The following is a 52115-nucleotide window of genomic DNA, read 5'->3' as shown; positions in this document are numbered from 1 at the left end:
ATTGACCAAAATACCAAGGATAATGTTGAAATTGCTAATCAATCATCTATAATCTCTGATAATGTTAGTAAAATTTCTAATGATATATTAAGTGATGTAAAAAGCAAGAAGTATTAAAAATTGAAGGCTAAATTTTGAATAATTTTTCAAAATTTGCCTTAAAAATTTATCATAATGATTTATAATTACAAAAATTCAAAGGAGGATTAAATGCAAACAGCCTTATTAATCAATGGTTCTAAAAAATTTTGTAATGATTCTACAAGACTTAATCACACTTTACAAGAAATAGCAAAAGAAGAACTTTTAAAAAGGGGTTATGGAGTGCTTGAAACCTTTATAGAAAGGGGTTATAATATAGATGAAGAGATACAAAAAATTTCTAAGTCTTCGCTTATAATTTATCAAATGCCTGCTTGGTGGATGGGTGAGCCGTGGATAGTTAAAAAATACATAGATAAAGTTTTTTCACTTGGCGGAGCTGGGGTTTTATATAAAAATGATGGAAGAAGCAATACAAATCCTAATAAAAACTACGGCAAAGGTGGGCTTGCAAATGATAAAAAAGTAATGCTTAGTGTAACTTGGAATGCCCCATACTCAGCCTTTGTAGAAGAAAATGATTTTTTTGAAGCAAAGGGCGTAGATATGGTTTATTTTCATTTAAGAAAATTGCATGAGTTTTGTGGGATGACTTTTTTACCTATTTTTATGTGTAATGATGTAGTTAAAAATCCACAAATTCGCACCTTTATGTCTAATTATAAAGCACATTTGGCTAAAGTTTTAGACTAGGTTTTTTTGTGGATAGTATTAGTTTTTACGCTTTTATACTTGGGATAATCGAAGGATTAACTGAATTTTTGCCCGTTTCTTCAACCGGGCATATGATTTTAAGTGCTCAAATTTTAGGCATTGAAAGAAATGATTTTTGGAAGTACTTTTTAATTATTATCCAACTTGGTTCAATACTTGCAGTAATAGTTGTCTTTTGGCAAAAACTTATACAAGGCTTTTTGCTATGGTTTAAACTAGGACTTGGTTTTTTTGCAACTGGCTGTATAGGCTTTTTTGTATCAGATTATTTAAACAATCTTTTTAATGGCTATATAGTAGCCATTATGTTAATACTTGGAGGCCTTATTTTTATAATAATAGAATATTTGCATAAAAATAAAAGCTATCAAGTAAATTCACTAGATGAAATAAGCTATAAACAAGCCTTACTTATAGGCATTATACAATCCCTTGCCATGATTCCTGGTACTTCAAGAAGTGGGGCAAGTATCATAGGAGGGCTTTTACTTGGACTTAATAGAAAGGTAGCGGCTGAATTTTCTTTTTTATTAGCCATTCCAACTATGATAGTTGCCACTGCTTATAGCATTTATCAAGAACCCTCCATGCTCTCAAACAATAACGCTTTTTTACCACTTTTAATAGGCTTTGTGGTATCTTTTTTTGTGGCTATTTTTGTGATTAAATTCTTTTTAAAATTCATAAGTAAATTTGATTTTATCCCCTTTGGTGTTTATAGGATTATACTTGGAGGAGTGTTTTTAGTTTTATATTCTAAAGGCGTTTTAAATGCATGGAGTGAATTTTAATTTTAAAAAAAATCAATTTAAAAAACAATTAAGCCTTTTAAAGTTAAAATTAAGCTTTGAAAAATTCAATAAATATAATAAATATTAAGGTTAAATATGGAAAAAGAAATAATTGGCTATGAAAATGAAGGCAAAATTTTAGACACTCAAAGTGCAGATAATACTACTTTTAAGCCTATATATTTTGATAATTCTCAAAAAAGTTTAGAACTTTTAAGGCATTCTTGTGCTCATTTAATGGCACAGGCTATTAAAAGTTTATATCCCGAGGCTAAATTTTTTGTAGGTCCTGTTATAGAAGATGGCTTTTATTATGATTTTAGAGTAAATGAAAGTTTAAATGATGAGGACTTAATAAAGATTGAAAAAAAGATGAAAGAATTTGCTGAAAAAAAGCAAGATATACAAAAATACGAACTTTCAAAAGAAGACGCAATAGCTAAATTTAAGGATGATGATTTAAAACAAGAAGTAATGCTTCGTATACCTGATGGCATGGTTAGCATTTATAAGCAAGGTGAATTTGAAGATTTATGCCGTGGTCCTCACTTGCCAAATACTAAATTTTTACGATTTTTTAAACTAACTCGAATTGCAGGGGCTTATTTGGGTGGTGATGAAAAAAGAGAAATGCTTACTCGTATCTATGGTACGGCCTTTACTGATAAAGAAAGTTTAAAAGAATACTTACACATTATAGAAGAGGCTAAAAAAAGAGACCATAGAAAATTAGGTAATGAGTTAAAATTATTTAGCTTTGATGATGATATAGGTGGGGGATTACCTATATGGCTAAGTAGGGGTGCTAGACTTAGAAGCAAACTTGAACAAATGCTTTATAAAATTCATAGATTAAGAGATTATGAGCCTGTTCGTGGACCTGAGCTTTTAAAGGCTAAGGCTTGGCAGATTAGTGGGCATTATGAAAACTATAAGGAAAATATGTACTTTACTCAAATTGATGAGCAAGAATATGGCATAAAGCCTATGAATTGTGTAGGGCACATTAAAATTTATCAAAATGAATTAAGAAGTTATAGGGATTTGCCTTTAAAATTCTTTGAATATGGCGTAGTGCATCGCCATGAAAAAAGTGGAGTTTTACATGGCTTATTTAGAGTTAGGGAATTTACCCAAGATGATGCACATATTTTTTGTATGCCAAGTCAGATAAAATCGCAAGTTTTAGAGATTATAGAATTTGTAGATAAATTAATGGAACTTTTTGACTTTAATTATGAACTAGAAATTTCAACAAAGCCTCAAAAGTCAATAGGGGCTGATGAAATTTGGGAAGAAGCTACTAAGGCCTTAAAAGATGCTCTTAATGAACAAGGCTTAAAATATGGTATAGATGAAGGTGGTGGGGCTTTTTATGGTCCAAAGATTGATATAAAAATTACCGATGCACTTAAAAGAAAATGGCAGTGTGGGACCATTCAAGTAGATTTTAACCTACCTCAAAGATTTAATTTGGAATATACAGATTCAAATAATGAAAAAAAACAGCCCGTAATGCTTCACCGTGCAATCTTAGGAAGTTTTGAAAGATTTATAGGAATTTTAACAGAACATTGTGGAGGGGAATTTCCATTTTTCATAGCCCCTGTTGGCGTTGGTATAGTTATAGTTAATGACAAACATTTAGAATATGCAAAAAGTATAAAAAGAATGCTTTTAGAACTTAATGTAGATAGTGAAATTTATGATAAAAACGAAACTTTAGCTAAAAAAATTCGTAGTGCAGAAAAACAAAAATTGCCAATGATTTTAGTAATAGGAGATGAGGAGTTAACAAATAAAAGTGTCGCCCTACGCGATAGAAGGGCTAAAATTCAAAGGAATTTAACTTTGGATAAATTTATTGATTTTATTAAGGAGAAAATTAGTGAGGTACATTTTTGAGTAAAGAAAAAGAAGCATTGCTCAATGAAGAAATTAGAGCAGATGAAATTCGTTGCATAGGTGATGATGGCAAGGTTTATGGCATTATCAGTAGCGACGAGGGTTTAAAGATTGCTAATAGCTTAGGACTTGATTTGGTAATGATAGCACCTGATGCCAAGCCCCCAGTTTGCAAAATAATGGACTTTGGAAAATTTCGTTATCAACAAGAAAAAAAGCAAAAAGAAGCCAAGAAAAAACAAAAGGTTATCGATATTAAAGAGATAAAACTCTCTATTAAAATTGCTCAAAATGACATTAATTATAAAGTAAAACACGCTTTAGAATTTTTAGAACAAGGAAAACATGTACGTTTTCGTGTCTTTTTAAAAGGACGCGAGGTTACAACGCCAGAAGCTGGTATTTCTTTACTTCAAAAAATTTGGCAAATGATAGAAAATAAAGCAAATTGCGACAAAGAACCAAGCTGTGAAGGACGTTATGTTAACATGCTTGTAACGCCTAAAAAATAATTGCTTATCTTAGATAGGCAATTATTTTAATTTTTAATTTTGTAAAAAAAAATATGCAAAAAATTATTAAGATTGGCATCGCTTTAATTGCTGTGTTTTTGAGTGGTTGTTTAAGTACTACTACTTCAAGTAACCCACCGACAGAATATCAATGCAAAGACCTATTGAGATTAATTAATGGAAAAAATGGTGACGAAGCAATAAAATTAGTAAGCGATAAAGACTTACTAGAACAAATATCTTATTGTAAAGAAAATTACGAATCAAAAAAATAAATAATTAATTTGTAAAAACAAGGACTGCTTGGCTTTTTTTATTGTTCTCTTATAATATAAACTATAAAATTTCAATCAATAGCTATCCCATTTTGATAATAAATTTTTTTAATAAATTTACCATCTTCATTATAAAAATTAATCCAGCCATGCTTTGTGCCATATTTATAGCTACCACTTTGGCTTAATTGTCCATTTTTATGATATTCTTTAAATACCCCTTTTACGCCATTATTATTTTGAATTTCATATTGCAAGGTGCCATCTTCATAAAAACCCTTGCTAAGCCCATCTACCTTTCCATTTTTATAATATTCTTCACTTTTTAAGGAATTATTCTCATAAAAACTTTTATATTCTAGCTTTTGACCATGTTCATCAAATAATTCTTGTGCATAAAATTTACCATTTTGATCATAAAATTTTTTAATATCTACAACCTTATCATCTTTCATTAAGGCCTGAGTCTTTAACTCGCCATTTTCATGATAAGTTTTACAAAGTCCATTTAATTTATCATTCTTATAAATCAAACTTGATAAAAGCGTGGCTTGTTTGCTGTAATTATTTTCAGCTCCTTCTTTTTGACCCTTATTGTTATATTTTGTAACAAAACGCAAAACCCCATTTTCATAAAATTCCTTATAAAAACCTATAAAATAATCATCTTTCATAGTATATTCTTTATAAAGTTGAGTATTTGCAAAATACTCATAAAATACCCCATTTTGCTTATCATTTTTATAAGTTTTTACAAATTTTGGCGTATTAATAGCATAAAATTCCCTAAATACCCCATCCTTTTGACCTACCTTATTATAATATTCTTCTTTCTTAATAGAACCATCTTCAAAATACACTATATCCTTGCCAGTGATATTATTATCATAAATTAATTGCAAGGTATGCTTAGTACCTGTTTCAAAATAACTTATCCACTCATCTATCTTTATATCATATTTAAATTTACCACTAAGGCTTGTTTTACCATTATCATAATACGCCTTATAAGTACCATTTTTCTTACCATTTTTAAAATCTATTTCTTCTTTTAATTTTGAGTTACTAAAATACTCCTTATAAGTTCCATCTTTTAAATCATCTTTCAAGCTATATTTTTTATAAATTTTACCATCTTCAAAGTATTCTATAAAGGTCCCATTTGCCTTATTATTTTTATAATTTCCTTTTAATTTTAAAGCCCCACTTTCATAAAATTCCTTATATTCCCCAAGCCAAACGCCATTTTTAAATATCTTTTCACTTCGAACATTACCATTTGCATAAAATTCTTTTTGAACCCCATTTAAGCTAGATGCATTTTCTTGTTGATATTTTATTTCTTTTAAACCAGAATTGCTTGCACAAGCTACTAAAATAAGGCTAACAAAGCCACTTAAAATTATTTTTTTCATTTATTCTTCCTTGTTTTCTTTTGGTAATCCCTACTTTCTGGGTTATACACATCAATGCCCGTTTTCATAATCTTGTCATAAACGCCAATTTTATATTTTAGCATTTCCTTTGCTTTTTCTAATTTAAGTACTTCTTTATTTATATTTTCAAGTTGATTTTCAAGCATTTTTTTTCTATCAGGTGCACTATCAATACCCTTTGTCGATAAGTAAATATAAGTCTTAATATCCTTTAAACTCATATTTATAGAACGCAAACAAGATATCCACCTAACCCATTCCACATCTGTTATACTAAAATATTTTACTAAATTTTTGTCTTTTTGCACAAAGGGTAACAATCCTTTTTTAGCCCAAAAACGAATAGTATGAGATGAAACGCCAGTAAGTTTTTGAACCTCTATAACAGTATAAGCCATAATATTCCTTTATAAAGTTAATGCTTCTTGCATAGCTTGTTTTATAAGTGTTTCTTTATCTTTTATATCAAAAAATAATTCAAAGGCAAAAACCCCTTGCCACAAAAGCATATCAGCCCCATCCTTAAAAATTAACTTATGTTTTTTACAAGCATTTAAAAAAGGAGTTTGTTTTCCATAAACTATATCACAGCCAAATTTGGCATTTGATAAAAGCTTATTTAATAAATTTTCATCGCAAGGCAAATTATCATTATTTAAACCGGCCGGGGTTGTATTAATAACTATGTCAAATTCAAAATCTTGCAAATTTTCATATAAAGAAGTTTTATAGTCCTTAAAGTCCTTAAAACGAGAACTTGAACGATTTGCAATTGTGCATTTTATGTTTTTTGAATTCAAGGCAAATGCTATAGCCTTTGCACTGCCACCTGCTCCTAAAATAAGGGCTTTTTTGATATCTTTATAATCTTTAATAGATTGTAAAAAGCCAGGTGCATCGGTATTATAAGCATAAATTTTATTATCTTTTAAAATGAGAGTATTTGCACTGCCTATTTTAACTACATTTTCATCCTTAATATCTGCTATATTTAAGGCTTCTTCTTTAAAGGGAATTGTTATATTTGCCCCATTTAATCTAAGTTTTAAAAATTTTTCTTTAAGTAAAGATTTATCATTTAATAAATAACGCGTGTAAATAGCATCAAACCCTAAGAATTTAATGGCATTATTGTGAATTCTTGGGCTTTTAGAGTGGTTTATAGGATTACCTATAACGGCTAAAACTTTCATTTTAAGGTTTTAAGGTAAATACAAAGGCGTCTTTTTCCACATCTTTTCTAATTTTAGTAAGTGCAGCATTTACCTCATCTTTACTAAAAGGTCCTATTAAAACCTTAGTAATGTCCTTATTATTAACCTTTGTTTTATAAAGCTTGTATTCATAGCCTTTTTGTTTTAATGCTGTTAAATCCTTTGACCTTTTATCAACATTTTCTACAGAAAATACTTGTACATAAGTACCAACAGGTAAACCACTTTGCTTATGTAAAACAGGTTCTATCTTTTGGGCTGGCATCTCTTTGAAAAGTTCTTTAGAATCAGCTTGTTTTTGCGTAGTAGCAGGTTTTGTTTGCTTTTCATTTTTAGCTACATTTATAGTATTACTTTGCGTAGGCTTTTGAATTTCTTGCTTTGGTGCAGGTGGTTCTGAATTTATTTCTTCACTAGGTGGTGGAGCTGGAATTTCACTAGTAACAAGGGTAGCATTTTGTTCATTATTTTCTTCTTTTGCAAGACTTTGTTTTAATAACTCAAATTGATTTTGTTCTTCTGTTAATTCGGTTAATGGAATGTCCTTAAAGCCATTTTTATCATCTAAGCCACTAATTGGCTCACTTGGGACAATCTCTTTTTCTTGATTGCCATTAAACAATTTATACACTAAAAGTATTACTAAAAATAGTATAACTAAGGCAATAACACGCAAAAGGATTTTTTTGATTTTTTCACTTTTATTGCTTTTTTCTAAGATAATATCATCAAATTCTGTCTTATTTTCATTTTCCATTTTTACTCCTTTTACATATGTCTTGCCCACGAACTACCACGTTCTTTTTGGAACACTTCGTAAGGAACAATTAAAATATTAAAATCTCTTGGCATATCCATAGTTGGAAAAACACGCCACTCAACAGGCATTTTACTTGCAAACATCATAGAAAGCTTTGAGGCCAGTGAATAACCTTCTGTTAATGCTGTATGACCCTTATGTATATACAAATGCAAATGGCCAGGTGTTTTTGTTTTATAAGCTGTGAAATTCATAAAACCCTCTTCTCTTAAAATAAGCTGGGCCCTATGCCAAAATCTATCAGTGTTAAAGCCATTGTAATCAAACACTATATTTTCGACCTTATTATTGCGAGTGATTAAATCATGTGCTACAATGATTTTCTTTGATGCATGTTCTCTTAAAACATTAGCACTTAAAAGGGCGTTCACTCTTTCAAATCTGTCGAAAAAATAACGACCTCTGTATTCACATTTACTTATAATTCTGTCTTTTTTAATGTAATAATGGTCGCTTATCATTTTTATAAGCGACATGTCCATTGTTGAAATCAAAACATAGCCTTTGAATAAATAATAAAATCTTTTGCAAGAATTTTGAGCTTTTCTCTAATACTTGTTTGTAAATCTTTATTGTTGATATCATCTAAAATATCGGCAATGTAATTTGCCACAACTTCAATTTCTTTTTCCTTGAACCCTCTTGCTGTAAGGGCTGGAGTACCTATTCTAACACCACTTGTTACAAAAGGACTTCTTTTTTCACCAGGGACCGTGTTTTTATTAACCGTAATTCCAGCATCACCAAGTGCTAAATCTGCATCCTTGCCACTAAATTCTTTATCTAAGAAAGAAACTAAAACAAGGTGATTATCAGTGCCATCACTTACTAATTTATAATTTCTTTGCATTAAAACCTTAGCAAGAGTTTTTGCATTTTTTACAACTTGACTTGCATAAATTTTCCACTCCGGGCTAAGATTAAATTTAAATCCAACTGCCTTAGCCGCGATAACATTCATTAAAGGACCACCTTGAATGCCTGGAAAAATTGCTGAATTTATCTTTTTAGCAAGTTCTTCATCATTACACATTATAATGCCACCTCTTGGACCCCTTAATGTCTTATGAGTAGTAGAACTTACAACATGGGCGTGCGGAAAAGGACTTGGGTGTTCATCTGCTACAACAAGTCCTGCTATGTGTGCAACATCTGCAAATAAATAAGCCCCGACCTCATCGGCAATTTCTCTAAATTTAGCAAAATCAATCACCCTTGCATAAGCACTCGCCCCACAAACTATAAGCTTTGGTTTAACCACTTTAGCAATTTCTAAAACCTTATCATAATTAATTCTACCATCAAGTTCAACCCCGTAAAAAAAACTTTCATACATTTTACCCGAACTACTAACCTTAGCCCCGTGTGTTAAGTGACCTCCATGGCTTAAATCCATACCAAGAATTTTATCGCCTCTACTTAATAAAGCAGCATAAACACCTTGATTTGCTTGAGAGCCTGAATTTGGTTGAACATTTGCAAATTCGCAATTAAAAAGCTTTTTACAACGATTAATCGCAATTTGTTCAATCTCATCTACAAATTCACAGCCACCATAATACCTTTTATACGGATAGCCCTCTGCATATTTATTTGTTAAAACACTACCCATAACCTCCATAACTTCCGGTAGGGTAAAGTTTTCACTTGCTATCATTTCTAAACCCTCGCATTGTCTAGCGAGTTCTTTATTTGTCAAATCAAAAATATCTTTGTCAAATTGTTCTAAGCTCATATTTATCCTTCTTTTAATTCTGATTTTAATGGACGCATAGCTGGGAATAAAATCACGTCACGAATGGATTTTTTACCAGTTAATAGCATGACAAGCCTATCTATGCCTATGCCCTCACCTCCTGTTGGTGGCATACCAAAGGCAAGTGCACTTACAAAGTCCTCGTCCATTTCGCAAGCTTCTTCATCACCTGCATTTTTAGCCTTAATTTGCTTTAAAAATCTCTCATATTGGTCTTTTGGGTCATTTAACTCATTAAAACCATTTGCAAGTTCCTTACCTGCGATAAAAAGCTCAAAACGTTCAGCTATATTTTCATCACTATCACTTCTTCTTGACAAAGGACTTATAGATATAGGAAAATCTGTGATAAAGGTTGGATTTATCAGCTTATTTTCTACAAAATTATCAAAAAGTTCAGCTTGCAAATGCCCTAAATCTAATCTCTCATTAACATCAATATTATGAGTTTTTAAAAATTCTATTATAGCATTTTTATTCCCAAAAATATCTTCATTTATCAAACCATATTCTTTAAGTGCTTCTTTATAAGTTAGCCTTTTAAAAGGAAGTGTAAAATCGATTTTCATTTCATCATATTCTATAACTTGTCCTAAATTTAATTCTTTCAAAAGAAAAATTAAAAGCTCTTCGGTTAAATTCATTAAATCCTTATAATTATGATAAGACCAATAAAACTCAATGCTTGTAAATTCCGGATTATGTGTTAAATCCATGCCCTCGTTTCTAAAACAACGATTTATTTCAAAAATAGCCTCAAAGCCACCAACTATAAGTCTTTTTAAATAAAGTTCAGGTGCAATTCTTAAAAATCTCTCAACGCCCAAAGCATTGTGAAAGGTTACGAAAGGTTTTGCATTTGCCCCTCCTGCGATAGGATGCATCATTGGCGTTTCTACTTCTAAAAAGTTTTTTTCTTCAAAAAAATGTCTTATTAAGCTAAGTATCTTTGAACGCGTTATAAAATCCTTTCTTACTTGCTTATTCATAATCATATCTAAATAACGTTTTCTATATCTAAGTTCTATATCAGTTAAGCCGTGAAATTTTTCAGGCAATGGCGAAATAGCCTTTGCGGCAAGTTTTAAGTCATTAAGATGAATGCTAAATTCCCCTGTATTAGTTACAAAGGGATAACCACGAACAATTATAATATCGCCTACTTCTAAGTTTTTTTTGAAAAGATTATATTTTTCTTCGCCTAAGCTGTCTTTATTAAAATAAATTTGAATATTATCCTTTTCATCTTCTATATTTGCAAAGGTAGATTTTCCCGCCACTCTTAGTAATTTAAGCCTACCAGCAAGTAAAATATTTATACTTTCATCTCTTTTATTTTCACTATTTAGAATATAAGAAAATTTTTCTTTGAATTCTACAATCGACATATCCTTTTGCAAAAAATGTGGATAAGGATTTATCCCTGCATTTTTTAAGGTATCGGCCTTAGCGATTCTTTGTTGTTCTAAAACATTATCAAACATTTAAATTTTTACCTTAACTTTTTGAGTACAACCACTGCAAGTTCCATAAAGTTGCATTAAATGCCCGGTAAGCTTAAAGTTATGTTCTTTTGCTACTAAGGATTGCTGTCTTTCTATGACGGAATTTTCAAATTCTATAATCTTGCCACAATTTTTGCATATCATATGGTCATGATGAGGCTTATTAGCAAGTTCGTATTTTTTACCCGATGAACCAAAGGATATAGAAGTTACCATTTCTGCTTCTTCAAGCAAATTTAAGGTTCTATAAACGGTTGCTATGCCTATATTTAAATCAGGCACACTTTGCTTAATCTCCATATATAAGCTTTCAGGGGTATAATGCATATCGTTATGGTACAGAGTTTGAAGTAAAATTTCTCTTTGCTTTGTATATTTAAGTCCACCCTGTCTTAGAATTTTCTTAAATCTTTCAAGCAAGGCATCATATTCCATATTTTCAATTATCATTTTGCACTCCTTGTATTAAATCATCCTTGAGTTCTTGCACATTGTCTTTTAATTCTTGAGTACCTTCTTGTATATTTTGTCCTAATTCTTGTATATTTGAGTTAATATCTTGCTTTAATTCTTGTAAAGGATTTTGTGCTAATGGTTGATTCATAATGTACGCACCAGTATTTTTAAGTACCGATAAAGTGTAACTATCTTTTGCAAAGCTATCAAGTTTATCTTTTAAAGGTCCTATTTTTTCTATACAAAAAACCAATATAGCAAAAATTAAAAAAACCTTGGCACTACCGAAAATAAAACCACCTATTCTATCTAAAAAGCTAAGTCCACTAAATTTTACAAGTCTTGCTATGAAAGAACCTAAAATTAAGCATATAATCCAAAAAATAATTAATATAGATAAGAAACCAGCAAAGGACGCAAGGTCTTTATTGTCTATATTATAAAGATTTTCTTGGATAAATTTTGCAGCCTCATCAGAATAAACAGCAGCGATAAAAACACCACCTATAATGCCTATAAGACCGAAAATTTCTTTAACAAGTCCATTAACTCCACCCTTTAATCCCAAAAGAAAGGTAAAACCTAAAATAAGTACATCAAACCAGTAAAAATTCATAAACTTTTCTTCCTAAAAAATAATTTTACAATTTTACAATATAACTCTTAAATATTAAGTTAATCACTCTATAATTTTAGGCACTGAGAAAAAATGTCCATCATGCCTTGGAGCGTTCTTTAAAACCATATCCACAACCTCACTACTCTTTGGTTCATCCTTTCTAAAAGGCGTTCCACCACCAATTGTACTTACCACAACTTCTTTTTGACTTAAATCTAATTCGTTAAGTTTTTCTACAAAAGTTACAATCTCGCTAAGTTGTGCGATAACCTCACTTCTTTTTTCATTAGAAATTTTTAAAGTGCTTAATTTTTCAAGTTTTGTAAGTAGTTTTTCATCAATTTGCATTATCCAAACCTTGTCAAAAAAATTTTAAAAATTATAACATAAAAAGCTTTATTTAGAATATTTTATTTTTATTATGTTACAATTGCACTTTTTAAATTTACAAAAAAGGATAAATTTTGGCATTTAAAGAAAATTTAGAGGCTGTCAAAAGTGGTTTAAACACAGAAGAACAATTCATAGAAAAATTTATTAAGGGCGAAAGATTTATTAAAAAATATAAATTTTACATACTTGCTATTTTAATTATTTTGGTACTTTATTTTATTACTACCCTTATAATCCAAAAGGTACAAGAAAGCAATATTCAAACAAGTAATGAATTATACGCTAGTTTAATGCAAAATTCAAATGATAGTACGACAATTAAATTATTAAAAGATAAAAATATAAATTTATATGCTATTTTTCTTGCCCAAAATTTAGATTCAAACCTAGAAGAGTTAAAAACCCTTACAAAAAATGAAAAATTAAATCCCTTGTTAAAAAATATTTTAGTCTTAAATTTTAATGAAAATTCCATTTTTTTAAAAGATTTTAGCACTATTTTACAAGCCTTTAAGCTTTTAGAAGAAAATAAAATCAAAGAGGCAAATATTTTATTAAATAAAATTAAGCCAAATTCAAGCTTAGAACAACTTTCTCAAAATTTAAAACACTATCAAGGCATTTAAATGAGAATTTTTTTATGCCTTATATGTTTAATATTTAGTGCTTGTACCACACAAAGACAATATTTTAACCCTGAAAAAATAGAAGCTAAATTAAGCTATGATGAAAAATTAAGTTCTACTATAACAGATTGGAATAATTTTAGTGCCAAACTTAAAAATAACTCAGTAATAGCTAAAAACTACGCAGATAGCTTAAATTTCAAGCTTAAAAAGGGATACAATCTTTTAGCTTATGAAGATGGCGAATTTATAGTAGCTAACAATGATGGGATATTAAAAATTTATGATAGTATAGGCGAGGAATTATATACTGAAAATTTCGAGGCTAGTGTTGTAAGCGTTAGTACTAGTGGAGATGATATAGCCTTGGTTTTAGCAAATAATTCTATAGTTTTAGCAAATAGAAGTTTAGGTGTTAAATTTTCTTATGCCCTAACTGCGACCTCTGGGCAAGATAGTCGTATCGCTGCACCTATTTTTTTAGATGAAAACATTATATATCCTAGTTTAGATGGAAAATTAATCATCATATCTAGACAAGATTATGCGATAATAAAAAATATAGTAGTTTCAGCAGATTATTTTTTTAATAATGTGATTTTTTTAGACATAATACAAGATAAAATCATAGCTACAACGGCTAAAAAAATAATTGCTATAACAAATTACGAACAAATTCTTTATCAAGATGCAGATATTAAAACCCTAGCTATAGGTGAGAATGAAATTTTTATATTTTGCAAGGATGGAAACATTATAAAAACAGATTTTAATCTTAAAAAAATGGCTGAAAAAAAATTTGATTTTGCCATTTTTACAAAGGCTAATATTTATAATGATGCACTTTATATGGTGGAAAAAACGGGTTATTTGATTAAAAGTGATTTAAATTTAAATGATTTTCAAGTTTTTAAACTAGAAGGAATTGAAGAAGAAATGTCCTTTATGGATGGGGATAAGCTTTATTATTCTAATAAGATTTTAAATTTATTATGAACACTTTAAATAAAGGAATAAACATGCTAAATTTTACAAATATGAATTATATTGATTTAAAAGCATTTACTAAGAAAAAAACTATATTTTGTGCCTTAAATTCAAACGCCTTTTGTATGTCTTATGAGGGCAAAAATAGATTTTTACAAAAAGACGGCCTAGCCTTACTTAGCTTGCAAGAAGAACTTTATAAAACTTTCAATTTAAAACAAAAACTAAGATATTTTTTTATTAAAAACGCACTTTGTTCTAAGGCTAAAACTATTTTAGAAGAAAAAGGATTTATATGCTCTTATGTGATATAGGAAATTCCAGTGCTAGTTTTTTAGAAAAAACAAAATATTTTAGTATGAGTATTGATAAATTTTTAGATTTTAAAAGCGATAGAAAAATATATTTTATCAATGTAAATGAGAGTATAAAAGAACATTTAAAAACACAAAAAAATTTTGTAGATTTAGAACCTTATTTTAATTTTGATACCATTTATCAAGGGCTTGGAGTTGATAGAATCGCTGCTTGTTATACCATAAGTGATGGAGTGGTTGTTGATGCAGGAAGTGCTATAACGGTTGATATAATGGCAAATTCTATGCACCTTGGTGGTTTTATATTGCCTGGCATTGCAAATTATAGAAAAATTTATGCGTCCATTTCATCTCGTTTAAAATGTGAATTTAACACTCAAATTAGCCTTGATGCCTTTGCTCAAAAAACAAGCGATGCGTTAAGTTATGCCGTTTTTAAGGGAATTTATTTGTTAATAAAAGACGCTACACAAAATAAAAAACTTTATTTTACAGGAGGAGATGGTAAATTTTTAGCAAATTATTTTGATAATGCCATTTTTGATAGATTGCTTATTTTTAGGGGTATGCAAAAGCTTTTAAAAGAAAATCCAAATTTATAATAAAAAACTTAAGAAAATGCAATATTTTAAAAAAAGGTTACAATTTTATAACAAAATATTTAATTTTTGTTTATAGGCTAAAATGGACTAAAATTGATATTTAATTCATATGAATGCTTAAATATGTTACCAAAATACTCATTTAAGGTAGCTTATTTAAGCTTTTATTTTTTTATAAAAGAAATTGCATTAAACTTTCCTATGAAAGAATTTAAAAAGGAATAATAGATGAGTCAAAATGAATTTGATGTACTTATTATTGGGGCTGGAATCTCTGGTGCAGCTTTGTTTTACGAACTTGCAAGATATACAGATATTAAAAATATCGCTTTGATAGAAAAATATAACGCACCTGCTACATTAAATAGCAAGGGAACTAGTAATTCTCAAACTATACACTGTGGGGATATTGAAACAAATTATACCTTTGAAAAGGCAAAAAAGGTTAAAAGAACTGCTGATATGATTATTAAATATGGAAAACTACAAAACGCAGAAAATAAATTTATGTTTTCTCATCAAAAAATGGCACTTGCCGTTGGAGATAGCGAATGTGAATATATGAAAACTAGATACGAAGAATTTAAAGAACTTTATCCATATATTAAATTTTTTGACAAAACAAAGATAAAAGAAATAGAACCACGCGTTGCACTAGATGAAAATTTTAGTAATGATAGACCTGAAAATATCGCTGGAATGGGTATTGAAGCTGGTGAGGTGTTTACCACGGTTGATTATGGAAAAATGAGTGAAAGTTTGGTTGAACAAGGACAAAAACAAGGCAAAAACACACTTGTAGCCTTTAATCAAGAAGTAAATTTTATAGAAAAAAAGGATGGTGGCTTTTATATTCGCACTACTGATTATAAAGAATATCACGCAAAAGCCCTTGTAGTAAATGCTGGAGCTCATTCTTTATTTTTAGCTCATAAATTAGGTGTAGGACTTGATAAATGTTGTTGGCCTGTTGCTGGTAGCTTTTACTTAACAAAACAAAAGCTATTAAATGGTAAGGTTTATATGGTTCAAAATCCTAAATTGCCATTTGCTGCCTTGCATGGAGACCCTGATTTACTGGCTGATATGAATACTCGTTTTGGACCAACAGCCCTTGTTTTACCAAAGCTTGAAAGATACCATGGTTTAAAATCTATGCCTGAATTTTTCTCTACTTTAAAAATTGATAGATTATTTATGAAAATTGCCTTTGATATTATGAAAGATTCAATGGTTCGTAACTATTTGCTTTATAATTATCTTTATGAAATTCCAATTTTCAATAGATATTTATTTGTAAAAAATGCTAAAAAAATTGTTCCTAGCTTAAAGCCTAGCGATATTTATTATGCTGATGGTTTTGGAGGGGTAAGACCTCAAGTAATTGATAGGACCAAGGGTGAAATTATGCTTGGAGAAGCTAGTATTACCGATGTTGAAGGGGTAATTTTTAATATGACTCCAAGTCCTGGTGCTACAAGTTGTTTAGGTAATGCTGAACGCGATTGTAAGATTGTTTGTAAGTATTTAGGACAAAAATTTGATGAAGATAAATTTACTAGTGAGTTACTATAAAATAATTTAATGCAAAAAAAGACAAAAATAGTAGCCACAATTGGACCTACAAGCGAAAACAAAGAGATTTTGCGTCAAATGATTCTTAATGGCGTAAATGTTTTTCGCTTAAATTTTTCTCATGGAAGTCATGAATATCATAAAACTAATCTTGAAAAAATTAGAGAAATTTCAAAAGAATTAAATATTAGGGTTGGAATTTTACAAGATATAAGTGGTCCAAAGATACGAACAGGCGAACTTCAAGCACCATTTGAGTTAAAAAAAGATGATAGACTTGACTTTTATAAGGATAAAACACTAGGCGTTAAAATTGCTAATAATCACTACAAGCTTAGTATAAATCATAGTGAAGTTTTAGCTAGGTTAAAGGTTAATGAGCATATTTATCTTTATGATGGTTCAATTAGTGCTAGAGTTAGTAAAATTCATAATGATTTTATAGAAACTATCATAGAAAATGATGGTTTTTTAAATTCAAATAAGGGTATAAATTTTCCAAATACTAAAATAAATATCGATGTTATAACAAAAAAAGATAAGGCTGATTTGCTTTGGGGCATTGAAAATGAGATTGATTTTTTAGCTATTTCTTTTGTACAAAACGCACATGATATTACAGAAGTAAGGGAAATTTTAACACAAAATAAGGCTAAGATTGCTATTTTTGCAAAGATAGAAAAATTTGACGCCGTTGAAAATATAGATGAGATTATCGCAATAAGCGATGGCATAATGGTAGCTAGGGGAGATTTGGGTATAGAAGTACCTTACTACAAAGTGCCTAACATTCAAAAAGAAATTATTCAAAAGGCAAATATCGCCTCAAAACCTGTAATAACAGCTACTCAAATGCTTTTTTCTCTTGCAAAAACTAAGAATGCTACTAGGGCTGAAATTTCAGATGTGGCAAATGCTGTTTTAGATGGAAGCGATGCTGTAATGTTAAGCGAGGAAAGTGCAATTGGAATTGACCCTGCAAATGCTGTAAATGTAATGACTAGAACCATTATAGAAACAGAAAAAAATTATCCTTATAATAAATTTAATCTTTTTGATTATCTTGATGAGACTGATAAAATTATGGCTAGTGCCACTCATATCGGCGTTGATTTGGGTGTTAATGCCATTTTTGCCCTAACAAGTAGTGGTAAATCGGCTATTAAAATAGCAAGATATCGCCCAAATATAGATATAATAGCCATTGCACATAGTGAAAAAACACTAAATTTTTTAAGCATAGTTTGGGGCGTTAATCCTGCTATTTTAGTAAATCCAAGTGATGAGCTTGTCCTTTTGCTTAAAGATTCTGTTAAAACAAGCGTTAAGTTAAATTATATGAATAAAAACGAAAGCTATATTTTAACTGCTGGTTTTCCTACAGGCGTTGAAGGTTCTAGTAATCTTATTCGCATACTTAAAAAAGAACAAATTGAATATTATTTAAAATAACATAAAAATTAAACTTTATTTATTAAAATAAATTTTTATTCCTTGTATGACCAAGTGCTAAACTTTCTTTGTGCTTCTTTTATGCTTTATGTAATCATACAAAACATGAAAGATTTTTATTTCACACAATGCTATAAAAATATACTATAAAGAAAAATATCTTATAAAGTTGACATAATGTATTTTCTAAATATTAATTGTCCTTATTTATTTCTTTGCAAATTTTTATCTAAATTTATTTTAAAGATAAATTCTTTATCCTGTAATTTTGCTATATAGTTTTGTTTGCTTTCTTGTACATATATAAATATAGGGGAATTTTTTATTATTGTGTTGTTGCTTTGTTTTGTTATCTCATTTAAATTTATATTCTTAATTCTTATCTCAAAATTCCCTTTATTACTATATGTGTCTACTTCTTCTGGTAAGCTTATTTCTATTCCTAAGGTACAAAAAAAATTTATTTGCTTTTAGTTTTGTTTATAGGGTGTAGGGCATTTTAAGCTCCTTTAAATAAGATTATAAATTTTATATTATTATAACCTTTTTAACCCTATTTTGATACAATCAAATATTTATCAAGGAAATTGCAATGAAAATTTATATAAGTGGTATTCATACAGATGCAGGCAAAACTCATTTAAGTGCGTTAATGTGTGCGAATTTAAATTTTGATTATTTTAAACTTATACAAGCTGGTGTTCCAACAGATAGTGAGCTTATAGCTAAATTTAGCCAAAAAACAAAGATTTTTGAAACTGGTTTTTTTTTAAAAACTCCTACTTCTCCACATCGTGCTAAAATTCTTGAAAATGCTAAATTTAATGCCTTTGATATAAAAATTCCAAAAAGCGATAAACTAGTTATAGAACTAGCTGGTGGGCTTTTTACTCCTATTGATGAAAAAACAACCATGATTGATTATATGAGTGAGTTTAATTTTCCTACTATTTTAGTGGCTAAGTATTATTTAGGTAGCATTAATCACATATTATTAAGCATAGATGCCTTAAAACAAAGAAAAATTAAAATTTTATGTATAGTAATGATGGGCAAAAAAGATATTTTGCAAGATGAATTTATTAAAAATTACACGCAAATTCCATTGATAAATGTTGATTTTTTTAATGAAAAAAGCGTGATAAATAATGATTTTAAGCTTAATATGCAAAAAATTTTAAACTAAATTTTCTTTGCTAAAAATTTCTTTTAGCACCCTTACTACCATAGAAATTTCATCTTTTTTTATCACATAAGGTGGCATACAATAAATAGTATTTCCAAGAGGTCTTAATAAAATATTTTTTTGCAAGGCCTTTTCAAAGACAAAAAGACCAGCCCTATTTTTATTTGTTTTTACAATATCAAAGGCATAAATCATTCCCCTTTGTCTAAAATTTCCTAAAAATTCAAATTCTTTCAAGTTTTCAAATTCTTTTTTTATAAATTCACTTAAAATTTTATTTTTTTCTATGATATTTTTCTTTTCAAAAATATCAAGACAAGCATTTGCAGCTGCACAAGCTAAAGCGTTTCCTGTGTAGCTATGAGAGTGTAAAAAAGCCTTATTGTTTTCATAGCTATCATAAAAACAATCATAAATTTTATTATCTATCATTACGACAGATAGTGGCAAATAACCAGCCGTTATACCCTTTGAAAGACAGATAAAATCAGGTTTTTCTTCGCATTGATTAAGCCCAAACATAGTACCCGTACGACCAAATCCAGTAGCTATTTCATCAAAGATAACTTGCACCCCAAAACTATGACAAAGCTTAATAGCCTCGTCTATAAATTTAGCACTATACATATGCATATTTCCAGCACATTGAACCAGAGGTTCTAAGATAAAGGCACAAAGGTCCTTTGAGTGTGTTTGAAGTATGTTTTTAAGGGCATTTAATTCATTTTCAAAATCATCACTTTTTGGCACAGGGGTTTTAAGGCATTCTAAAAGTAAGGGGGTATAAATTTCTTTATAAAGTGCCACATCTCCAACGCTTAACGCGCCTAAGGTTTCACCATGATAGGCATTTTCAAGGGATAAAAATTTACTTTTTTTGACGCCCTTATTTAAAAAATAATGAAAACTCATTTTTAAAGCGACCTCAACAGCAGAAGACCCATTATCTGCATAAAAGCATTTTTGATATGGCAAAAGCGAACATAAACGGCTTGAAAGTTTTATAATGCTTTCATGAGAAAAACCTGCTAAAAGCACGTGTTCTAAGCTTTTAAGTTGCCTTTTAATGGCTTTGTTAATATACTTGTTACTATGTCCAAAAAGATTTACCCACCAAGAACTCACACAATCTAAATATGGCTTATCATCAAAATCATAAAGCCAAACGCCCTTTGCCTTTTTTATAGGAATTAAGGGCAAATTCTCATAATCTTTCATTTGCGAACAAGGATGCCAAATGTGTTTTAAATCCAAATTTTTAAGCTCTTTGCTATTCATTTTTTACTTCTTTATTAAATTTATTTTGGCACAATAATACTTTAAATTTTTAAATTTTAGGAAAAAATTTATGCAAATTTCAAAAATATTGCAAGATTTAAAAGATAATGCAAATTTTAGAGAACTAACACCCTTAAAAAAATATGATAAATTCGTATTTAAAAGTGGTAAAAAACTTTTAAATTTAGCAAGTAATGATTATTTAAATTTATCCTCTTTGCAAAATTTAAAAAATGAGTTTTTAATCTCTATCAAAAAGGATGATTTATATTTTTCAAGCACGAGTTCAAGAAGTTTAAGTGGAAATTTTAGTATTTTTAGTGAACTTGAAAGCTTTATAAGCACCTTTTTTGAAAGCAAAAGCTGTCTTCATTTTAATAGTGGCTATCACTTAAATATTTCTTGTGTAAGTGCTTTAGCAAGTTTAAAAAATACCCTTTTTTTAGCCGATAGACAAATTCATGCAAGTATGATTGATGGTTTAAAACTTGGTAGGGCAAATTTTCGCCGTTTTAAACATAATGATTTAAAGGATTTAGAAAGCTTAGTGCAAAAATATCATAAAGAATATGAAAATATAATCATTCTAAGCGAGGCCTTATTTAGCATGGATGGTGATTTTTGCGACCTTGAAAGTCTTGTAAGAATCAAAAAAAGCTATAAAAATATCTTACTTTACATTGACGAGGCACATTCAGTTGGTTGTTTTGGTAATGGAATGGGTAGAATAAAGGCTTTAAAACTTGAAAAAGAGATTGATTTTATAATCTTTACCTTTGGAAAGGCCCTTTCTTCAATGGGTGCTTGTATGATTTGTAATAACAATTTTAAGGATTTTTTCATAAATAAAGCTAGGGCCTTTATATACTCAACTGCCCTACCTCCCATAAATGTAGCTTGGTCCTTATTTATCTTTAAAAAACTAGCCTTCTTTGAAGATAGAAGACAAAATTTAATGCAAATTTCAAGCTTTTTTAAAGATAAATTACTAGAAAAAAATTTAAATGTCTTAGGGGATGCTTATATAATCAGCTTAATTTTAAGCTCAAATGAAAAAGCCTTAGAAAGTTCCTTAAAATTAGTAAAAGCAGGTTTTTTCGCCCCGGCCATTAAAGAACCAAGCGTAGCAAAAAATAGTGCTAGAATTCGCTTTTCTTTGCATAGTGATTTAAACAAAGAAGAAATAAAAAATCTAGTGAGTTTTTTATGAAAACGCAGTTTTTGCATCTTAATAAAAATTCAAAAGAACTTATAATATTTTTTGCAGGTTTTGCAAGCAAGCCTTGCCATTATCAGCATTTAAGTAGCAAAAAAAATGTTTTAATGGTATATGATTATAAGGATTTAACTTTGCCAAAATTAGATATAAAAAATTACGATAAAATAAGCCTTATTGCCTTTTCTATGGGAGTTTGCGTAGCTACTCATTTTTTATCAAATTTAAGCTTTAATAAAAAAATCGCCATTAATGGTACAAATTTTGGAATTCATAAAGAAAAAGGAATTCCCCCTACACTTTTTTTAAAAACCATTAAAAATTTAAAAATTGATGATTTTAAAATCTTTCTTTTTGGAAAACACTTAAGTAAAACAAATTCCTTTGAATTTAATAGTGAAATAGAACTTAAAAAAGAGCTTAAAAGCTTGTATGATTATATTTTAAATACTAAGGAAGTAAATTTTTCTTGGGATAAAATTTATGCAAGTAAAGGGGATTTAATCTTTCCAAATACTGCCCTTTTGGCAAGTTTTCAAGAATGTATCTTTGTAAATGAACCACATTTTTTATTTTTTTATTTTGATAGCTGGGATGAGTTTTGAATTTTTTAAAGGCTAAAAAAAGCTATGAAACAAATGCCATAGTACAGGCAAAAATGGCTGATCTTTTATGCGAACTTTTGCAAAAAAATAATTTATTAAATTTTGATAATGTCTTTGAATTTGGGGCCGGGCAAGGTGAGTTTAGCAAAAAAATTCAAAAAATTATTAAATTTAAAAGATATATAAAAAATGATTGCTTAGATTATGGTTTAAAGGATGCTTATATTTTTGATATGAATGATATTAAAAGCTCGCCTTTAAGTAAACAAAAATTTGATTTAATCACTTCAAATGCGTGTTTGCAATGGCTTAATATAGAAAAAATTTTACCGACCTTAACAACTATGCTAAATAAAAATGGGCTTTTATTATTATCAAGTTTTGGTAAAAAAAATTTAGAACAAATAAAGCTTAGTACAAATCTTGGCTTAAAATATCTAAGCTTAAAAGAATATGAAATTTTACTTAAAAAAAATTTTGATCTCTTAAATTTAAGTGAAAAAAAATTTGAACTTGAATTTGATAGTGCTTTGTCAGTGTTTAGACACTTAAAATTAAACGGGACAAATTCTTTTGGTCCCTTTTTTTTAAGTAAAAAATTCTTAAAAGACTATGAGAAAAGATTTAAAAATAAGCTTAGCTATCATTGCATTTTCATTTTATGTAAATATAAAATAAATAAAAATTAAAGGGGCTGTTTTTGTCCTTAAAATGCCTATTTAATGATATTTCAAAAATTAAGAAAGATATTATTTTTTTATGTTAAAATGAAATAATTTATTTTACTAGAAAGGATAAAAATGAAGAAAATTCTGATTTTTTTAGGAATTTTGTTTTTCGTTACAAATGCTTGTGCGGAAAAAATAAGCGTTTTTGTGGCTTCATCAGCTTCTAAGGCTATGACAGAAGTAGGCGAAGCCTTTAAGAAAACTCACCCAAAAGACGAGGTTGAGTTTGTTTTTGGTGCTTCTGGTAAGCATTATCAACTTTTAAAAGAAGGTCGTGAATTTGATGTATTTTTCTCAGCTGATGCAAAATACGCTGCACAAATCGCACAAGATGGAAACGCTCTTGGTGAGCCAAAAATTTATGCTTTAGGCGTTGTAGCACTTTATGCTTTGGATGAAAGTTTTTTAAAAGATGGAATTGAAGGGCTTAAAGGTAAAAGTTCTAAGATTAAACATTTAAGTATTGCAAATCCTAAGGTTGCACCTTATGGCGTTGCAGCTACTGAGGTTTTAAACAATCTTAAAATTTATGATACTTTCAAGGATAGAATCGTTTTAGGTGATAATATTTCTCAACCAGTGGTACACGTTGATAGTGGGGCAGCAGAGATTGGAATAGTAGCTTTTTCTCTAGTTTCAGAAGTTAATAATCCAAAAGGAAAAGCTGTAATCATCGATGAAAAATACTTTAAACCACTTGAACAATCTTTCGTTGTAACAAAATATGCTAAGGGCAAGAAAGAAAAACTTGCTACTGATTTTGCAGCCTTTATTGCTAGTGATGAAGCAAAGACCATTATTAAAAAATATGGATTTAACACTCCGTGAATATCTTAGTTGGTGAAGTTGTAGAACTTTGTAACGAGGGCGATATTGTTATCGCCCGCTTATCCGTTAATGAAGTCGTTTTTAGTGTTTTAATGATAGATTTATTAAGCTTAGACAATCTAGCAGTAAATAATAAAATAGAAATGCTTTTTAAGGAAAATGAACTTTTTCTTGCAGATTTAAACTCAAAATTAAGCGTTGAAAATACTTTTAAAGCAAAGATTATAAAGATAGTAAAAGGCAAACTTTTATGGCAGGTCTTTATTGATTTTCAAGGCTTAACTTTGAGTGCTATTGTGACAACTAAGAAAGGCGAAGAAATGGTGCTTAAAGAAGGTGAAGAAAAACTTTGTTTTATTAAAGAAAATGATATAACTTTAAGGATATAAATGTTTCTTGATAGTGCTTTTTTAGAGACCCTGTGGCTTACTTTTAAACTCTCTTTTATAACCACTTTTTTACTTTTTTTTGTAGGTATTTTTTGTGCTTATTTTTTTGTCTTTGTACGCTTTCCTTTAAAACCTATATTTCAAGTAATTGTAGCTATGCCTTTGGTTTTACCACCTAGCGTTTTAGGTTTTTATTTACTGGTTACCTTTTCAGCAAACAGCACAGTCGGACAATTTTTAAAAGAATACTTTAATTTAACCCTAGTTTTTACCTTTGAAGGTCTTGTATTTGCCTCCATGCTTTTTTCCCTACCCTTTATGGTAAATCCCTTACAAAGTGCCTTTGCTTCGGTAAGTAAAAATTTAATCGATGCTTCTTATACACTTGGCAAGGGTAAGATTGCCACGCTTTTTAGGGTAATTATCCCAAATTCAAAGGTTGGAATTTTTACAGGTTGTGTTATGGCCTTTGCACACACGGTTGGTGAATTTGGCGTTGTTATGATGATAGGTGGACACAAAAAGGGAGAAACATTAGTTGCTAGTATTGCTATATATGATGAGCTTGAGGCCTTAAATTACACCCTTGCACACCATTATGCCTTTGTGCTTTTTGCTTTAAGCTTTATCATACTTTTAAGCCTTTATTTTGTAAATAAAAAATTCACTTATTAGGTAAAAAATGATAAATATTGATATAAAACACCCTATTAACACGGTTAGAGGTTTATTAAATTTAGAATTTAAAACAAGCCTAGAAGATGGCAAAATTTCAGTTTTATTTGGTGAAAGTGGAGTTGGAAAGACTACCTTACTTAGAATTATATCAGGACTTTTAACCCCAAATTTTGGAAGATTAGATGTTGAAAACGAAGTTTGGCTTGATACAAAAAAAGGCATAAATTTAGCACCTCAAAAAAGACGTATAGGTTTTATGTTTCAAGACTATGCCTTATTTCCAAATTTAAATGTTAGACAAAATGTATCCTATGCAAGTAATGATAAAAAAAGGATTGATGAGCTTTTGGAAGTAATGGAGCTTAAAAAGCTTGAACACTCTTATCCTAAGGAATTATCAGGCGGACAAGCTCAACGCGTAGCACTTGCGAGGGCCCTTGCTAGAAAGCCTAAAATTTTACTTTTGGATGAGCCCTTAAGTGCATTGGATTTTAAAATGCGTTCTCACTTGCAAGATGAACTAGCAAAGACTCTAAATCATTTTGGTATTACTACCTTGCTTGTAAGCCATGATTTATCAGAAATTTACAAACTTGGACAAAGAGTAATTGAAATAAAAAATGGACGAATAGTAAAGGATGCTAAGACTAAGGAATTTTTCACTCATTCAAATTTAAGTGCTAAACTTAGACTTAGTGCTGTTTTGCTAGACATTAATAAAAGCGATATTATGTATGTTTTAACGCTTTTATTAAATCAAGATATTATTAAAATTACCCTTAGTCAAGATGAATTTGAAAACACCTACAAGGATATTAAAATAGGCGATACCCTAGTAGTTTCTATAAAGGCCTTTAACCCTTTGATAATCGGCAAGCTTTAAAAATTTAATTTAGTTTTTACTTGAAATTTGCCATACTTCTATAAATTTTTTTAAGGTTTTTTATGCAAAGAATTGTTGTTAAAGTGGGCTCTCATATTATCAGTGAAAAAAATTCAATTAGCGAAGAAAGGGTTGAAAATTTAGTTAAATTTTTAGTATCTTTAATGCAAAAATACGAGGTTATATTGGTAAGCTCAGCTGCCATTTCCACGGGTCAAACTAAGATAAATTTAGATAGAAAAAGCCTTGTCAATAAACAGGTATTAGCCGCCATTGGACAGCCTATTTTAATAGGCATTTATAATAAATTCTTAGCCAAATTTAATAAAATAGGTGCTCAAATTCTACTAACTGCTAAGAATTTTGACTCAAGAAAGGCTACTAGGTTAGCTAAAAATACCATTGATGAGATGCTAAAACTTGGCATTTTGCCTATTATAAACGAAAATGATACGGTTGATACTGGCGAGATTGTCTTTGGCGATAATGATAGTTTATCAGCTTATACTACCTATTTTTTTGATGCTAGTATGCTTATAATTTTAAGCGATATTGATGGTTTTTATGATAAAAATCCTGCTGAATTTAAGGACGCAAAACTTATTTCTAAGCTTGATAAAATCAATGATGAGTGGCTTGATGTAGAGATTGAAACGGGTAGCGAGTATGGAACCGGGGGGATTGTCACTAAATTAAAGGCAGCTAAGTTTTTACTTGAAAATAATAAAAAAATGTTTTTAGCAAGTGGCTTTGATTTAAATGTAGCTAAAAATTTTTTATTAGATAATGTTCAAAATGGTGGTACCTTATTTGAAAATGGCTTGTAAAGCAAATTTAGAAAGTAAGCCATTTTTAAAATGGGCTGGAGGTAAAAGAAATATTTTAGAATTTATTTTGCCCTTTGTGCCGAAAAAATTTAATAATTATTTTGAGCCCTTTTTAGGTGGGGCTGCCCTATTTTTTTATCTTAAAAATCAAGGAATTTTGGAATCTAAATATGTATATTTAAATGATAAGAATAATGAATTAATGAATGTTTATAAGGTGATTAGAGAGAATCCAAAAGAGTTTTTAAATGAGCTTAAAAAGTTTGCAAATAATCATAACAAAGAGCATTTTTATAAGATTCGCAATCTTGATAGAGATAAAAAGGCATTTGGGATTCTATCACTTTATCTTAGGGCAGCTAGATTTATGTATTTGAATAAAACTTGTTTTAATGGTCTGTGTCGTTATAACTTAAGGGGCGAATTTAATACCCCACTTGGAAGTTATAAAAACCCTAAAATCTATGATGAAAGCTTGGTTTTAAATGCTCATAATGCCTTGAAAAATACCTTTATCACCAATGATGATTTTGAAAAATCCACTCAAAAAGCAAAAAAAGGCGATTTTATATATTTTGATCCTCCTTATGCCCCATTAAATAAAACTTCGAGTTTTGTAAGCTATACTGATAATTTTTTAGAAAATGAGCAAATAAGACTTTTTAAGCACTTTAAAACCTTAGATTCTAAGGGCATAAAGGTATTGCAAAGTAATTCTAATACAGCTTTTATAAGTAAACTTTACAAAGATTTTAAAATCATAGAAATAAAAGCAAAAAGGGCGATAAACTGCAAAAGTGATAAAAGAGGAGAGATTGTAGAACTTTTAATTAAGGGGAATTATGAGTAAGAATAATGAAAGTTGGAAAACTATATTTGATAAATTGCAAATAACAAAACATAATTTTGATAACAAACCATTTTTTATTAATGCCCAATCTATAAAAAAATGTGTAAAAGATTTTAATAAAACCTCACAAAAGGAAGTTCGTATTTTATGCAAACAAGATAGTAGGGAAGAAAGACCTGAAATTTTTATAGAAAATGAACTTTTTATTTTGCCTATAAAAAACGGAGAATATGTGATTTGTAAAGGTGAAGGATATATTGATATTCCTAATATCACGACAAATTCCATTCATTATGCTAGCAAACTTAATTTTGAATTAAAAAGCTCTAGTATTGGGGATTCTGAAATGCAACATTTAGATTTTGCATATGCCTCAAGTCTTATTAGAACCTTTTTAAATGATGAAAGCTTAGTTTTAAGCATTCGCGGGCGCAAATATACACCACAATTTAGCTTTAATACAAATTTATATCAAAATATCAATGTAAAATCTGTGCAAACAGAAGTTGATAGCGGATTTGAAGGAAGAGATAAAATTGTCCTAGTAGAAGCCAAAAATAAAAATACCAAAAATGTTATCATTCGACAACTATATTATCCTATGCGTCAATGGCAAATTCACACTCAAAAAGAAGTTATTGCACTATTTTTTGAAAAAAGAGATAATAAATTTTTGATTTGGGAATTTGGTTTTAATGATATTTTAAATTATAATAGTATTTTTCTAAAAAATAGTAAAAAATTTAAAATTATAAATAAAAATTAAAATTTCACAAGGACTCAAATGAAAAAAGATATTATTTTGCAAGGCGATTGCGTGCAAATTTTAAAGGATTTACCTAGTAAAAGCGTTGATTTAATCTTTGCAGACCCTCCTTATTTTATGCAAACACAAAACGAACTTTTAAGGGTTAATGGGGAAAAATTTAATGGAGTAGATGATAAATGGGATAAATTTGAAAGCTTTGAGGCCTATGATAAATTTTGTCATAAGTGGCTTAAAGAATGTAAAAGAATTTTAAAAGATAATGGCAGTATTTGGGTAATTGGGTCCTTTCAAAATATTTTTAGAATAGGTTACATTATGCAAAATTTGGGCTTTTGGGTCTTAAATGATATCATTTGGGCAAAGACTAATCCTGTGCCAAATTTTAAGGGTACTAGATTTTGCAATAGCCATGAAAGCCTTATTTGGTGTGCTAAAAATAAAAATTCAAAATATACCTTTAATTATAAAACTATGAAATTTTTAAACAATAACAAACAAGAAAAAAGCGTATGGAATTTAGCACTTTGTACGGGCAATGAAAGATTAAAGGATAAAAATAATAAAAAGTTACATTCTACGCAAAAACCTGAACTTTTACTTGAAAAAATCATTCTTTCTAATTCTAAAGAAAAGGATTTAATCCTTGACCCATTTTTTGGAACGGGTACCACAGGGGCAGTAGCTAGGCGTTTAGGACGTCATTTTTTAGGCATTGAAGAAAATAAAATTTATATCGATTCTGCAAAAATTCGTATAAAAAACATTAAAACTATTTCAAATGAACTAACCCAAGCAAAATTAGAAATCAAGCCTCCTCGCATTAGTTTAGAAAGCTTAAAAAAGGTCGGTCTTTTAAAAGATAATGAAAAATTTTATGATAAAAATAAAAATTTTATTTGCACCTTAAAACAAGATAATAAAGTAAGAGATAAAAAAGAACTTTTAAGCATTCACAAAATGGCAGCAAAACACTTAAATAAAAAAAATCATAATGGTTGGAATTTTTTTTATGTGTTAAGAAATGATGCCTTAAAATCCATTGATTCTTTGCGTTATGAGTATGAAAAATAAAATTTTCTTAGTACAAACTGATACTACAATAGGCTTTTTAAGCAAGGATGAAAGCACATTAAATAAATTAAAACAAAGACCCTTAAATACCCCTTGCGTACTTAGCTTGGCAAGTTTTAAGGAACTACAAAATTTTACAAGAGTGCCACATAATTTTAAAAATCTTATAAGAAAGGCTAGAAAAACAAGCTTTATTTATCCAAATAAAAAAGCAATTCGCGTTGTGAAAGATTGTAAGCATTCTTTATTTTTAAAAGAACACGGCCCCATGTTTTCAAGCTCAGCTAATAAACACAATCAAAAATTTAATGAAGAATGGGCAAAAAGTGTGGCAGATAAGATTGTAGGAGAAATTTTTTTTGAAACAAAACCCTCACGCATTTTTAAACTTTCTTTAACAAGGCTAAAAAAGCTTAGATAATTAAGGCATTAGCACTATATCTACTAACTCATTATCACTAGTAAATTCCTTGCTTATACACATTAATGCAGCCTTATTGTTAAGATTGTTTAAAATCGCACTTGAACCTTCTTTTTTATCCTTTAAATTTACATAAATTTTTCCATCTTCAAAGTTAAGATTAACGGCTACAAATTCTAAATATTTAGACTTTTTCTTATATTTACCCCTTAAAAATGCCTTGAAAAAATAATCCTTTTTTTGCAAGAACCACACATTTAAAATTTCACGCACGAAAAGATTAAACATAACCATAGAAGAATATGGAAAACCAGGCAAGGCAATAATAAATTTTTCATTTATCTTAGCTATTTTAATGTGACGGCCAGGCTTTATGCTAACCTTATTAATAATCGGGTTATATTCTTGCATAAATTCTTTTAAAAAATCAAAATCCCCCATAGAAACGCCACCTGTGGTAATTAAAATATCGCAACTTTGCAAAGCGTTTAAAATAGCATCTTTAACCAAATTTTTATCATCCTTTAAAAGCTCATAAATTCTAGCTTGACAAGACAATTTTTTAGCTAAATTTGCCAGTGCTATATGATTTGAAGAACGAAGCTGGGCTTCATTTTCTACGCATTCTCCAAGGTCTTTTAACTCATCTCCACTACTTAAAATGCCGATTATAGGTTTTACAAAAACACTAACATGGATTATTCCAAGTTCAGCCAAAAGCCCTAACTCACTATAATCAAGCTTAGTTCCTTTTTTAAGTAAAATCTCACCACCTTTATAACTTTCAGCTATCTTTCTTACTGCAAAGCCTTCCTTAACCACCTCTTTAATCTTTAATAAATTTCCATTTAACTCCACATTTTCAACGGGTACTAAAGTATCACTACCCTCACACATTAAAGAACCTGTAAAGGTTTTAACACATTCATTAGTATTTAATTTAAACTCAGGCATGCTCCCTGCTTTTGTAATTCCTAGTACCTTTAAAGTATTATTTTGTTCGCTAAATTTCACTGCATAACCATCCATTGAGGCGATTAAATGCTTAGGATAATTATCCTTAGCCACTATATCAACAGCTAAAATTCGCCCCAAACACTCAGTTAAAATTATTTTTTCAATCCTTTCATAAGGCTTAATATGAGTATGTAAAATCTTTAAAGCTTCTTCATAACTTAACATAAACTCTCCTTTAACTTAAAATTCCTGCTCCTTTTAAGGGCTTTGAACGTTCTTTTGCGTAAATTAATTCATTATTTTTTATATCGTATTTCCAAATGGGTGCACTTTTTTTAAAATCTTCTACAAAATCATTTATCAAAGCAAGTCCTAATTTTCTTTGTTTGCTTAAAATTCCTGCAAAATAAGAACTTTGATGAATTTTAACTTCGCCTATGGAATGGGCAAACATTAAATAAACATTATCCTTTTGCACTTTATCACACCATTTTTTAAACCAAGCATTAAGCAAGGGTTCATAAATATCAAAACTAAGACCACTAATGTCATTTTCATCCCTTACAATGCCACAAAAGGTAACCAAAGCCCCATGATTTTTATCAAGTGCAAATTCATACCATTTTGCATAAATTTTTGTTATATCAAGTGCTCCCTTATATAACTCAAACATTTTAACCTCCACAAACTGGTGGTAAAAGGGCTAATCTATCACCTGGTTTTAAACTTTGATTTTCATCAAAAATAAGTTCATCATTTAAAGACACTGCACAAAGGCTAAGCCATTCTTTAAGGCTTTCATCTTGCTTTAAAATTTCTTTTACCTCTTTTAAAGAAGAGGCCTTGATTTTGATTTTATCTTTTTTTATAGGACCTAAAAATTCAATTTCTATCATATTATCTTCCTCTTATTTAAGCTAAAATTTCCTTTAATTTTACTATTATTTTTCTTTATAAATTCATAAGTTTAGGAATAAAATGTTTGAGTATGCAAGTAAAATTTCAACCCCAGCCTATGTTTTAGAAGAAAATCTTCTTAGAAAAAATTGCGAACTTCTAGCTAGTATCAGTGAAAAAAGTGGGGCAAAAATACTTTTAGCCTTGAAGGGTTTTGCATTTAGTAAATCTTTAAAAATAGTTGGAGAATATCTACACGGAGCTACTTGTAGTGGGCTTTGGGAGGCGAAATTTGCAAAAGAATTTATGGATAAAGAAATTCACACCTTCTCCCCTGCCTTTAAGGATGATGAGATAGATGAGATTATAGCTTTGTCTAATCATATAGTTTTTAATTCTTTAAATCAATTTGAACTTTATAAGGATAAAGTAAAAAAGGCAAATAAACAAATAGGACTTCGTTGCAATGTAGAATTTTCAGTGGCCCCAAAAGAAATTTATAATCCTTGTGGTAGATTTTCAAGGCTTGGGATACTAGCAAAGGATTTAAAAAATGCTGATTTAAGCGAAATCAATGGGCTACATTTTCACGCACTTTGCGAAGAAAGTGCTAACTCCTTAGAACTTGTTTTAAAAGCCTTTGAAAAGAAATTTAAGCCATTTTTAAAGCATGTAAAATGGGTAAATTTTGGAGGGGGTCATCATATCACAAAAAAGAGTTATGATATAAAAAAATTAATTAATTTATGTAAAAAATTTAGCGATAAATTTGGAACTCAAATTTATTTAGAACCAGGCGAGGCTATAGGCTGGCAAACAGGGGTTTTAGTAGCAAGTGTAATTGACATAGTAAAAAATGAAAAAAACATAGCCATACTAGATACTTCAAGCGAAGCCCATATGCCAGATACTATCATAATGCCTTATACTAGCGAAGTAGCAAATGCTAGGATACTTAAAACTAGGAATAATGAAAAAATTTCAAAGCTTAAAAAGGGCGAATTTGCTTATTTGCTAGGTGGAAATACTTGCTTGGCTGGTGATATTATGGGAGAGTACGCCTTTAAAAAGCCATTAAAAAGGGGTGATAAAATCATTTTTTTAGACCAAATTCATTATAGCATTGTAAAAAATACTACCTTTAATGGCGTGAGATTGCCAAACTTAATGTTTTTAAACGCAAAAAATGAACTTAAAATGATAAGAAAATTTGATTATGAGGAATTTAGAAGAAGAAATTAATTTTTAAGCCCGAAGGCTTAAAAATTTAATTGATTGGGTGAAGTTTATTAGCATAAAAGCTAACTGAATTCATACCTTCTTTTAATGCCCACTCATAGCTAACAGATACAAAAACCCAGTTAATATGTCCAAAAAACTTTTCTAAGTATGCAGGACGGGCATTGCGATGGTCAACATAATAAGCATGTTCCCAAACATCTACAACAAGAAGTGGAATTTTATCATCAACTATTGGAGTGGCTGCATTTGAGGTGCCTACTAATTCTAATTTTTTTGTCTTTGTATTATAAACTAACCAAAACCAACCAGAACCAAATACGCCAGTAGCCCCTTTTATAAACTCAGTTTTAAAATTATCCAAACTGCCAAAATCTTTTTCAATGGCAAGTTTTAAATCATCTCTTATATCCTCAAAAGGCTGTTTACAGATAGGTTGAATACAGTCAAAATAAAAATCATGATTATAAACTTGAGCTGCGTTATTGAAAATTCCACCACTTGAACCCTTAATAATGCTTACTAAGTCCTTATTTTCAAACTCATTGCCACTAATGAGATTGTTAAGATTATTAACATAGGTTTGATGGTGTTTTCCATGATGATAAGAAAAAGTTTCAGCACTTAAAAAACCTACAAAAGAACCTGTATCATAGGGAAGTGTTCTTAATTCAAACATTTTTTCTCCTTTTTAAAAATTTATCTTAAAATCCTATCATAAAATTTATAATAAATAAGAAAAAATATTTATCTTTTTTAGAATTTATTAAAATACAAAAGCGTATTTAAAATTAATGGCATTTTAGTAAAGCCATCTTCTTGCATAAAATGTCCACCTTTTTCAAACTCAACATAACTAGCCCTTAAATTTTTAGCTAAATTATGGGTTAAATTAAGAGGTATTATATAATCATCCCTTGCAGCTATTATAAGTCTTTTTGGACTAAGCTTTATTAAATTTTCATAATCAAGGCTTGTTTTTGTAAAATTTTCTAATAAGGGCAAGTGATTTACAAGCTTTGAAAAACCAGAAACTAAGATAATGCCACCGATTTTTTTATTTATCTTTTGCAAAAAAAGCAAAGTAATAAGACAACCTAGGCTATGTGCTACAAAATAGGTATTTTCATCTATATTTTTACATTCTTTGCTTAAAGTTTCTAGCCATTCATCAACATTAGGAGTACTAGAATTTGGCAAAGTTGGTGTAAAAGCATTGATATTATTTAAAATTAAGTTTTCTTGTAGCCAAGGAAACCAGTTTCTTTTAGGATTAGACTCAAAGCCATGAATGATATAAACTTGCATAATTACCCCTTTATTTTAAAGACAATTATAACAAAAAGGCTAGAAAACTAGCCTTAAATTAATGTAAACTTTCTATATAAGCCATAGCACTTAATGCTGCAATGGCACCATCTCCTGCTGCACAAATTACTTGTTTTGGAGCGTCTTTCCTTAAATCTCCTGCTGCAAAAAGACCAGGCACATTAGTTTGCATTTTTAAATCAACGCTAACTTGACCTGTATTTTCCATAGCACATAAGAATTTTTCATCATCTTGTTTTAAAATTTCATTTCGAACATCAAGTCCTACAAAGGTAAAAATTCCAGGTACTTTTAAATCTCTAATACTGCCATCTTTTAATTTTACCTTAACGCCACAAACCCCACTGTTATCACCATATACCTCGTCAATAACAGCACTTGTTATAAATTCAATCTTTTCATTTTTCTTAGCCTTTTCAACTGTGCTTGGTGCTGCCCTAAATTCATCTCTTCTATGGATTACATATACCTTAGAACAAATATTTGCAAGATATTGTGCTTCTTCAAGTGCAGTATCACCACCTCCTAAAAGGGCTACTTCTTTATTTTTATAAAAAAAGCCATCGCAAGTTGCACAAGTACTTACGCCTTTGCCAAAAAATTCATCCTCGCCCTTAAAACCAGCACGACGTGGCTGAGAACCTGTACAAACTATAACAGCCTTTGCTTGTGCTTCTTTTCCGCCTTCAATTTTAATAGTAAAACTATTATCACTATTTTTAATAACCTTTTCAACCCCTACCATTTCGTGCTTTAAACCAAAACGCATACATTGTTCGCTCCATGGAGCCATAAAAGAAATTCCATCCATTACTTGTGCTACCCCTGGATAATTTTCTATCTCAGAACTTGAAGTAATTTGACCTCCTGGCATTCCCTTTTCAAACATAACGACATTTTTAAGCCCACCTCTTGTAGCATAAAGTCCAGCACTAAGTCCAGCAGGACCTCCACCTATGATTGCTAAATCTAACATTATTTATCCTTTTATTGAAATTTTTTCATTATGATATAGAAAAATTTCTTAATAGTACTTAATAAAAATTATTATCTAGTATAAATTTAAATTTTTATCTTATGAAATTTTAATTAAGCAAATGATAAAATCTTACAATTTTACTTTTAAGGCTTATGATGATTAAGATAGGAATTTATGGTGCTAAAGGCAGAATGGGTAAGCAAATAAAATTGTGTTTAGAAGATGATAAAGAGGCTAAATTTAGCTTTGGCTTTGATATGAATGATGATTTAGAAAGTTTATTTAAAGAAAGTGATACCATTATTGATTTTTCTTCACCAAATGGTACAACTTCACTTTTAAATTTTGCACGTACCTATCCAAAACCACTAGTTATAGGCACCACCGGACTTGATGAAAAAACAAAGCAACTTTTACATCTAGCAAGTGAGGTTATGCCTATTTTTTATGCTACAAATATGTCTCTTGGCGTAGCTGTTTTAAATCACCTTTCAAAACTTGCTGCTACTATGCTTAATAATTTTGATATAGAAATCATAGAAATGCATCATCGCCATAAAAAAGATGCCCCAAGTGGCACGGCTATGACCTTAGCTGAAAATGTTGCAAATGCTAGAAAATTAAGTCTTGATAAGGTTAGAATCAGTGGCAGAGATGGCTTAATAGGACCTAGAAACAAGGATGAAATAGCTGTTATGAGTTTAAGAGGTGGCGATATAGTAGGAGTTCATAGAATTGGCTTTTATGAGGATGGGGAATTTTTAGAATTAAGCCACACGGCTACTTCTCGTGCTACCTTTGCAAAAGGTGCTATCAGTGCTGCTAAATGGCTTGTTAGTCAAAAAAGTGGATTTTATGGCATTAATGATTTATTAGGAATTTAAATGTGTGCGGTTGTTGGTGTGATTAATTCTAAAAATGCAAGTACTTACGCATATTATGCACTTTTTGCTATGCAGCACAGGGGACAAGAAGCAAGTGGAATTAGCGTTAGCAATGGTAAAAATATCCATACTATAAAGGCTAAGGGAGAGGTAAGTCAAATTTTTAATGAAAATAATTTAAAAAACTTAAGTGGCAATATTGCCATAGGTCATAATCGATATTCAACGGCTGGAAATTCAAGCCTAAACGATGCCCAGCCTATAGCAGTAAGTTGTAATATAGGCGATATAGCCCTAGCCCATAATGGAAATTTAGTAAATAAGGACGAGATTCGTTTTAAATTGATAGATGAAGGTGCTATTTTTCGTACAAATATGGATACTGAAAATGTAGTTCATTTAATAGCAAAAAGCAAAAAATCAAGTTTAAAAGAAAAATTTATAGAAAGTTTAAATTATTGCGTAGGGGCTTATTGTTTTGTCTTAGCTAGTGCAAATAATCTTTTTGTAGTGCGTGATAAATTTGGCGTTAGACCTCTTAGCTTAGGTCGTTTAAAAGATGGAGGTTACATAGTAGCTAGTGAAAGTTGTGCCTTTGATTTAATAGAAGCTGATTTTATAAGAGATATTAAAGCAGGTGAAATGCTAATTTTTACTGAAGGACAAGATGAATTTGAAAGCATACAACTTTTTAAAGAAGAACCTAGAATTTGTGCCTTTGAGTATATTTATTTTGCAAGACCTGATAGCATAGTAGAGGGCAAAAGTGTGTATGAAATTCGTAAAAAAATGGGTGCAAATTTAGCTAAGAATTTCAAAGAAAAAATTGATTTTGTAGTACCAGTGCCTGATAGTGGAGTAAGTGCAGCCATAGGCTTTGCTCAAAGTTTAAATATACCTCTTGAAATGGCAATTGTTAGAAATCACTATGTAGGCAGAACCTTCATAGAACCAACCCAAGCACTTAGAAATTTAAAGGTAAAATTAAAATTAAATCCTATGTCAAAGGTGCTTAAAAATAAAGATATAGCAGTAATTGATGATAGTGTGGTAAGAGGAACTACCTCAAAAAAAGTAATATCCTTGCTTCGTGTAGCAGGGGCTAGAAAAATTCATTTAGCAATAGCCTGTCCTGAGATAAAATTCCCAGACCTTTATGGCATTGATACGCCTACCTTTGATGAGTTAATTTCAGCAAATAAAAATGTCAAAGAGGTTCTAGAATATGTAGGGGCTGATAGTTTGAGCTTTTTAAGTATTGAAGATTTAAAACAAAGCATAGGCAATGAAAGGGCGTATTCTTTAGTAAGCTTTGATGGGAATTATTTTATAAAATAAAGGAGTTAAACTCCTTTACAATACATAAGGCGTACTTTGATAAACATCATAATTTAGCCAGTTTAAAAAGATAGTATTTGCATTTGAACGCCAATTATAAAGAATTTCGCCGTTTTCATCATAATAATTTTTTGGAATTTGTGTTTTGTTATCCCTTTCATATTCTAATTCTAAGGTCTTTTTAAAATATTCTAAATGCCCTAAAATATAAATATCCTTTTTATCCCTAAGCATTGCCACACCGGCTTCATCATTTTTAAGTAGAATTTTTAAATCCTTAATTTTGCTTAGTTCATTTTCATCTATGTGACTATTTCTAGAATGAGGCATAAGAATTTTTTCATCCAAATTTGTTAAGATTAAATCCTTATTTGCTACATCGTGTAAGAATACACCAAAGCATTTTTTAGATAAATTTTGCTTTTTAATGCCATAAAAATGATACAAAGCCCCCATAGCACCCCAGCAAATATACATGGTACTTGTCACATTTATGCGTAAAAAATCAAAAATTTCTTTTAATTCTTGCCAGTATTTTACATTCTCAAATTCAAGCTGTTCAACGGGCGCACCTGTAACAATGGCCCCGTCAAATTTCTTTCCCTTTACTGCTTCAATGCCTTGATAAAATTTTTCTAAATGCCAAAGAGGGGTATTTTTTCCTACATAGCTTTTAGTACAAATAAAGCTAATATTTAATTGCAAGGGCGAATTTGCCAGTAAAGATAGAAGTTGATTTTCTGTTTCTATCTTTGTAGGCATTAAATTTAAAATCAAAATTTCAAGCGTTCTAATATCTTGTGTGTTTGCCCTTTGCGTATCCATAACAAAAGCACTTTTATTAAGTACTTCAAAGGCTGGCATATCCCTAGGAATTACTAAGGGCATTTTAAGCCCTTATTGCTTGGTCTAAATCAGCAATTAAATCCTTTGCATCTTCAAGACCTATACTAAGACGAATTGTTGAAGGCGAAATTTGGGCGTTTTTTAATTCTTCTTGGCTAAGCTGTGAGTGAGTTGTACTTGCTGGGTGGATTATTAAGGATTTTGAATCGCCTAAATTTGCAACAATTTTAAAGATTTTTGTTTTATTGCAAATTGATTTTGCATGTTCATAATCCCTTGCCTCAAAGCTTAAAAGCCCACTAGCTTGTTCGTTTATAAAATACTTTTTAAGCAAGGCATTGTAAGGATTATTTGCAAGACCTGGGTAGTTAACTTCTTTAACATTTGGATGATTTTGTAAAAATTTGGCTATTTCTAGGGCATTTTGACTATGTTTTTGTATCCTTAAAGACAAAGTTTCAAGCCCTTGCAAAAGTTGCCAAGCACTAGTAGCACTCATGGTAGCCCCTATATTTTTAAGCCATTCTGCTAATATGCGAAAAGAATAAATTGGTAAATTTTGTTCATCAACACTAGCATAAACAAGCCCATGATAGCTTTCATCAGGTATATTAAAGGGCTTGTAGCGAGGGTTATTTTTAATCAAAGGATTTAAACCCTTTCTTTCAATAATAGCACCTCCTAAGGTATTTCCTTGGCCGTTTATATATTTGCTTAAACTATGAACTACTATATCTACTCCAAAATCAAAGGCCTTATGCAAAAATGGTGTAGCGACTGTATTATCACAAATGCTTATAATCCCATATTTTTTAGCAATTTGAGTGATTTTTTCTGTATCTGCTATAGCAATTTGTGGATTTGACAAGCTTTCAAAGAAAATTGCCTTTGTGCTATCATCAATTAAATTTTCTAGGCTATTTAAATCATCTATGTCAAATTCCTTTGTTTTAATGCCAAAACGTTTTGGAAAAGTATGGGCTAATAAGGTTTGTGTGCCTCCATAAATTTTATTTGAATAAAGTATAGTGTCTCCAATTTGAGCACAATTTAACAAAGCATAAAAAACTGCTGCCATGCCACTTGCAGTACAAACTCCAAAAATTCCACCTTCAACCTCTGCTAATCTTTGCTGTAAGATAGCCACCGTTGGATTTTTAATCCTTGAGTAAGTATTACCCATTTCTTTTAAGCTAAAACGAGCTTCTGCTTGTGCTAAGTCTTCAAAGCTATAAGCTGTGCTTTGATAAATCGGAACGCTAATCGTCCTTTGTGTGTCAAATTCATAAGCTGCGTGAAGTGCTAGCGTACTTTGTGAGTAATCTGCCATAATATTTCCTTTTTTGTGAAATTTTAAATTTAAAAAACTAAAAAAATTTAGCTAAAATAAGTAAATGAGTTTAAAAAATCAAGCACGCAAGGCGTGCATCATAAAAGAAGCATTAGAAAAGAAGTTTGCAATATAAAACATTTTTTATCTCCTTTTCTTAAATTTAGGCAAAATTCTAACCAAAAAATATTAATCTTTGCTTAATTAAATAAAGTTTTTTAAAGTAAAAGTATGTAAAAATTACGAAATTTTTTCAAAGGATATTTATGCAAGTTAGTTTACTTTTTCATACCCCACTTTTTGTGTGTTCTCACGCTACTAGGACTTGTTGGCAAAGTTTTGAAAAGGGTGATTGTGGAGGCGAAAAAGATAAAGAATTAATAGATAGGGTCGGTAATAAATTTAAACATGCCTCAACGCTTGAACATTTAAGTTATAATTTTTATATTCAAGGCATTTCAAGGGCTTGTTTGCAAGAACTTGCAAGGCATAGGATTGCAAGTTTAAGTGTAAAAAGTACTCGTTATACCTTAAAAGAATTAAGAAACGAAGCTGAGTTTAAAATAGGAGATTTTGAAAACGCCAGTCGTTATTTGGTGTTGTGTGGTAATGAAAAAGTAGATAATGCAAGTATTTTATCCTTAGAAAATTTGCGTTTAATCTTACAAGAAAGTATCTCGCTTGACTTAGCAAAATACTGCTTACCTGAAAGCTATAAAACTGAACTTACTTGGAGCGTTAATGCTAGGGCCTTGCAAAATTTTCTAAGTTTGAGAAGTTCAAAGGCTGCCCTTTGGGAGATAAGAAAATTAGCCCTAGCAATTTTTGATGCAATACCTGATGAACAAAAATTTATTTTTAACCATTGCATACAAGATAAACAATGAATTTATGGGATGAAAAGGCTAAAACTTATGCAAGATTTAACGAAAAATTAACCTATATACAAGAACAAAGTTTTAAGAAATTTAAGGAATTTAATATAAGCTTTGTTAATAAAAACATACTTGATATAGGCTGTGGTACGGGCATTTGGACCCTACATTTAGCCAAATTTGCAAAAAATATTATCGCACTTGATAGTTCAAAAAATATGCTTGAGTTTTTAAACAAAGATGCTAAAAATTTAAAATTAAATAATATAAATACTATAAATTTAGACTTTGAAAGCTTTTGTAAAAAAAATAAAAATTTGCATTTTGATATAGCCTTTATAAGTATGTCACCTGCACTAGATAATGAAAAGGCCTTTGAGTATTTTGTATCCTTTGGGGATATTAAAATTTATATAGGCTGGGATAGTTTTAGAAGAAGTGATTTTTTAGAATCCATTTATAAGCATTTTAACACTAAAGGTAAAAAATTAGGAAATGACAATTTAGAAAAATTTTTAAATGCTAATAATATAGCCTTTGAAAAAATAATTTTTGATGAAATTCGCCTTGTAAAAAGAAGTAAAGAAGAAGCTATTGAAAATGCAGCTTGGCATTTAAAAATGAATAATTTAAATGTCGATGAAAATGAGCTTAAAAAACTTATAAAAATGGATATTGAAGAAAGGGTTAGTTCAAAGATTAAATTAATAATTTTTTAAGAAGTTTAAAAATGAAAAATAAGCTTTTACTTTTTAGTTTGCTTTTATTAATAGGGTGTAAAAATACAAAAAATGAAGAATAAAATTTATTAAAAAATAATGGATATAAAGAAATTTGATATTAGATAATATATATAAAAGGGAGCAAAAATTAAAATGGTGCCTTAAAAAAGCTGGTATTTACACAGATAAATTATATGCAAAATTAAACAAGCAAAGGGATAATGGCTTTAACGAAAAAGAAGCAGATTTTATGGTTGAAATTTTTAATAAACTTAAAACTAATATTAGAAAAAATGTTTATAGTATTAATGCAAAAAATTGTAGCAATGCTTTATATGCTTATCTTCAATGATTTTAATATTTTTATGTTAAAATACCTAATTTTAATAAAAGGATAATAAATGACTATTTTAGAAGGCAAGTTAAATTTAAATGGCAAGGAAAAAATAGCTATTATAAACGCAAGGTTTAATCATATCATAACCGACCGCTTAGTTGAGGGTGCAAAGGATGCCTTTTTAAGACATGGAGGAAGTGAAAAAAATTTAAGTCTTATTTTGGTACCCGGTGCCTTTGAGGTACCTTTTGCCTTAAAACAAGCTATTTTAAGCAAAAAATTTGACGGGCTTTGTTGCCTGGGTGCTGTGATTAGAGGAAGTACTCCTCATTTTGATTATGTTTCAGCAGAAACTACTAAGGGCATTGCAAGTGTTAGTTTGGCTAATAATATACCTGTTAGCTTTGGAGTTTTAACAACTGACTCAATAGAACAAGCCATAGAAAGGGCTGGTTCTAAGGCTGGGAATAAAGGCTTTGAGGCAATGTGTACCTTGATTGAAATGCTAAGATTAAACGATGTTTTAAAGGCATAAAATGGCAACTAGGCATCAGGCAAGGCAAAGCATTATTTCATTGTTGTACGCCCTTGAATTTAATGAAAAAAATGAGAATTTTATAGCTGAGTTTTTAGAAGAAAAAAAAATTCGCAATGAGCAAAAAAAATTTAGCCTTGCTTTGTATGAGGGCATTTGTGCAAATTTGCAAAGACTAGACGAGCTTATAAATTCTCAATTAAAAGAAAACGAAGTGTCTAAGCTTGGATATATTGAAAGGGCTATTTTAAGACTTGGTGCTTATGAAATGTTTTATACACAAACTTCTAGGGCTGTGATTATAAACGAGGCCATAGAATTAGCTAAGGAAATGGCAAATGATAGTACACCAAAATTTGTAAATGGTGTTTTAGATTCTTTAAAAAGTCTTGCAAAATGAAACTTTGCGTTGCCCTGGATTTAGCTAGTAAAGATAAGTGTTTAAATTTAACTAAGCAATTAAAGGGGCTTGATATATGGTTGAAAGTTGGGCTTCGGTCCTTTGTAAGGGATGGTTTTTCTTTTATAAATGAGCTTAAAAAAATAGATTCTTTTCCTATCTTTTTAGATTTAAAATTCTATGATATACCAAATACCATGGCTGATGTTTGCCAGGAATGTGCTAATTTTGAAATTGATATGATAAATATCCATGCAAGTGCTGGGGCTTTGGCTATACAAGAAGTAATGAATCGCTTAAATACTTTTAAAAAACGCCCCTTAGTACTTGGCGTTTCAGCCCTTACTAGCTTTGATGAAACAAATTTTTATAGCATTTATAAGCAAGATATTAAAGAAGCTGTTTTAAATTTGGCAAAAATAAGCTTTGAAAATAAGCTTGATGGAATGGTTTGTTCGGTATTTGAAAGCTTATTTATAAAAAAGCATACAAATGAAAATTTTATCACCCTAACGCCTGGAATTAGACCATTTAATGAAGAAAGTAACGATCAAAAAAGAGTAGCAAATTTGCAAATGGCAAAGGAAAATAAAAGTGATTTTATAGTAGTTGGACGTCCTATTTATGAGGCTAGTAATCCAAGAATGGTTTGTGAAAATATACTTAAAAATATTTAGGTTTTTATGAAAATAGCTTATTTTTTATTTATCTTATGCATATTAATTAGCCTTTCTTGCATAGTTTATAATGTGTTATTTAGCACGGATTTAATCATAATCTTATATAAAAGCACGGGTTTTAGCAGTTTATTTTTTTTAAATTTAAGCTTGATTTGTGCCTTAATTTCTTCAAAAAAAATTAAAGTAAATTTTAATATTTCAAGGGCCTTTGTTAGAATTTTTGGAATTTATAGCTTTGTGTTTATTTTTTTTCATTTTTTGATATATTTTGTACTTTCTAAAAATTTATCCTTTGTAAAATTTTTTAATGATATAAGTTCAAAAGGCTTAGAATTTAGTGGTTTTGTGGCCTTTGTAATGATGTTTTTAATGTTTTTAAGCTCTTTTAAATATTTTAAAATCTTACAAAAAATTCAAAAACTTGGCTATATTTGTTTGTTGGTTTCTTCCTTTCATATTATATTAGCAAATGAAAAAATTGAAATTTTAGAAGCTTTAATACTTATTTTAAGCCTTTTTTACCTTTATAAAAGATATAAAAATTTAAAAATTTTCAAATATAATGTAAAAAATGATGATTTTTAATTGGTTTTTAAATGTTTTTAATATAAAACAAGAGCTAAAAATTTATTTAAGTTGTTTTAGTTTTAAAGTTTTATTTGATTTTTCATTTTTTATTTTATAGTTAGGTTTAAAATTTTAGTATTAATAAAATTCCAAGGAGATTCAATGACACAAGAAGAAAGATTTGAAAAATATGCTGAGATAATGAATATTATTGAGTTTAAGCAAATAACAAGTTTTACTAAATTAGTAGCAATCTTAAAAAAAGAACATCGGTCTTATTATGATACTTTGGCAAATGATTTTAAGCTTATAAGCACTATTTATAGGGCATATAAAAGAGAAATCATACAAGTAAGCGTGGATAACGAGATCCTTGTAGTAAGAGAACTTACAAATTCACCTAATGAAGTAGAAAGGCTTAAAAATTAAAAATTTTTTTAGAAGAAAAAGGTTATAGTTGCAAACTTAAAAAGATAAGCGAAAAAGATAAAAAATCTTATGATGATGCAATATCTAATTATATACTTGTAAGCAAAGAAAGAATTAATTTTAAATGTCAAGTTTTAAACCCTTATCATTATAGATTATATGGTCTAGATTCTGATAAAGTTGTAATATTTAATGATGTTGCAATAAATACAGGTACTAATTATATGGGTGATAAAGAACATATGTTTTTATCATTAAAAAAATAATCAAAAGGCTCAAAAATAAATAAGTTTTAACATACAAAGGGGGTAAAAGTGGTATTAAAAGGCATAAATGAAAAATATATTTGGAATAATAAGGACTTAATTTCACTTTTTGATTTATATTTAGGTCCAGCTGATGATAAACCGTATGGCAAATTTCATGCTAATAAAAAATTTGTACTTGATAGAAATATAAGTGAAAGCCTATTTTATACCACTGAAAATCCTTGCGAGTGGTTAGAACTTTGCAAAAGATATGATATAGCAATGAGCGATAATGGGACAAAAACCTTAAAATATATAGTAGAAAATATAGCAAAAACACAAAACCTAGATAAAAATATTTTTTAAAGGCCTTAGAAAACAATCCTTACAAAGCTGGTAAATCTTACCAAGCAAATAAAGAATTAGCAGAAGAACAAGAACTAATAAAACAAGCCGAGGTCATGTTAAACGCTTAGATAATGAAGATAAACTAAGTTTAGCACAAATGAGAAATCAAATAGAAAATATGAGTGATGAAGAATTATTACAAATGATAAGGAATAAACGCAAAAACGACTTTGTTGATGAAGAGTACGAATCTAGTATAGATGATATAAATGGGTATGGGTACGAAGAACACAATCTAGATTATTATAAAAAAGAGTATAAAAAACAAAAAATAGAAGTTTATAGATTTGAAATTTATTTTGAAATAGTTAAAATAATTAAAGTTAAAAGGATAAGAACTTATTCTGAGTTGTTAGAAATATTAAAAGAAGAATACGATGATTATTATGCTGATTTAATAAGTGATTTTAAGCTTAGAGATCTTGTTTTTAGACTATATGTTAAACAAAATCAACTTAAAAAAGAAGTTTTTAACGAAGTAGAAGAACTTAATAAATTGAAAAATTTTTTAGATGAAAAGGGCTTTAATTGTAAGATCACAAAAGTAAAACAAGACTACAAACAATATTATTATTCCTTTTTTAATCTTGATTATGCTAATAACGAAATGCCTGATTATATTCTTTGCAGTGATGAAAAACTTAGCTTTGAATGTCAAGCCGTTAGGCATGATTGTTTTCATATAGTAATATTTAGCGTTATAAATTATATTAGCGATATTTTCGCAGAAAATAATGATTTTATAGATGAGCCTTATTATTATCATAAACTTAGCAAAGAAGAAATTTTAGAAAAATTACAAAGGGTTATGAAAATTATTTACCAAGATTAAAGGAGTTTACATGAACGCTGATGGTAGGCTTTTAACATATCTTTCTATATGTGATATTATGAAAGATAGAAAGATACAAAGTTATTTTCGATTAGTTAAAATACTTCGCAAGGAATATTTTGGTATTATAGTGACCTATTAAAAGATTTTAAGCTTAGAAGTATTTTGTTTAGATTTTTCAAGAAAGGTTTGCATTTAAAAACAAATAAAAATAAATTTAGCACTTTTCATGAATTCAAATAACTTAAAAACCTAAAGGCTTACATAGATGAAAAAAATAAAAGAAAATTTACTATTTATCCTGTTATAAGTAAGATTGTAAGGTTAAATGATAAAGAAAAAAATATTATGAAAAGTATTTTAATGTAGGGATGATGCCTAACTATCTTTTAAAACATAAACATAAATTTAGTCAACATTTTTATGTTATAGCTATGCGACCTAAGCATTATGTATTAAATATAGGAGTTGCTTTTAGAGGTGGCGATGGTGATAGTGGCGAATTAAGAACCTTTAATCCTATTAATAAACATTTTGTTTATTCTGAAATTTCTAGTATTGCCCAAGAAAATGAAGAGATTAAAAGAGAATACGAAGAAAGTTTCGAAGAAGATTAAATAATTGCTTTAATAAGTCTTTTTACGCACTAAATTAATTAACATTAGTGTCGTATAAAGACCTTTTTGACATAAATATTTTAAGCTAAATTGCTTTTTAAGCTGTATATTTTTTAAGGCTTGTTTCCATATTATCTCATTACCTCTCCAAGCATATTTTGAACTCTCATCTAAGCTTGTATCATTGCCCTCGTAGGTTAATAAGTGTAAATTCTTATCTATTAAATACTGCTTAGTTAAAATGCTATCTCGTGGCATTTTTTCATTATGAATGATCTTTATAAAATAAAGTTCTTTATCATTTTGCCAAAAATTATGAATTTTTCTTAAAAAATTCTCTACTTCTTCAAGGCTATCCTTTCCCATATTTACAAGCACTATTTTTTTAGCCTTTAAGATATATTCTTGCATTCTTTTATAACGTTTTTGCATTTTTTGATTAAATTCTGGTATTTGAAGTTCTAGGGGTTTATTTAATAAAAAATGGTGCCTTGAGGTCATATTAGTATTTTTATCCCTAACGCTAATTAATTGTTTTTCTTCATCTTCTCCTATTTTTTCACACTCAATAAAAAAATTTTTAAAATTTGTTTCAAAGCAATAAAATGCAGTTTTTAAATCATAATTACCCACCCAATCAAGAGGTGTTGCAAATAATCTTAAATTATGTTCTTTTATGTGGTGTACGCTTCTGCATGAATTTCCAAGACTTAGTACTAAATCAACATTTTTTAAATCAATACTTGCATTTTCTTGTAAAATCATCATTTTCCTATAAATAAAAACATAAATTATAAATTTTAAGTGCTTAAATTTGCTTAAATAAAAGAGCCCCGAAGGGCTCATAGATTATTTTTTATCTACATAAGTGTAGGTATAAGGTTTGATATTTTTGTCATCTTCTAAAAGTTTAGCTGGTGGGTTACCATTAATATTTTCATGTTCATAGTATCTATCACCTGCTTTATGACCATTTAAATCAACCTTATAGCGAATGTCGCCAGGATTGAATTTTTGAATATCTTCAAAACCTAAATCAGAAGTTGTAAAGTCTGTAATGCCGTTTTTAGCAGCTATTTCTACAAGTTTAGTTTGACCACTTCTAGCCATATCAACAGCTTGTAAAAGCATTCTTGAAGCCTCTCTTGGATTATGGAAACCTGTTGAATTTTCAGCACCCACAAAATCAGCCCTAATTGATGCCTTTCTTTGAAGTTCTAGCACATCAGCAATCTCAGCACTAATCTTTTTAACATCAGCTTGACCATCAGTTTGAAATTTATCCATAGCACTAAGTCTTTCACGCAAATTTTTAGTATCCATAATCAAGCTTACTATAGCATATTCAGCTGTTCTCATATCATGGCTAATAGAGTTTTGAATATCTGAAATTTGAGCCTTTAAGTAACTTTCACTTTGAGTATGGCAAGATTTGCACGCTGCATTAATTTCTTTTAAAGGTGAAGTAATATTATGTTGAGTTACTTTCTTAGAACCCTTTCTAATATAAGGCATGTGACAATCAGCACAACTTACACCATTTGCCGCATGAACACCACCACTGAAAAGTTCGCTTTCAGGGTGTTGAATTTTAATCATAGGAGCATTTGTAATTTTATGTACCCAGTCTTTATCAAATATATTTCTAACTTTATCATAGTGATCGTCAAACATTTCAATTCTAAATGGCTCACCTTTTTTCCAAGTACTCCAAGGGAATACCAATTCAAGCCCTGCAACTTCTATTTCAGTAGGTTCATTACCATCTCTCCAATATTCTACTTCATCATAAGTTTTTTGAGTTCCATTATACCATTTCTTAGTGCTATCATTAGCTATGCTTTCACCCATTACTTTTACTTTAGTACCTGTTGGTTTAAAGTAGTATTCAACGTGGCATTGTGAACAAACTAGGGTTCTCATTTCTTCCCTACTTGCTTTTACTCCTAATACTGGGTCAGCTTCATAACCCCTAAAATTAACAAGGGCATTGATAAGTGCTGGTCTTGTAACGCGTAATTGCATATCGTTAGGATTGTGACAATCTGCACAAGTTACACCCATTCTTCTACCACCATGTAATCCATTATGTTCAGGAGAATTAACAGCTGCACCATTTACAGCAGGTACATTTTTAATCATAGTCCAATATTTTGTAGAATTAAATGCTACAAAGTCACCCTTTGCTACATTTTTAATTAACCAAGGAGTCCAACCACTATGGCAATTCATACAGGCAGTAGGTTGTCCACCAAATGCTTTAAAGCCATGTGCATTTAAGAAATCTTTATTGTTTCTTGCTGTATCCATTTGGTCAGCTTGTATAAAAAAGTGTCCTCTTTCTTCATTTGCATCAAGGCTAAATGGATATCCAGCCCAAAGTAAGGTAAGTTGAGGATAACGAATAAGTTTAGAATAAGCTAAATTTCCACCAAATTCAGTAGCGAAAGGCTCTTCTTTTTCAACAGTTAAATACATATCTAAATAATCAGGAAAATTCTTACCCCATTCATCGAAAGTAGGATTATCATCAGTCATTTCTACTGCACCTATTGATTTAATAGCAAGTTGAGTTGCACCTTCTTGTTGTCTTTGGTCTATGTTGCCACTCAACCACCAAATACCACCTATTAAGACGAGTAAGATTATTATACCAGTGTATAAACCTTTTTTATTGCCCATTTGAGAAAACCTCCTTTTAAATTTTAAAATCCACGTACGTGTCCGACACTAGCGTGACAGGATACACAACTTAAACTGTTATTAGCGTGTGAATTTGCAGTCGCATTTATAGCATTTGCTACATAATCAGCATGACAACGAATACAGTTATCTTGAACCGTATGTTTACTTTTTTCATTTGCACTTAGATGCGTAGGCAAATTTTCAAGCTCAAAAGTAAAAGCATAGGCGTGTCTAAGACCACTTTCAGCCTTTGCTATCCATTTATTCACAAAATCATGCGGTAAATGGCAATCCATACAGCTTGCCCTTGGCTCTCCAGCTACTTTTTTTGAATGTGGACCTGATAAATAGTCGTTATAAACTTGGTTCATAACATGACAGTTATTACAGGACTCACTAGCACTGCCAAAATAAGAAGTGCCTTTTGCCTTATAAAAGGTATAAAAACCCATTGCAAAAAAGACAAAAAGTAAGATTAGAAAAATGCCAAAAAGACCTGAAGAACTTGATTTTTCTTCCAAAATACCCTCCTTATGGCTACTTAAATAGCGATTTAGTGATTTTATCAAAATAAAATTTAAAGAAATTTTAAGGATATTTTTTGTCTTAATTACGCTCTGTTAAATATTATCTGGCGATATTTTACTTAAATTTACTAATTATTTAATTTTTTAGCAAAATTTGCCAAATTTTTGTTAATTTTCGAAAATAATCAAGAAAAAATTTATAAATTTTCGTTAATAAAAACTTTTTTAAAAAAAAATAATAAAATTTTCAATATAATAAAATAAATTTTATAAATTAGGAGAACTTATGCAAACAAATCCTAGTATGTTTTTTAATAGAGAACTTTCATGGCTTCGCTTTAATTCACGCGTTTTAAATCAATGCACAAGGCAACTTCCAGCACTAGAAAGGCTTAAATTTATAGCAATTTATTGCACAAATTTAGATGAGTTTTATATGATAAGAGTGGCTGGTTTAAAGCAACTTTACTCAGCAGGAGTTATCATAAGTAGCAGTGATGAAATGACTCCTTTAATGCAGTTACAAGAAATTCGCAAATATTTACACGAAGAAAAAACGCTTTTAGAAACCTATTTTTCAGACATTATCACTGAACTTGCAAGGGAAAATTTATTTATTAAATCTTACGAACAACTTGATGAAAATTTAAAAACAAAATGCGATGATTATTTTCGTTCAAATATCTTTCCTGTTATCATTCCTATCGCAGTTGATGCAACCCATCCTTTTCCTCATTTAAATAACCTATCTTTTTCATTAGCTGTTAAAATTTGCGATAAGGCACATAATGAACTTATAAAATTTGGACTTATTAGAATTCCACGCATTTTACCTAGATTTTATCAAGTAGACTCTAATGTTTATGTACCTATTGAAAGCATAGTGCACGAACATGTAGAATATATTTTTCCGGGTTATTCGCTTTTAGCATCAGCTGCCTTTCGTGTAACAAGAAACGCAGATATTATCATAGAAGAAGAAGAAGCAGATGATTTTATGATGATTTTAGAACAAGGCTTAAAACTTCGTAGAAAAGGGGCTTTTGTAAGACTTCAAATTCAAAAAGATGCAGACGAACAAATAATTGACTTTTTAAATATGCACATTAAAATTTATCACCAAGATGTATATGAGTACTCTTGTTTGCTAAATTTACCTTCTTTATGGCAGATAGTGGGTAATAAGGCCTTTACTCACCTTTTAAGCTCACTTTATACTCCAAAAACTCTAGCACCCTTTGATGAGAATTTATCTATTTTTGAAACTATGGATAAAGAAGACATACTTATAGTACAACCATTTGAAAGCTTTGACCCTGTTTATAAGCTTATAAAAGAAGCTAGTAAGGACCCTGATGTTATTTCTATTAGAATGACACTTTATAGGGTTGAAAAAAATTCAAACATAGTACAAGCCTTAATCGATGCGGCAAATGAAGGTAAGCAAGTAACGGTTATGGTTGAGTTAAAGGCTAGATTTGATGAAGAAAATAATCTACACTGGGCTAAGGTTTTAGAAGATGCAGGTGCTCATGTAATTTATGGAATCACTGGCTTTAAGGTACATGCTAAGGTTACTCAAATAATTCGTAAAAACAATGATAAATTAAAATTTTACATGCATTTTAGCACAGGAAATTATAATGCTAGTACGGCAAAAATATACACAGATGTTAGTTATTTTACTACAAGGGATGATTTTGCTAGGGATTCTACAGCATTTTTCCATATACTTTCAGGCTTTAATAAAGATAGATACTTACAAAGTCTTTCTATGAGCCCTACTCAAATAAAGGCTAAAATCCTTGAAATGATAAGGGTTGAAACTACTAAGGGAAATGAAGGCGTGATAGTTGCTAAGATGAATTCTTTAGTTGATTCTGATGTGATTAAGGCACTTTATGAGGCTTCAAATAATGGCGTTCAAATTGATTTAATCATTCGTGGAATTTGCTGTTTAAAACCAAATGAAGATTATAGTCGCAATATACGCGTTAGAAGTATTATAGGAAAATACCTAGAACATGCTAGAATTTTCTATTTTAAACATAGCAGTCCAAATTATTTTATATCAAGCGCGGATTGGATGCCTAGGAATTTGGAAAGAAGACTTGAATTAATGACTCCTATTTTTGATGAAAAGGGCAGGGCAAAATTAGCCCAGGTTTTGCGTTTGCAACTTAGCGATAATGTTTTAGCATATGAACTTAACAAAGAAGGCGAGTATGATAAGATAAATCCTAGAGAAAATGAAAGGCCTATGGACTCTCAACAAATTTTAGAAGATTATATAAGCAAAATTTATAAGACTTTAAAGGCTGATGAAAGTCGTGGAACACACTTAGCTTATAAGCTTTTTAAAGATAAGGAAAGCAAGTAAAAAGTTGCTTAAAATGGCAACTTTTTACAAACTTTGTTTTGTAAAATTATTAATTTGTTAACTATTCTCACATTTTTAATAAAATTCTTTATAAAATGTGTCAAAAAGTTACATTTTAATTATTTAAAAGTATGGTTTTAAAAATAAATTTAGTAAAATTTTTTAAAAAAATTTTAGCCTTAAACTAAGTTTTAAAATTCGCAAATTTAAAAAGATTTTTAGCAAAGGATTAAAAAAATATGAGATAGAATAATGGGCATTTAAGCCCATTATTTAGAATTTTTTCTT

60 protein-coding genes and 2 pseudogenes are annotated in these 52115 nt (G+C 29.6%); 40 read left to right on the top strand and 22 right to left on the bottom strand.

Annotated elements, in window-relative coordinates; all coding sequences use genetic code 11:
• From FMM58_RS01455 to infC, 5 genes and pseudogenes are all read left to right on the top strand, one after another.
• A pseudogene (locus FMM58_RS01455) lies at nucleotides 1-117 on the top strand (methyl-accepting chemotaxis protein); the annotation flags it as partial.
• A 93-nt stretch (nucleotides 118-210) separates the two neighbouring features.
• Nucleotides 211-795 carry an NAD(P)H-dependent oxidoreductase gene (locus FMM58_RS01450; RefSeq protein WP_150151514.1) on the top strand — a complete coding sequence of 195 codons (585 nt, stop codon included), beginning with the start codon at nucleotides 211-213 and terminating at the stop codon, nucleotides 793-795.
• A 17-nt stretch (nucleotides 796-812) separates the two neighbouring features.
• Nucleotides 813-1607, top strand: coding sequence for an undecaprenyl-diphosphate phosphatase (locus FMM58_RS01445; protein ID WP_411675280.1), 795 nt, complete (start codon nucleotides 813-815; stop codon nucleotides 1605-1607).
• A 96-nt stretch (nucleotides 1608-1703) separates the two neighbouring features.
• Nucleotides 1704-3512, top strand: coding sequence for a threonine--tRNA ligase (gene thrS, locus FMM58_RS01440; RefSeq protein ID WP_150180315.1), 1809 nt, complete (start codon nucleotides 1704-1706; stop codon nucleotides 3510-3512).
• Nucleotides 3509-4024 carry a translation initiation factor IF-3 gene (infC, locus tag FMM58_RS01435; RefSeq protein ID WP_150180314.1) on the top strand — a complete coding sequence of 172 codons (516 nt, stop codon included), beginning with the start codon at nucleotides 3509-3511 and terminating at the stop codon, nucleotides 4022-4024. Before thrS ends, infC begins: the two co-directional genes overlap by 4 nt.
• A gap of 346 nt (nucleotides 4025-4370) precedes the next feature.
• Here infC and FMM58_RS01430 read toward each other — a convergent pair whose 3' ends face one another.
• The 10 genes and pseudogenes from FMM58_RS01430 to gatC form a co-directional block, all read right to left on the bottom strand.
• A complete protein-coding gene (locus tag FMM58_RS01430; protein ID WP_150180313.1) occupies nucleotides 4371-5714 on the bottom strand; it encodes a toxin-antitoxin system YwqK family antitoxin in 1344 nt (447 codons plus the stop codon).
• Nucleotides 5711-6133, bottom strand: a complete 423-nt coding sequence (locus tag FMM58_RS01425) for a MerR family transcriptional regulator (RefSeq protein WP_150180312.1) — start codon at nucleotides 6131-6133, stop codon at nucleotides 5711-5713. Before FMM58_RS01425 ends, FMM58_RS01430 begins: the two co-directional genes overlap by 4 nt.
• A gap of 9 nt (nucleotides 6134-6142) precedes the next feature.
• Complete coding sequence (locus tag FMM58_RS01420; protein WP_150139665.1) at nucleotides 6143-6928, bottom strand: shikimate dehydrogenase; 786 nt, start codon at nucleotides 6926-6928, stop codon at nucleotides 6143-6145.
• 1 nt (nucleotide 6929) lies between these two features.
• On the bottom strand, nucleotides 6930-7706 hold the full coding sequence (locus tag FMM58_RS01415) for an SPOR domain-containing protein (RefSeq protein WP_150139663.1): 777 nt from the start codon (nucleotides 7704-7706) through the stop codon (nucleotides 6930-6932).
• Between the two features lie 11 nt (nucleotides 7707-7717).
• Nucleotides 7718-8263, bottom strand: coding sequence for a DUF1882 domain-containing protein (locus FMM58_RS01410; RefSeq protein WP_150139661.1), 546 nt, complete (start codon nucleotides 8261-8263; stop codon nucleotides 7718-7720).
• Nucleotides 8260-9504, bottom strand: a complete 1245-nt coding sequence (locus tag FMM58_RS01405) for a serine hydroxymethyltransferase (protein WP_150139659.1) — start codon at nucleotides 9502-9504, stop codon at nucleotides 8260-8262. Before FMM58_RS01405 ends, FMM58_RS01410 begins: the two co-directional genes overlap by 4 nt.
• Nucleotides 9505-9506: 2 nt before the next feature.
• Complete coding sequence (gene lysS / locus FMM58_RS01400) at nucleotides 9507-11009, bottom strand: lysine--tRNA ligase (protein WP_150151508.1); 1503 nt, start codon at nucleotides 11007-11009, stop codon at nucleotides 9507-9509.
• On the bottom strand, nucleotides 11010-11480 hold the full coding sequence (locus FMM58_RS01395; RefSeq protein WP_150139655.1) for a Fur family transcriptional regulator: 471 nt from the start codon (nucleotides 11478-11480) through the stop codon (nucleotides 11010-11012).
• 61 nt (nucleotides 11481-11541) lie between these two features.
• Nucleotides 11542-12102: pseudogene (locus FMM58_RS01390) on the bottom strand (CvpA family protein); the annotation flags it as partial.
• A gap of 63 nt (nucleotides 12103-12165) precedes the next feature.
• Nucleotides 12166-12453 carry an Asp-tRNA(Asn)/Glu-tRNA(Gln) amidotransferase subunit GatC gene (gene gatC / locus FMM58_RS01385; RefSeq protein WP_150139651.1) on the bottom strand — a complete coding sequence of 96 codons (288 nt, stop codon included), beginning with the start codon at nucleotides 12451-12453 and terminating at the stop codon, nucleotides 12166-12168.
• Between the two features lie 116 nt (nucleotides 12454-12569).
• Between gatC and FMM58_RS01380 the strand changes: the two genes are divergently transcribed.
• The 7 genes from FMM58_RS01380 (at nucleotide 12570) to bioD (ending at nucleotide 19243) form a co-directional block, all read left to right on the top strand.
• Nucleotides 12570-13124, top strand: coding sequence for a hypothetical protein (locus tag FMM58_RS01380; RefSeq protein WP_150139649.1), 555 nt, complete (start codon nucleotides 12570-12572; stop codon nucleotides 13122-13124).
• A complete protein-coding gene (locus tag FMM58_RS01375; protein ID WP_150139647.1) occupies nucleotides 13125-14120 on the top strand; it encodes a hypothetical protein in 996 nt (331 codons plus the stop codon).
• Nucleotides 14121-14143: 23 nt separating this feature from the next.
• On the top strand, nucleotides 14144-14425 hold the full coding sequence (locus FMM58_RS01370) for a tram-like protein (RefSeq protein WP_223810135.1): 282 nt from the start codon (nucleotides 14144-14146) through the stop codon (nucleotides 14423-14425).
• On the top strand, nucleotides 14407-15030 hold the full coding sequence (locus FMM58_RS01365; RefSeq protein WP_150139644.1) for a type III pantothenate kinase: 624 nt from the start codon (nucleotides 14407-14409) through the stop codon (nucleotides 15028-15030). The genes FMM58_RS01370 and FMM58_RS01365 overlap by 19 nt, the downstream gene beginning before the upstream one ends.
• Nucleotides 15031-15258: 228 nt before the next feature.
• Nucleotides 15259-16605, top strand: a complete 1347-nt coding sequence (locus tag FMM58_RS01360; protein ID WP_150139642.1) for an FAD-dependent oxidoreductase — start codon at nucleotides 15259-15261, stop codon at nucleotides 16603-16605.
• Between the two features lie 9 nt (nucleotides 16606-16614).
• A complete protein-coding gene (pyk, locus tag FMM58_RS01355; RefSeq protein WP_150139640.1) occupies nucleotides 16615-18057 on the top strand; it encodes a pyruvate kinase in 1443 nt (480 codons plus the stop codon).
• 592 nt (nucleotides 18058-18649) lie between these two features.
• Entirely contained in the window at nucleotides 18650-19243 is a 594-nt protein-coding gene (gene bioD, locus FMM58_RS01350) for a dethiobiotin synthase (protein ID WP_150139638.1), read from the top strand.
• Here the strand turns inward: bioD and FMM58_RS01345 are convergent.
• Entirely contained in the window at nucleotides 19235-20521 is a 1287-nt protein-coding gene (locus FMM58_RS01345) for an adenosylmethionine--8-amino-7-oxononanoate transaminase (protein WP_150139636.1), read from the bottom strand. The genes bioD and FMM58_RS01345 overlap by 9 nt on opposite strands.
• Before the next feature lie 70 nt (nucleotides 20522-20591).
• On the opposite strand from FMM58_RS01345, the gene FMM58_RS01340 reads away from it, so the two are divergent.
• From FMM58_RS01340 to FMM58_RS01285, 12 genes are all read left to right on the top strand, one after another.
• Nucleotides 20592-21731 (top strand): aminotransferase class I/II-fold pyridoxal phosphate-dependent enzyme, encoded by a 1140-nt coding sequence (locus tag FMM58_RS01340; RefSeq protein ID WP_150139634.1) that lies wholly within the window; start codon nucleotides 20592-20594, stop codon nucleotides 21729-21731.
• Nucleotides 21728-22342 (top strand): pimeloyl-ACP methyl esterase BioG family protein, encoded by a 615-nt coding sequence (locus FMM58_RS01335; protein WP_150139632.1) that lies wholly within the window; start codon nucleotides 21728-21730, stop codon nucleotides 22340-22342. Before FMM58_RS01340 ends, FMM58_RS01335 begins: the two co-directional genes overlap by 4 nt.
• Nucleotides 22339-23031 (top strand): methyltransferase domain-containing protein, encoded by a 693-nt coding sequence (locus tag FMM58_RS01330; RefSeq protein ID WP_150139630.1) that lies wholly within the window; start codon nucleotides 22339-22341, stop codon nucleotides 23029-23031. The genes FMM58_RS01335 and FMM58_RS01330 overlap by 4 nt, the downstream gene beginning before the upstream one ends.
• A gap of 111 nt (nucleotides 23032-23142) precedes the next feature.
• On the top strand, nucleotides 23143-23898 hold the full coding sequence (gene modA / locus FMM58_RS01325; RefSeq protein ID WP_150180311.1) for a molybdate ABC transporter substrate-binding protein: 756 nt from the start codon (nucleotides 23143-23145) through the stop codon (nucleotides 23896-23898).
• Nucleotides 23895-24287, top strand: a complete 393-nt coding sequence (locus tag FMM58_RS01320; protein WP_150180310.1) for a TOBE domain-containing protein — start codon at nucleotides 23895-23897, stop codon at nucleotides 24285-24287. Before modA ends, FMM58_RS01320 begins: the two co-directional genes overlap by 4 nt.
• Nucleotides 24288-24962, top strand: a complete 675-nt coding sequence (modB, locus tag FMM58_RS01315; protein ID WP_150139625.1) for a molybdate ABC transporter permease subunit — start codon at nucleotides 24288-24290, stop codon at nucleotides 24960-24962.
• Nucleotides 24963-24969: 7 nt separating this feature from the next.
• The gene (locus FMM58_RS01310; protein WP_150139623.1) at nucleotides 24970-25848 is read left to right on the top strand and encodes a sulfate/molybdate ABC transporter ATP-binding protein; all 879 of its coding nucleotides are present in this window, start codon (nucleotides 24970-24972) and stop codon (nucleotides 25846-25848) included.
• 62 nt (nucleotides 25849-25910) lie between these two features.
• A complete protein-coding gene (proB, locus tag FMM58_RS01305) occupies nucleotides 25911-26675 on the top strand; it encodes a glutamate 5-kinase (RefSeq protein WP_150180309.1) in 765 nt (254 codons plus the stop codon).
• Nucleotides 26644-27525, top strand: coding sequence for a DNA adenine methylase (locus FMM58_RS01300; RefSeq protein WP_223810430.1), 882 nt, complete (start codon nucleotides 26644-26646; stop codon nucleotides 27523-27525). Before proB ends, FMM58_RS01300 begins: the two co-directional genes overlap by 32 nt.
• Complete coding sequence (locus tag FMM58_RS01295; protein WP_150180308.1) at nucleotides 27518-28291, top strand: type II restriction enzyme; 774 nt, start codon at nucleotides 27518-27520, stop codon at nucleotides 28289-28291. Before FMM58_RS01300 ends, FMM58_RS01295 begins: the two co-directional genes overlap by 8 nt.
• Before the next feature lie 18 nt (nucleotides 28292-28309).
• Nucleotides 28310-29365, top strand: coding sequence for a DNA-methyltransferase (locus tag FMM58_RS01290; protein ID WP_150180307.1), 1056 nt, complete (start codon nucleotides 28310-28312; stop codon nucleotides 29363-29365).
• On the top strand, nucleotides 29355-29786 hold the full coding sequence (locus FMM58_RS01285) for a Sua5 YciO YrdC YwlC family protein (protein WP_150180306.1): 432 nt from the start codon (nucleotides 29355-29357) through the stop codon (nucleotides 29784-29786). Before FMM58_RS01290 ends, FMM58_RS01285 begins: the two co-directional genes overlap by 11 nt.
• Here the strand turns inward: FMM58_RS01285 and FMM58_RS01280 are convergent, their stop codons facing one another.
• Genes FMM58_RS01280 through FMM58_RS01270 form a run of 3 tightly spaced genes read right to left on the bottom strand, consistent with a single transcriptional unit; the run spans nucleotide 29787 to nucleotide 31639 of the window.
• The gene (locus FMM58_RS01280) at nucleotides 29787-30968 is read right to left on the bottom strand and encodes a molybdopterin molybdotransferase MoeA (protein WP_150180305.1); all 1182 of its coding nucleotides are present in this window, start codon (nucleotides 30966-30968) and stop codon (nucleotides 29787-29789) included.
• Nucleotides 30969-30978: 10 nt separating this feature from the next.
• Nucleotides 30979-31416: a molybdopterin synthase catalytic subunit gene (locus tag FMM58_RS01275; protein WP_150139611.1), complete on the bottom strand. Its 438-nt coding sequence runs from the start codon at nucleotides 31414-31416 to the stop codon at nucleotides 30979-30981.
• Nucleotide 31417: 1 nt separating this feature from the next.
• The gene (locus FMM58_RS01270) at nucleotides 31418-31639 is read right to left on the bottom strand and encodes a MoaD/ThiS family protein (protein WP_150139609.1); all 222 of its coding nucleotides are present in this window, start codon (nucleotides 31637-31639) and stop codon (nucleotides 31418-31420) included.
• An 82-nt stretch (nucleotides 31640-31721) separates the two neighbouring features.
• Between FMM58_RS01270 and nspC the strand changes: the two genes are divergently transcribed.
• Complete coding sequence (gene nspC, locus FMM58_RS01265) at nucleotides 31722-32882, top strand: carboxynorspermidine decarboxylase (protein WP_150139607.1); 1161 nt, start codon at nucleotides 31722-31724, stop codon at nucleotides 32880-32882.
• A 25-nt stretch (nucleotides 32883-32907) separates the two neighbouring features.
• On the opposite strand, the gene sodB is transcribed toward nspC, so the two are convergent.
• From sodB to trxB, 3 genes are all read right to left on the bottom strand, one after another.
• On the bottom strand, nucleotides 32908-33558 hold the full coding sequence (gene sodB, locus FMM58_RS01260; RefSeq protein WP_150139605.1) for a superoxide dismutase [Fe]: 651 nt from the start codon (nucleotides 33556-33558) through the stop codon (nucleotides 32908-32910).
• Nucleotides 33559-33635: 77 nt separating this feature from the next.
• On the bottom strand, nucleotides 33636-34187 hold the full coding sequence (locus tag FMM58_RS01255; protein ID WP_150139604.1) for an RBBP9/YdeN family alpha/beta hydrolase: 552 nt from the start codon (nucleotides 34185-34187) through the stop codon (nucleotides 33636-33638).
• A 58-nt stretch (nucleotides 34188-34245) separates the two neighbouring features.
• Complete coding sequence (trxB, locus tag FMM58_RS01250; RefSeq protein ID WP_150151506.1) at nucleotides 34246-35184, bottom strand: thioredoxin-disulfide reductase; 939 nt, start codon at nucleotides 35182-35184, stop codon at nucleotides 34246-34248.
• 158 nt (nucleotides 35185-35342) lie between these two features.
• Between trxB and dapB the strand changes: the two genes are divergently transcribed.
• A complete protein-coding gene (gene dapB / locus FMM58_RS01245; RefSeq protein WP_150139600.1) occupies nucleotides 35343-36071 on the top strand; it encodes a 4-hydroxy-tetrahydrodipicolinate reductase in 729 nt (242 codons plus the stop codon).
• Nucleotides 36072-37409 carry an amidophosphoribosyltransferase gene (purF, locus tag FMM58_RS01240; protein ID WP_150151504.1) on the top strand — a complete coding sequence of 446 codons (1338 nt, stop codon included), beginning with the start codon at nucleotides 36072-36074 and terminating at the stop codon, nucleotides 37407-37409.
• 15 nt (nucleotides 37410-37424) lie between these two features.
• On the opposite strand, the gene FMM58_RS01235 is transcribed toward purF, so the two are convergent.
• Both FMM58_RS01235 and FMM58_RS01230 read right to left on the bottom strand, forming a co-directional pair.
• On the bottom strand, nucleotides 37425-38297 hold the full coding sequence (locus FMM58_RS01235) for a homoserine O-succinyltransferase (RefSeq protein WP_150139597.1): 873 nt from the start codon (nucleotides 38295-38297) through the stop codon (nucleotides 37425-37427).
• 1 nt (nucleotide 38298) lies between these two features.
• Complete coding sequence (locus tag FMM58_RS01230; RefSeq protein ID WP_150139595.1) at nucleotides 38299-39585, bottom strand: O-acetylhomoserine aminocarboxypropyltransferase/cysteine synthase family protein; 1287 nt, start codon at nucleotides 39583-39585, stop codon at nucleotides 38299-38301.
• A gap of 266 nt (nucleotides 39586-39851) precedes the next feature.
• Between FMM58_RS01230 and thyX the strand changes: the two genes are divergently transcribed.
• The 12 genes from thyX to FMM58_RS01175 all read left to right on the top strand — a co-directional run bounded on the left by thyX (nucleotide 39852) and on the right by FMM58_RS01175 (nucleotide 46235).
• Nucleotides 39852-40472 carry an FAD-dependent thymidylate synthase gene (gene thyX, locus FMM58_RS01225; RefSeq protein WP_150139593.1) on the top strand — a complete coding sequence of 207 codons (621 nt, stop codon included), beginning with the start codon at nucleotides 39852-39854 and terminating at the stop codon, nucleotides 40470-40472.
• Nucleotides 40469-41179, top strand: coding sequence for a class I SAM-dependent methyltransferase (locus tag FMM58_RS01220; protein WP_150139591.1), 711 nt, complete (start codon nucleotides 40469-40471; stop codon nucleotides 41177-41179). The genes thyX and FMM58_RS01220 overlap by 4 nt, the downstream gene beginning before the upstream one ends.
• A 115-nt stretch (nucleotides 41180-41294) precedes the next feature.
• A complete protein-coding gene (locus FMM58_RS01215; RefSeq protein ID WP_150139589.1) occupies nucleotides 41295-41534 on the top strand; it encodes a hypothetical protein in 240 nt (79 codons plus the stop codon).
• Between the two features lie 49 nt (nucleotides 41535-41583).
• Nucleotides 41584-42054, top strand: a complete 471-nt coding sequence (gene ribH / locus FMM58_RS01210) for a 6,7-dimethyl-8-ribityllumazine synthase (RefSeq protein WP_150139587.1) — start codon at nucleotides 41584-41586, stop codon at nucleotides 42052-42054.
• Between the two features lies 1 nt (nucleotide 42055).
• The gene (nusB, locus tag FMM58_RS01205; protein ID WP_150139585.1) at nucleotides 42056-42454 is read left to right on the top strand and encodes a transcription antitermination factor NusB; all 399 of its coding nucleotides are present in this window, start codon (nucleotides 42056-42058) and stop codon (nucleotides 42452-42454) included.
• Nucleotides 42451-43131: an orotidine-5'-phosphate decarboxylase gene (pyrF, locus tag FMM58_RS01200; RefSeq protein ID WP_150139583.1), complete on the top strand. Its 681-nt coding sequence runs from the start codon at nucleotides 42451-42453 to the stop codon at nucleotides 43129-43131. The genes nusB and pyrF overlap by 4 nt, the downstream gene beginning before the upstream one ends.
• A gap of 6 nt (nucleotides 43132-43137) precedes the next feature.
• Nucleotides 43138-43719: a ferric reductase-like transmembrane domain-containing protein gene (locus FMM58_RS01195; RefSeq protein ID WP_150139581.1), complete on the top strand. Its 582-nt coding sequence runs from the start codon at nucleotides 43138-43140 to the stop codon at nucleotides 43717-43719.
• A 144-nt stretch (nucleotides 43720-43863) separates the two neighbouring features.
• Complete coding sequence (locus FMM58_RS01190) at nucleotides 43864-44130, top strand: hypothetical protein (protein WP_150139579.1); 267 nt, start codon at nucleotides 43864-43866, stop codon at nucleotides 44128-44130.
• A 314-nt stretch (nucleotides 44131-44444) separates the two neighbouring features.
• Complete coding sequence (locus FMM58_RS01185; protein WP_150139577.1) at nucleotides 44445-44744, top strand: hypothetical protein; 300 nt, start codon at nucleotides 44445-44447, stop codon at nucleotides 44742-44744.
• A gap of 139 nt (nucleotides 44745-44883) precedes the next feature.
• Complete coding sequence (locus FMM58_RS01180; protein ID WP_150139575.1) at nucleotides 44884-45618, top strand: hypothetical protein; 735 nt, start codon at nucleotides 44884-44886, stop codon at nucleotides 45616-45618.
• A gap of 10 nt (nucleotides 45619-45628) precedes the next feature.
• Nucleotides 45629-45760: a hypothetical protein gene (locus FMM58_RS09080; RefSeq protein ID WP_263312598.1), complete on the top strand. Its 132-nt coding sequence runs from the start codon at nucleotides 45629-45631 to the stop codon at nucleotides 45758-45760.
• A 232-nt stretch (nucleotides 45761-45992) separates the two neighbouring features.
• The gene (locus tag FMM58_RS01175) at nucleotides 45993-46235 is read left to right on the top strand and encodes a hypothetical protein (protein WP_150139574.1); all 243 of its coding nucleotides are present in this window, start codon (nucleotides 45993-45995) and stop codon (nucleotides 46233-46235) included.
• Between the two features lie 9 nt (nucleotides 46236-46244).
• Here FMM58_RS01175 and FMM58_RS01170 read toward each other — a convergent pair whose 3' ends face one another.
• The 3 genes from FMM58_RS01170 to nrfH all read right to left on the bottom strand — a co-directional run bounded on the left by FMM58_RS01170 (nucleotide 46245) and on the right by nrfH (nucleotide 49441).
• Complete coding sequence (locus FMM58_RS01170) at nucleotides 46245-47000, bottom strand: DUF1796 family putative cysteine peptidase (protein WP_190317917.1); 756 nt, start codon at nucleotides 46998-47000, stop codon at nucleotides 46245-46247.
• Nucleotides 47001-47084: 84 nt separating this feature from the next.
• Nucleotides 47085-48917, bottom strand: coding sequence for an ammonia-forming cytochrome c nitrite reductase subunit c552 (locus FMM58_RS01165; RefSeq protein WP_150139570.1), 1833 nt, complete (start codon nucleotides 48915-48917; stop codon nucleotides 47085-47087).
• A 23-nt stretch (nucleotides 48918-48940) separates the two neighbouring features.
• Nucleotides 48941-49441, bottom strand: coding sequence for a cytochrome c nitrite reductase small subunit (gene nrfH / locus FMM58_RS01160; protein WP_150180304.1), 501 nt, complete (start codon nucleotides 49439-49441; stop codon nucleotides 48941-48943).
• Nucleotides 49442-49733: 292 nt separating this feature from the next.
• On the opposite strand from nrfH, the gene FMM58_RS01155 reads away from it, so the two are divergent.
• On the top strand, nucleotides 49734-51827 hold the full coding sequence (locus FMM58_RS01155; protein ID WP_150139567.1) for an RNA degradosome polyphosphate kinase: 2094 nt from the start codon (nucleotides 49734-49736) through the stop codon (nucleotides 51825-51827).
• Nucleotides 51828-52115: the final 288 nt, after the last annotated feature.

This window comes from Campylobacter sp. LR291e (assembly GCF_008633915.1).
Taxonomy (GTDB): domain Bacteria; phylum Campylobacterota; class Campylobacteria; order Campylobacterales; family Campylobacteraceae; genus Campylobacter_D.
Note: the sequence above shows the minus strand (reverse complement) of the source record. Positions and strands in the feature narration are given on the sequence as shown.

Bases quoted from the DNA above. Each gene is read 5' to 3' on its own strand.
- FMM58_RS01450 (WP_150151514.1), top strand. From the start codon at position 211: ATGCAAACAGCCTTATTAATCAATGGTTCTAAAAAATTTTGTAATGAT.
- thrS (WP_150180315.1), top strand. From the start codon at position 1,704: ATGGAAAAAGAAATAATTGGCTATGAAAATGAAGGCAAAATTTTAGAC.
- FMM58_RS01430 (WP_150180313.1), bottom strand. From the start codon at position 5,714: ATGAAAAAAATAATTTTAAGTGGCTTTGTTAGCCTTATTTTAGTAGCT.
- FMM58_RS01425 (WP_150180312.1), bottom strand. From the start codon at position 6,133: ATGGCTTATACTGTTATAGAGGTTCAAAAACTTACTGGCGTTTCATCT.
- FMM58_RS01420 (WP_150139665.1), bottom strand. From the start codon at position 6,928: ATGAAAGTTTTAGCCGTTATAGGTAATCCTATAAACCACTCTAAAAGC.
- FMM58_RS01415 (WP_150139663.1), bottom strand. From the start codon at position 7,706: ATGGAAAATGAAAATAAGACAGAATTTGATGATATTATCTTAGAAAAA.
- FMM58_RS01405 (WP_150139659.1), bottom strand. From the start codon at position 9,504: ATGAGCTTAGAACAATTTGACAAAGATATTTTTGATTTGACAAATAAA.
- lysS (WP_150151508.1), bottom strand. From the start codon at position 11,009: ATGTTTGATAATGTTTTAGAACAACAAAGAATCGCTAAGGCCGATACC.
- FMM58_RS01395 (WP_150139655.1), bottom strand. From the start codon at position 11,480: ATGATAATTGAAAATATGGAATATGATGCCTTGCTTGAAAGATTTAAG.
- gatC (WP_150139651.1), bottom strand. From the start codon at position 12,453: ATGCAAATTGATGAAAAACTACTTACAAAACTTGAAAAATTAAGCACT.
- FMM58_RS01375 (WP_150139647.1), top strand. From the start codon at position 13,125: ATGAGAATTTTTTTATGCCTTATATGTTTAATATTTAGTGCTTGTACC.
- FMM58_RS01370 (WP_223810135.1), top strand. From the start codon at position 14,144: ATGCTAAATTTTACAAATATGAATTATATTGATTTAAAAGCATTTACT.
- FMM58_RS01365 (WP_150139644.1), top strand. From the start codon at position 14,407: ATGCTCTTATGTGATATAGGAAATTCCAGTGCTAGTTTTTTAGAAAAA.
- FMM58_RS01360 (WP_150139642.1), top strand. From the start codon at position 15,259: ATGAGTCAAAATGAATTTGATGTACTTATTATTGGGGCTGGAATCTCT.
- pyk (WP_150139640.1), top strand. From the start codon at position 16,615: ATGCAAAAAAAGACAAAAATAGTAGCCACAATTGGACCTACAAGCGAA.
- bioD (WP_150139638.1), top strand. From the start codon at position 18,650: ATGAAAATTTATATAAGTGGTATTCATACAGATGCAGGCAAAACTCAT.
- FMM58_RS01345 (WP_150139636.1), bottom strand. From the start codon at position 20,521: ATGAATAGCAAAGAGCTTAAAAATTTGGATTTAAAACACATTTGGCAT.
- FMM58_RS01340 (WP_150139634.1), top strand. From the start codon at position 20,592: ATGCAAATTTCAAAAATATTGCAAGATTTAAAAGATAATGCAAATTTT.
- FMM58_RS01335 (WP_150139632.1), top strand. From the start codon at position 21,728: ATGAAAACGCAGTTTTTGCATCTTAATAAAAATTCAAAAGAACTTATA.
- modA (WP_150180311.1), top strand. From the start codon at position 23,143: ATGAAGAAAATTCTGATTTTTTTAGGAATTTTGTTTTTCGTTACAAAT.
- modB (WP_150139625.1), top strand. From the start codon at position 24,288: ATGTTTCTTGATAGTGCTTTTTTAGAGACCCTGTGGCTTACTTTTAAA.
- FMM58_RS01310 (WP_150139623.1), top strand. From the start codon at position 24,970: ATGATAAATATTGATATAAAACACCCTATTAACACGGTTAGAGGTTTA.
- proB (WP_150180309.1), top strand. From the start codon at position 25,911: ATGCAAAGAATTGTTGTTAAAGTGGGCTCTCATATTATCAGTGAAAAA.
- FMM58_RS01300 (WP_223810430.1), top strand. From the start codon at position 26,644: ATGGTGGTACCTTATTTGAAAATGGCTTGTAAAGCAAATTTAGAAAGT.
- FMM58_RS01295 (WP_150180308.1), top strand. From the start codon at position 27,518: ATGAGTAAGAATAATGAAAGTTGGAAAACTATATTTGATAAATTGCAA.
- FMM58_RS01290 (WP_150180307.1), top strand. From the start codon at position 28,310: ATGAAAAAAGATATTATTTTGCAAGGCGATTGCGTGCAAATTTTAAAG.
- FMM58_RS01285 (WP_150180306.1), top strand. From the start codon at position 29,355: ATGAAAAATAAAATTTTCTTAGTACAAACTGATACTACAATAGGCTTT.
- FMM58_RS01280 (WP_150180305.1), bottom strand. From the start codon at position 30,968: ATGTTAAGTTATGAAGAAGCTTTAAAGATTTTACATACTCATATTAAG.
- FMM58_RS01275 (WP_150139611.1), bottom strand. From the start codon at position 31,416: ATGTTTGAGTTATATAAGGGAGCACTTGATATAACAAAAATTTATGCA.
- FMM58_RS01270 (WP_150139609.1), bottom strand. From the start codon at position 31,639: ATGATAGAAATTGAATTTTTAGGTCCTATAAAAAAAGATAAAATCAAA.
- nspC (WP_150139607.1), top strand. From the start codon at position 31,722: ATGTTTGAGTATGCAAGTAAAATTTCAACCCCAGCCTATGTTTTAGAA.
- sodB (WP_150139605.1), bottom strand. From the start codon at position 33,558: ATGTTTGAATTAAGAACACTTCCCTATGATACAGGTTCTTTTGTAGGT.
- FMM58_RS01255 (WP_150139604.1), bottom strand. From the start codon at position 34,187: ATGCAAGTTTATATCATTCATGGCTTTGAGTCTAATCCTAAAAGAAAC.
- trxB (WP_150151506.1), bottom strand. From the start codon at position 35,184: ATGTTAGATTTAGCAATCATAGGTGGAGGTCCTGCTGGACTTAGTGCT.
- dapB (WP_150139600.1), top strand. From the start codon at position 35,343: ATGATTAAGATAGGAATTTATGGTGCTAAAGGCAGAATGGGTAAGCAA.
- purF (WP_150151504.1), top strand. From the start codon at position 36,072: ATGTGTGCGGTTGTTGGTGTGATTAATTCTAAAAATGCAAGTACTTAC.
- FMM58_RS01235 (WP_150139597.1), bottom strand. From the start codon at position 38,297: ATGCCCTTAGTAATTCCTAGGGATATGCCAGCCTTTGAAGTACTTAAT.
- FMM58_RS01230 (WP_150139595.1), bottom strand. From the start codon at position 39,585: ATGGCAGATTACTCACAAAGTACGCTAGCACTTCACGCAGCTTATGAA.
- thyX (WP_150139593.1), top strand. From the start codon at position 39,852: ATGCAAGTTAGTTTACTTTTTCATACCCCACTTTTTGTGTGTTCTCAC.
- FMM58_RS01220 (WP_150139591.1), top strand. From the start codon at position 40,469: ATGAATTTATGGGATGAAAAGGCTAAAACTTATGCAAGATTTAACGAA.
- ribH (WP_150139587.1), top strand. From the start codon at position 41,584: ATGACTATTTTAGAAGGCAAGTTAAATTTAAATGGCAAGGAAAAAATA.
- nusB (WP_150139585.1), top strand. From the start codon at position 42,056: ATGGCAACTAGGCATCAGGCAAGGCAAAGCATTATTTCATTGTTGTAC.
- pyrF (WP_150139583.1), top strand. From the start codon at position 42,451: ATGAAACTTTGCGTTGCCCTGGATTTAGCTAGTAAAGATAAGTGTTTA.
- FMM58_RS01195 (WP_150139581.1), top strand. From the start codon at position 43,138: ATGAAAATAGCTTATTTTTTATTTATCTTATGCATATTAATTAGCCTT.
- FMM58_RS01190 (WP_150139579.1), top strand. From the start codon at position 43,864: ATGACACAAGAAGAAAGATTTGAAAAATATGCTGAGATAATGAATATT.
- FMM58_RS01180 (WP_150139575.1), top strand. From the start codon at position 44,884: ATGAGAAATCAAATAGAAAATATGAGTGATGAAGAATTATTACAAATG.
- FMM58_RS09080 (WP_263312598.1), top strand. From the start codon at position 45,629: ATGAACGCTGATGGTAGGCTTTTAACATATCTTTCTATATGTGATATT.
- FMM58_RS01175 (WP_150139574.1), top strand. From the start codon at position 45,993: ATGCCTAACTATCTTTTAAAACATAAACATAAATTTAGTCAACATTTT.
- FMM58_RS01170 (WP_190317917.1), bottom strand. From the start codon at position 47,000: ATGATTTTACAAGAAAATGCAAGTATTGATTTAAAAAATGTTGATTTA.
- FMM58_RS01165 (WP_150139570.1), bottom strand. From the start codon at position 48,917: ATGGGCAATAAAAAAGGTTTATACACTGGTATAATAATCTTACTCGTC.
- FMM58_RS01155 (WP_150139567.1), top strand. From the start codon at position 49,734: ATGCAAACAAATCCTAGTATGTTTTTTAATAGAGAACTTTCATGGCTT.